The organism is Rahnella bonaserana (genome assembly GCF_019049675.1).
In the GTDB taxonomy this organism is placed as follows: Bacteria; Pseudomonadota; Gammaproteobacteria; order Enterobacterales; family Enterobacteriaceae; genus Rahnella; species Rahnella bonaserana.
The window spans coordinates 113,085-169,668 of sequence record NZ_JAFMOW010000057.1 but is presented as its reverse complement, the minus strand read 5'-3'; the positions used below and the strand labels follow the sequence as shown (position 1 = coordinate 169,668).

The window sequence follows — 56,584 nt, the reverse complement described above, 5'->3', positions numbered from 1 at the left end:
TGGTCAAAAATAACTGCACGTTTATCAGGCAGGATTGAACATAAATGGTGCAAAATTGTTAAATTTATAATCCTTAGTGGTTACGCGTTGATGCTGTGAGTGTTACTTCCATCATCCGGATGTATAGCGATAGTCGCCTGTGGCGCCTTTTGCTATGATTTCAGCCTTGCTGTTTGTCTCAGGGAGACGTTGTGAAGCCATTGGTCGAACCTCCGCAGCCTGCCGCCGGAGAGAAAAAGTCCCGTCAGACGGAGGCGAAAAAACCGACGCGTCGTTCGCGGGCGGTCGCTGCCAAGCGCGGCAATATCATGGCGGCGGCGCTGGACTTCTTTTCGTTGTACGGCATGCATGGCACCAGTCTGGATCAGGTTGCCGAGCGCGCCGACGTGTCCAAAACCAATCTGCTGTATTATTTCCCGTCCAAAGAAGATTTGTATATTGCGGTGCTGAAAGGGCTGCTGGATATCTGGCTGGCACCGCTGAAAGCATTGCAGTCTGATCAGCATCCTCTGGAAGCGATACGTGAATATATCCGTCTGAAACTGTGCGTATCCCGTGACCATCCGCAGGCGTCGCGACTGTTTTGTCTGGAGATGGTGCAGGGCGCGCCCCTGCTGAAACAGGAACTGGGCGGCAGCCTGAAAACGCTGGTGGAAGATAAATCGGATGTCATTCGCGGCTGGATCAAAGATGAGCTGATCGCACCTGTAGATCCGATGCAGCTGATTTTTATGCTGTGGGCAACCACCCAGCATTACGCGGACTTTAGCGTGCAGGTCGAGGCAATCACCGGTAAAACGCTCAGCGATCCTGAGTTTTTTGAACAGACGGTGAATAACGTGCAGCACATTATTACCGAAGGCATTCAGCTTCGGGCTTAAAGAGGTCAGGATGGATTCGGTTTCTCAGTTTGTATTGGGCGCGGCGGTCGGCATCGCGGTAATGGGCAAACGCGCACCGGTGTGGAAATCCGCGCTGGCCGGTGCAGTCTGCGGTACGTTGCCCGATCTGGATGTGTTTTATGATCACGGTGACGCCATCAGTAATATGACGATGCACCGCACCGAAAGCCATGCACTGTTTTATCTGACGTTGATTTCACCGCTGCTGGCCTGGCTGATGGCAAAACTGCTCAGCGGCGGGCAGCATTTCAGGCAGTGGTGGGGAGCGGTCTGGCTGGCACTGATCACTCATCCGCTGTTGGATCTGATGACGGTGTATGGCACGCAACTCGGATTGCCCTTTACCGATCGTCCGTTTGCGGTTGGCAGCATTTTCATCGTCGATCCGCTTTATACCTTACCGCTGATTATCGGCGTCGGGCTGGCGCTGTACCGCGAGCAGCAGCGCGGGATCATGTGGAATAACGTGCTGCTGGGCGTGAGTTGTTTATATCTGGCCTGTACCGCCTTCGAGCAACATCAGGTGACGCGGCACGTGGGCGAGGAATTGCAACGCCAGAACATCGAAAGCACCCAGGTACTGGTCACCCCGACGCCGCTTAATACGCTGGTGTGGCGCGTGGTCGTGATGAACAAGGACAGCTACGGCGAAGGCTTCACCTCGCTGCTGCATCCGGATTCACCTATCCGTTTCCGCTTTTATCCGCGTGGCGAAGCGTTATACGAGGCGCATAAAGATAATGCGTTTCTGGCGCGCGTCGCCTGGTTCAGCCACGGTTTCTTCAGCGTAAAAGAGCAGGGCGGCCACATTCTGGTCAGCGATTTACGTATGGGACAGGAACCGGATTACACCTTTGTGTTTGATCTCGGCGAGATGAAAGCCGGCTCGCCACCTGAACTGCCGGTGAAAGTGGCATCGGCCCGCCCGTCGGCCAGAAAAATGCTGGATCAGTTCTGGCAGGCGCTGGAAGTGGAGTAATGCGCAATAAAGTGAAAGGAGCCGGGTGGCGGATGCCAGTCACTTAAGGAAATGAGGCCCGTGAATTCGGGCCTTCAATGAAGCAAACAGCACTACAAGTCTGATTTCTTCGTTCCTATGGAGTACAGAAATGAATTTTTATTCATAAATGGCTTAAACGGTTGGCATCAGGCATGAACCCCATTCTTCATGAACGGTCATTCCATTCATCGGTGTACTTTACATTCCCATCTACGTAATGCCATGTAATTTTGCTATACATCATCGACACTGATTCCATGTGATTAATCTGTGAATTTCCGGCAATTTTAGCGTTTGGCATGCCTGGATTCACGCCGGTGATTTTGACGCCCTCAATTGTCATAATAAAATAAACCTCCTCTTGGCCTGCATCATTGATTCGATACCAGCGTATCTCAGCAGACTTCAAGGTCTGTCCCTTAGCTACAGCCTTATACAGATATGGACTCGATGAATCGAACTCCTTTTCGAACATCATCGGTGAATGAGACCGGGTCCCTGTAATACTTCCGCTACGGGTATCAACAGGAATATTCAATCCGTGGTTGAATCCGAGGATCTCAATGCTACCCTCTCGGCCATTCACGTCTACAGAACCTTTAATCGCGGCACCACCATCATCATAAAGCCACATATAAGCTGGAATAGGCATTTTCATAAATCCATTTTAATGAATGAGGCGCTACCTTATACCTGTATATTTTTGCCGGCAATTAATCGGGTTGTGAAAGCAGAATTTTAAGAAGTTTATTATTGAAAGCAGGGCGTTATTAGCGGCTATCAATAGGGGACAAGTTAAATATTTAATGAGTAGTTACACATTCTTTACCAGAGATGCGCTGTATACGCCGCAGAGTGTATTCAGTGAACAGTTAAATTAATTAAGTAAGTTGCTCAATCGGCAGAATACGTCTTGCGAAATGTCTAGCCACGAAACTCCTACTATTTATCATTTTAGGGATGTAATATTGCCAGCTAAGTGAAATTTTTGGATGAAAATAATGGCTTTGCAAGGGAAGTTTGTGATCAATAATGCGGATTATTCTCCTTTGACTTTTCCAGGCGTGGGTACATTCCTGGCGTTTTCTGGCGAGGGCGCCTATCGAAATCGTGGGGGTTGCGGAAGAGTTGCTGGCAGCGGCCCTCTTCCCGCAGGAAATTATTACATTGTTGAAAGGCCAAAGGGTAGTATCAAAAATAGAATAAGAGCCTGGGGCGTGGATACTTATAAAAGCACATTCTATTATCACGTTGACCACAGTGAATGGTTTGCTTTATATCGAGACGATATGTTAACAGATGATGGGACTATGATTGAAGGCGTGGGACGAGGCGGTTTCAGGTTGCACCCTGGGCAAATATCTGAAGGATGTATCACACTGGCTCATCAGTGTGATTTCGCAATGCTGAGAGACGCTTTATTGCGGACAACCATGGTAGAAGTCCCCTGTATGAAGCACTTAATGGCATATGGAACAATTGAGGTGATCGCCAATGGCAGCATATGTCCTTAAAGGACTACGGGTTTTGGGGTTCCTGACTCTATTCGCTATCAGTTCGAAACTATACTTTTTTATCTATGGTGATACAGCCATATTAAATGGAAATACAGCATTTCAGGTCGCTGGCTTATTCAATAATAATCCTACGCCAGAAGATGCTTATGCAATCTCTGACTATGCAGTTCTGGTTGTCAATATTATCGTGGCAATTGTTGCGTATTCTGTTGGAATAAATTTAATTCCAATCAAAAATTTATTAGGTAAGGGTTTTTCTCAGCACATTGCGAACATAGCGAAAGGGATAGCACTCAGGATTTTGAAGGTGGTTTCAGTGATTGGCCTTTTCGCGCTGTTCGTTTGTTGCATCGATTATGACCGATTTGTCTCGCCTGACGCGGAATATGGTCCTGCATTGGTATTTGCAATTACAACCTTTCTTACACTGATGGGTTATGGTTTGTTCGTTTATATGTTGCGTAGGTTAATGAGAAAAAAGAGGCCTGAGTCTCAAGCCGGTCACTTAAGGAAATAAGGCCCGTAAATTCGGGCCTTCGATGAAGCAAACAGCACTACAAGCCTGATTCTTTCATTCCTTAGAAGCACGTAAATGAATTTTTATTCATAAAAGTGCTAAGTGGCGGGCATTAGCCAGTTGGCACTTTTTTCAATCCCTTCTTGCATCAATCAATCATTCAGCGATTACGCCCGGCGTTTTCTCATTCGTAACCAGTACCCAATCCCCAGAACGACAAACCACAACGGCGTGACGATCAGCGCCTGACGGGTGTCATCCTGTAAGGTCAGCAGCACCAGAACGAAGGCAAAGAATGCCATAGAGACCCAGCACATCAGTTTACCGAGCGGCATTTTGTAGATGGATGCTTCGTGCAGTTGCGGACGTTTACGGCGATAGACCAGATAAGAGCAAAGAATGATGGTCCAGACGAACATAAACAGAATCGCCGAAACGGTGGTGACCAGTGTGAAGACCGTCAGGACGTTCGGGATCAGGTAAATCAGCACCACACCACCGAGCAGGCAGATGCAGGAGAAGGTCAGGCCGTTTGAAGGCACTGCGCGGGAAGAGAGTTTACCGAACGCTTTCGGTGCATTGCCTTCCTGTGCCAGACCAAACAGCATGCGGCTGGTGGAGAACACGCCGCTGTTGGCGGAAGACGCCGCCGAAGTCAGCACCACAAAGTTAATAATGCTCGCCGCAGCCGGAAGACCGGCCAGCACGAACAGTTCAACGAACGGGCTTTTATCAGCCACCACATGGCTCCACGGCGTGACGGACATAATCATGATCAGCGAGAAAACGTAGAACATGATGATGCGCAGCGGAATGGCATTAATCGCGCGCGGCAGGGACTTCTGCGGATCTTTGGTTTCGGCTGCGGTGGTGCCAACCAGCTCAATACCGACAAACGCGAACACCGCAATCTGGAAACCGGCAAAGAAGCCGCTGACGCCTTTCGGGAAGAATCCTCCGTCATTCCACAGATTGCTGAAGGACGCTACCGTGCCGGCAGGTGTCTGGAAGTGGGTCAGGACCATCACCAGTCCGGCGATAATCAGCCCGACGATGGCGACGATTTTGATCATCGCGAACCAGAACTCCATTTCACCGAACATTTTCACAGTGGCGAGATTCAGGCTGAGCAGCACCAGAACGCAGAGCAGCGAGGCCACCCATTGTGAAAGTCCGGGGAACCAGAACTGAGCGTAGGCGGTAATCGCCACGACGTCTGCGATGCCGGTCACTACCCAGCAGAACCAGTAGGTCCAGCCGGTGAAGTAGCCGGCCCACGGGCCCAGAAGGTCGGCGGCAAAATCGCTGAAAGATTTATATTCGAGGTTGGACAACAAAAGTTCGCCCATCGCACGCATGACGAAAAACAGCATAAACCCGATGATCATGTAGACGAAGATGATGGACGGACCGGCGAGGCTGATGGTTTTGCCCGAGCCCATAAACAGGCCGGTACCGATGGCGCCACCGATGGCGATAAGCTGGATATGGCGGTTGGAGAGATTACGCCGCAGACCTTCAGCGCTCTCTTCCTCCGGCCGGGCGAGGATTTTTGACTCTTCTTGCATGTTGTATAGATTCCTGTTTTTTTGCTTTCTGCGTATGAACTCCGCCATATCGCATTCATTTACGTCAATTATTTGACCTCTAAGGCTCTTATATCAGCTCTGCTGGAACGACAGCTGGAGTGAGTGGCTGTTATAATAATGTTAATTTCGAATATGTTATAACCGAAATAAGAAATGCCAGAGCCGGTAAATGTATCGTAATTTTTACATAGTGGATAACTGAGTGTTAATTAATCAGGTGTGAGCCGAAGGGAAAAAATAATACCTTTTTTTGTTGTGATGAGCTCCACAAATATTCACAGAAAAGACAGTAAAAAAAGTGAGGGTAAGCGTTTGACATCATCAGGATAGAGGAGAATAATTCGTCCCGTTGGGTCGTTAGCTCAGTCGGTAGAGCAGTTGACTCTTAATCAATTGGTCGGCGGTTCGAACCCGCCACGACCCACCAACACTCTGTAATTCAATGCGTTACCCGCTGCTGTGTTAATTCCCCTTTCATTATTACCTAATAAATTCTCCGGCAGACAATACACGCCAGCCATAAAATAACGCGCTTTGAGCTCAGAAAGCTTATTGTTCTCAGAAGAAAACGGTGAAGTTTTGTTTTTAAATTAACCGACTAGTGGGTTATTTGCTGAAGCCTTAACGGCGGTATAGACGTAATGATTTATAGAGGAGTCAGGCCTCTGAATGAGGCCAGGATATGTTAGTGCGAGATGATGCATTAATACATAATTGTCGTATTGGGCGTCTTACCATTCTTCAGCTGTTTTTGCACCCGCATGCACAAACTGAAAATCAGCAAATGAACATGGGTGATAAAAGTACGTTCTTCAGCAAACTGACTGCTGCGTAAAACGACCGTTTCGGAACGGTTCTGTTTGGCAACCAGCAGCTCAATCCCTTTTTCACGAAATTCGTCTTCGTATGCCTTAACTATCCCTGCGGGAGCGATGAGTGTGTAACTGTACATAATCATTCCTGACACTGAGTTGAACATCTGATCGGATAAATCTGATTAAGAATATCAAATACGACCTGATGACTATTAGCAATTCGGGTGATGGTTTTTTATACGGATGTCACAAATCAGGGCGACTTTTCAGAGGTGCGAACACTTCACCCGTTGCTGGCACCGGTTTTTAGTTGCCCGTGGCGCGCACGCTGCTATCATTCGTTCATAAACTCAGGGAGATAACGATGAAAAAAACACTGGTGGCCTTGGCTGCTTTACTTTTAGCCGGGTGTGCGAGTAATCCTTATGAACCGACGCTTCAGGTTAAATCAACCTACGCTAATGCCAGCGCGGTTGCGCCAGAAGGGCAGACACATATCCGTTTGCACCGGTTAGAACAATCTTCAATCGTGCCGTTTGAGAAGACCTGCCCGCTGCTGGTTATTCTGGACGGAAAGACAATCGCGACCCTGCATTTCAATCAATATGTGGATTTGAATGTGCCAAATGGTATGCGCAAGATTGAAGTGCGCATTGCCTGTGCGCTGACGAAAACCACCGGCTCGATCACGGTCGATGCAAACGGTAAAAATATCAGTCTGGAAACTGACCGTAGTTTCTTTGGAACCTACAATATCCGGCCTGAAGGCAGCAGCAATAAGTAATGAAATGAAAAAACCCGCGAAAGCGGGTTTTTTATTGTCAGCCTCACATCAGCATTTTCAGATGTAAGGCTTGGACCACTCAAGAATTTGATCGTGTTGCAGCGGGCGTGAGAAATAGAAACCCTGTACCGAATCGCACTGAAGCTCTTCCAGACACAACAAGGTGTCGTTGTCTTCGACTCCTTCCGCTACCACCTGATAACTGAGCGCATGCGCCATTTCAATCATCGATTTCACAATGACTTTGCTTTTGCTGTCATTGCTGATGCCCTGAATCAATGACTGATCCAGTTTCAGCGTATCAGCAGGGATCTTTTGCAGGTAATTCAGATTACTGTAACCGGAACCGAAATCATCCAGCGCGATGCTGATCCCCAGACTGCGTAGGGCATCCAGCGATGCTACTGCGTGAGGATTGTTCGCCAGCGTCTGAGTTTCCAGACATTCGATTTCCAGCATGGAGGGCGATACCTGGTGCAGAATGAGTGCGGTGTGAATGCGCTGCACCAGATCCTGTTCTACCAGATTATTGGCGGTCAGGTTAATCGATACCTGAATTTGTGCGCCGCGTTTTTGCCATTCGGCAATTTGCATCACGGCCTGGGTGATCACCCAGTTGGTCAGCGGCGTAATCAGCGGTGTTTTTTCAGCCAGAGGAATAAATTCGGCAGGCGAAATCACGCCGAGAGTCGGATGCTGCCAGCGGATCAGCGCTTCAACCCCCTGGAATTTTTTATCGGCCAGACGAATTTTCGGCTGATACAACAAATGGAAGTCTTTGCAGGAGGCAACGGTCGCCATCAAATCATTCAGCAGGCTAAATGCGCGCCGCTGGATAACATCCGATTCCTGATGATAGGGCATCACCAGCTGGTTGTTGCTGATAGCTTCATGCAATGAGGACATCCCCTGACGCATGATATTTTCAGCGCAGTCAGAGGTTGGCGAAAACACGGTATACCCGGCGTGCAGGCGGACATTTATCGGAATGTCGCTGGTAATACTTTTCTGAATTCTTGTCGCCGCATTTTCCAGCTGAGTGAAAATTTCTTCCTGCTCATCCAGGCGCTTGATGAGTGCAAAACGACCCAGCATCAGGCTGTAAACTTTGTCGTTTTCGTTGAGTTCACTGCGCAGGAATGAGCCGATGTCTTTGAGGATATTTTCGACTTTGGGGATGCCAATGGCGCGGCCAATGTCATAGGCGTAGAGCGTATCCAGGGTGTCGATCAGAATCAGCAGATAAGCGGTATCGTCCGGCGCTTTGATCAGCTGCGCGATGTCTTCCATCAGACGCTGGCGGTTAGGCAAACGCGTAACGATATCGACAAAACTCATGCTGCTGCGGGATTCGATAATATCGATGACAATCGCCGCCAGATCCGCGAGCATTTCTGTTTCCTGAACGGAAAAGTCGCGCGGATTTTTATCTGCCAGACATAAGCTGCCAATGGCAAAACCCTCACGGGTAATCAGCGGGGCACCCGCGTAAAAGCGCATCCCTTCTTCTGCTGTGACCAGCGGATTGTCGTTAAAACGGGGATCAAGGGTCGCATCATTGACGACCATCACTGAAGAAGAACGGATGGTGTAATCGCAAAAGGCGATATCCCGCGCGGTATGACACAGTGCAGTATTGGTTTTAGATTTAAACCACTGACGATGCTGGTCAACCAGAGTAATGATGCAAATTGGAATATCAAAAATCTGCTGAGTAAGACGGGTAATCAGATCAAGGACTTCATCCGGATTGCTGTCCGCAATCTTCAGTTTATGCAGCGCCGCAAGCCGTTTCTTTTCGTTTGGATTCAGAACCCTTTTCATTCTGTACGACCTCTGATCGCCGAGCTGGACGCGTTTAGTTATGCACTATAGCGTGACTTTGATTCATTTATCATTTTCTTTTGTCCGTTTTGCGAGGGTGGCTGTCAGTTAGTCAGGCGCAGGAAGTTATCGTTTGCGTACTATGAATCTACCGGCGCATCGCAGCTGCCTCTAAACCCCAAGGAGAATCGTATGTTAAACGACCCGTCGCAGAAATATCGCCCCTTCCCGCAGGTCAATTTGCCTGACCGCCAGTGGCCGGGAAATGTGCTCAGTGCCGCGCCGCAATGGTGCTCAAGTGATTTGCGCGACGGTAATCAGGCGCTGGCGGAGCCGATGGATAATGCGCGTAAACGTCAGTTTTTCGATTTGCTGATTAAGTGTGGTTTTAAGCAAATTGAGGTCGCATTCCCGTCAGCTTCGCAAACCGATTTTGATTTTGTTCGCGGGCTGATTGAAGACAAGCTGATCCCTGATGACGTGGTGATCCAGGTTCTGACGCCATCGCGTCCTGATCTGATTGCGCGCACTTTCGAAGCCCTGAAAGACGTACCGCGCGCTATCGTGCATTTATATAACGCCACCGCGCCGGTTTTCCGCGAAGTTGTTTTCAATCAGGATCAGGCCGCAACCCGTGAACTGGCCGTGCGCGGTGCGCAGCAGATCCGCCAGCTTTGCGAGCAATATTCGCAAACCGACTGGACGTTCGAATATTCACCGGAAACGTTTTGTTTTACGGAACTGGAGTTTGCGCTTGAAGTGTGTGAAGCCGTGGCGGATGTCTGGGAGCCGGGCGCGCAAAGACCGATGATCATTAATTTACCAGCCACCGTGGAAGTCAGCACACCGAATATTTATGCCGATCAGATTGAATGGTTCTGTCGTCATTTCAGCCGCCGCCAGCAGGTTTCAATCAGCGTGCATCCGCACAATGACCGCGGGACGGGCGTGGCCTGTGCCGAACTGGCCATGCTGGCGGGTGCAGATCGCGTGGAAGGGTGTCTGTTCGGAAACGGCGAGCGCACGGGTAACGTGGATCTCGTGACGCTGGCACTGAATCTTTATACACAGGGTGTCGCGCCTGAACTGGATTTCAGTAATTTGCAGGCCATTGTTGAAGCAGTGGAAGAGTGCAATCAGTTGCCGGTGCATCCGCGCCATCCTTATGCGGGGGAACTGGTGTTTACGGCGTTTTCCGGTTCGCATCAGGACGCTATCAAGAAAGGTTTTGCGGCGCAGAAAGCTTCCGTAAGCCCGTACTGGCGCGTGCCGTACTTGCCGCTGGATCCGGCCGATGTCGGTTGCAGCTATGAAGCGGTCATCCGCGTCAACAGTCAGTCAGGGAAAAGCGGGGCGGCGTGGCTGCTCGAGCAAAACCACGGTCTGAAATTGCCACGTGGCTTGCAGATTGATTTCAGCAAGGCCGTGCAGCGCGAGACGGATACGCATGGCAAAGAAATGAGCACCAGTGATATCTGGCGCCTGTTCCGCCAGCGTTATGGTTTAACTGAGCAGCCGGTAATCAAACTGCTGGGTTATGACATCCGCAGTGATGAACAAAACGTCTGTCATTTCAGTGCGCGGATCCGTTACCGCAATGAAGATCAGCATATTACCGGCAGCGGTAATGGTCTGCTTTCCGGCGCGGCAGATGCGCTGCGTCGCAGTTTCGACGTGCAACTGGAAATCGGCGATTATCACGAGCATACGCTGGGACATCAGAGTCACAGCCGTGCAGTGGCCTATCTGAGCTGTCAGGGGCGTCCGGGGGAAACCTGTTATGGCGTGGGGATCGACAGCGATGTTTCCAGCGCGTCTTTGCAGGCGTTATTTAATGCAGCCAGCGCCATTATGGCTGAATAATTTGTCTGATTAAGCGGTGTGATTAAAGTATTCGCTGGGTGAAACGCCCAGTATACGGCGGAACATCGCACTAAACGCACTCGGGCTGTCATAGCCGAGTGCCAGCGCCACATCAATCACTGACACGCCTGCCGCCAGCTGGTTCAGTGCTTCCAGTAATTTCGCCTGACGTACCCAGTCACTAAAACGCAAACCCGTTTCGCGCTGAAAACGGCGTGAGAGGGTGCGGCTGCTGATCTCCAGGCGTTGCGCGACGTCTTCCAGCTCCCACGATGAACCCAGGTCTGCCCTGATCTGTTGAGTCAGTACCAGAAGCTCCGGCTCTTTAGGTTCCGGAAGATGAAGAGGTAAGCTCGGTAAAAGACGTAATTCGTCGAGCAACAGCTCCATAATACGTTCATCGCGACCGCCGGGCAGGTAATCGACCGGAACGGTCAGCGAGGTGAGGATCAGTTCGCGCAGCAAGGGCGAAATTTGCACGACCTGACATTGTGCGGGCAAATCGGCACGGGCCAGTGGCTCAACAAACAGTGTGCGGGCTTTGACACCACCGATAAAACGCAGGCTGTGCTCGACATAAGCGGGTAGCCAGACGCCGCGTCCGGGTGGCACCATCCAGGTACCGAGCGTGGTATGAACTTCCACCAAGCCTGATAAAGCATGAATCAGTTGTGAACAGCTGTGGCTGTGCGCGGGCTCACTGTCGCCGTGCTGGTAATCGATAGCCAGAGGCGCTATCGCCTGATGAGGGGCAAGGAAATTGTGCTGCATTAATCAATGATGTTTTTGATTCTTGGCATCTTCAACGGCTTGTTTCGCTTCTTCTGCCGCTTTCTGAATTTCTTCTTCAGTCAGTTGTTCGGAAACTTCCAGCAGTTCTCCCAACCCGTCGCTGACATGGACTTCATCGGCTTTGCTTTTGTTTTCTTTATTCTTTTCATCGCTCATGCTCTGGTCCTCGTTAATTGAATTCAGAGTCTGATTATAGCAGAAAGACGCAGCAGAAAGGGGAAGCAGTAAATCGGAGCAGAGGGCAGGGGATAAACGGGGGAAAGGCAGAGCCTGTCGGATGACAGACTCCTGAATGCATTACTGGCGGTATGCGAACTTAATCTGCTGCAGGGAGTTTTTGAAGACTTCAGCTTGTTGCTCGTCTTCCATCTGCGCAACAAAGCGCTCCATGTTCAGCATTACTTTACCCGCATCAGCCTGACCGATGGCTTTAAGGATCAGGGTCAGTGTGGCTTTCAGGCAGGCTACTTCGGTCGCCAGTGTTTCAACGTTGGCTTCAGTTGTAAAATCGCAGTTACTCATTATTTATATCTCCTCAGGCTGGCTGCCAGGCAGCACGCCGAATTCTAAAGGGCAGAAAAATGGGGCTAAAAATGAACTCACCCGTACGCGCAGGGTGGAAAGTGGCGGCATTTTAGCATAGTTGGCCGGTTTTAGTGCATCGCCGGTGCCGGCTCCCGCAATGTGTTAATTCGATATAAACATATAGCGCTTTTGTACACGGAGTAAAGAATACTAAACATTATTGCCGGTTGAGAACATTTCATCTTACTGTGCAGATTTATTCATATAATCCATCAGCATTTTGTGCGGTAGCAAATAATCATCGGCCATATCATATATATATATGAATGAGGTTCGCTGGTGGTTAAATAACCAGCCTGGTTAACAATGGATTTTAAGCCGCAAAAAATGGCTGGCATTATTTTTTTGCGGGAAAAAAGACTGGGCAATGCCAGCCGTTTGAGCCTTGATTAAAAAGCCTTTTTCATAAATTATTTATACAGGTGATGGCATTTCTCATTTACATTCAGCAAAATAGTTTTTTGCAGACACTCCTTGGTCAGGAAGACATGTTAGAGTAAAATACGCGGGCTATAATAAATAACTGTGTCTTCCTGATTAAAAAACACTGCCGCTGACTGGCAGTGTGACGAGTTAGTTGATGCTGGCCTCTAATTGCCACCTTCTCTTCATTTATAAGCTGTCTGAGAACAATATTAATGTTCGCCGCGTTTGAATACGTAGGACTGGCCTGAAGACCCTGACGGTGTGTTGCCCTTATTTTTTGGAGAATTCTCTTTGATTAGCGTTCTTCTTGTTGATGACCACGAACTGGTGCGCGCAGGGATCCGACGCATTCTTGAAGATATCAAAGGCATCAAAGTCGTTGGTGAGGCGCAATGCGGTGAAGATGCCGTCAAATGGTGTCGTACCAATGATGTTGATATTGTCCTGATGGATATGAACATGCCAGGTATTGGCGGGCTGGAAGCGACGAAAAAAATCGTTCGTTTCTCTCCGGATATCAAGATCATCATGTTAACGATTTATACTGAAAACCCGTTGCCGGCCAAAGTGATGCAGGCGGGGGCGTCAGGTTATCTGAGCAAAGGTGCTGCACCACAGGAAGTGGTTAATGCGATTCGTCTGGTCGATTCTGGTCAGCGTTATATTGCATCTGATATTGCACAGCAAATGGCACTGAGCCAGATAGAACCTCAGTCTGAAACACCGTTTGATTCCTTATCTGAGCGTGAATTACAAATCATGCTGATGATTACCAAGGGACAAAAAGTGAATGAAATTTCAGAACAACTAAACTTGAGTCCGAAGACTGTTAACAGTTATCGTTATAGGATGTTTAGTAAATTAAATATCAGCGGCGATGTTGAGTTAACCCATTTGGCTATTCGACACGGTTTGTTCAACACGGAGACTTTATCAGGCAGTGAGTGATGAGCGTTTCGACCCCAAGGCCTTTCTGAAAACGGTCACCAGCCAGCCCGGCGTCTACAGGATGTATGACGCCAGCGGCACCGTAATCTACGTAGGTAAAGCCAAAGACCTTAAAAAACGTCTTTCGAGTTATTTTCGCGTCCAGGTTTCCAGCCGCAAGACCGAAACTCTGGTCAAAAATATTGCGCAAATCGATGTCACCGTAACGCATACGGAAACGGAAGCGCTGCTCCTCGAACATAACTACATTAAGCTGTATCAGCCACGTTATAACGTATTATTACGTGATGATAAGTCTTATCCGCTGATCTTCCTGAGCGCGGATAATCACCCAAGAATTACGGTCCACCGCGGTGCAAAACACGCCAAAGGCGAGTATTTCGGGCCTTTCCCGAACTCTTATGCCGTGCGTGAAACACTGGCTTTGCTGCAAAAACTTTTCCCGATCCGCCAGTGCGAAAACAGTGTTTACAGCAACCGCTCGCGTCCTTGTCTGCAATATCAGATTGGCCGTTGCCTGGGGCCGTGCGTCAAAGGGCTGGTGAGTGAAGAAGATTATAAAGATCAGGTGGATTACGTTCGCCTGTTCCTGTCCGGTAAAGATCAGCAGGTGGTCACTCAGCTTGTTAACCGTATGGAAGAAGCCAGCAAGTCACTGCGATTTGAAGATGCCGGGCGGATAAGAGATCAGATCCAGGCCGTACGCCGCGTAACCGAACGCCAGTTCGTGTCAGGTAACAGCGAAGATCTGGATGTCATCGGCGTGGCCTTTGAATCCGGTATGGCCTGTCTGCACGTCTTGTTTATCCGGCAGGGCAAAGTGCTGGGCAGCCGCAGTTATTATCCGAAAGTACCCGGTGGCACTGACCTGGGTGAAGTGGTACAAACATTTGTCGGGCAATTTTATCTGCAGGGCAGTCAGCAGCGGACACTTCCGGGTGAAATCTTGCTGGACTTCAGTCTGGCGGAAAAAGATCTGCTGGCCGAATCGCTGAGCGAACTGGCAGGGCGCAAAGTGCAAATACAGAGTAAACCGCGCGGCGACCGTGCGCGTTATCTGAAACTGGCCCGCACCAATGCTTCAACAGCCCTGACGACAAAGCTGGCGCAGCAGTCGACGATTCATCAGCGGCTGGCAGAGCTGGCAAAAACCCTGCATCTTGCTGAAATTAACCGCATGGAATGCTTCGACATCAGCCATACTATGGGCGAGCAGACGGTCGCATCTTGTGTGGTTTTCGACGGCAACGGTCCGGTGCGTTCTGAATACCGGCGCTATAACATCACCGGCATTACGCCCGGCGATGACTACGCCGCGATGGCGCAGGTATTGCAGCGCCGCTATGGCAAAGCGCTGGATGATAATAAAATCCCGGATGTAATCTTTATCGATGGCGGTAAAGGGCAGCTTGGCATGGCGCTGGACGTGTTTCATTCGCTGAATGTGGAGTGGGATAAATCTAAACCGTTGCTGATTGGTATCGCCAAGGGGGCGGATCGTAAAGCCGGACTGGAAACCTTGTTCTTTGTGCCAGAAGGCGAGGGGATTGCGTTACCGGCAGATTCTCCGGCTCTGCACGTTATTCAGCATATTCGTGATGATTCACACAATCATGCCATTACGGGCCACCGGCAGAGACGCGCTAAAGTCCGCACCACCAGCGCACTGGAAGAAATCGAAGGCGTCGGGCCGAAACGGCGTCAGGTTTTACTGAAATACATGGGAGGCATTCAGCCATTACTGAATGCCAGCGTAGAGGAAATTGCACAGGTGCCGGGTATTTCTATCGCATTGGCAGAAAAGATTCATAATGCGTTGAAACACTAAGGGCGTTGTAGCAACATACTCATAATATCCACACCGGACAAACAGTTACCTTCGCTATGCAATTTAATATACCTACGTGCCTTACCCTGTTTCGCGTTGTACTGATACCGTTCTTCGTGCTGGCCTTCTACCTGCCTTATCCCTGGGCACCGCTGGCTTGTGCGTTGATCTTCGTTTTTGCTGCCGCGACTGACTGGTTTGATGGTTATCTGGCTCGTCGTCTGAAGCAAACGACCCGCTTCGGTGCGTTTCTGGATCCCGTCGCCGATAAAGTGATGGTAGCCATTGCGCTGGTGCTGGTGGCGGAGTATTTCCACTCCTGGTGGATTACGTTACCTGCTGCGACCATGATTGCCCGTGAAATTATCATTTCAGCATTGCGTGAATGGATGGCTGAAATTGGTAAGCGAAGCAGCGTGGCGGTATCGTGGATTGGTAAAGTGAAGACCACCGCGCAAATGCTGTCGCTGGTTGCATTATTATGGCGTCCAGATCCGATTGTTGTGGGCGTGGGTGTCGTGGCGTTGTACATTGCTGCGGTGCTGACTTTCTGGTCAATGTTCCAATATCTGAACGCTGCGCGCCACGATTTGCTGGAACCCTGATCAAACTGACGTAAAAAACGTCAAACGATCGCCTGAAGTAATAATTTTATTGACTCAATCCGTCAGGTCAGTAGAATGCAACGCATCGGAAGGCAGCCAGTCTTATGCCAGAAGATTAGTTAAAAAAATCAGTACGTTCTGATTAAAGCGGGAATAGCTCAGTTGGTAGAGCACGACCTTGCCAAGGTCGGGGTCGCGAGTTCGAGTCTCGTTTCCCGCTCCAAATTTTATTAAACTGGTTCGTGAATTGGTTTAAGTGCAAGACAAGTAGTAAGATTTAAGGCGCGTTAACAAAGCGGTTATGTAGCGGATTGCAAATCCGCCTAGTCCGGTTCGACTCCGGAACGCGCCTCCAATTTTCCCGGAGCCCGGGTGGTGGAATCGGTAGACACAAGGGATTTAAAATCCCTCGGCTTATGGCTGTACGAGTTCAAGTCTCGTCCCGGGTACCATGGGAAAATGCAAAGAATAATCAAAAGCAATATAGTAGTAATGTCGTTATAGCCACCTTCGGGTGGTTTTTTTATGTCTGAAATTCATGCACTTTCCGCTGCTACCACTCTGACGCTACTACCCGGATGCAACACCAGCCGTTGCCACAAAACAGACGCAATAAAAAAGGCCACCTGCAACAGGAGGCCTTAAGTGTTTCTTCGATGACATCCTTCGCGCAAACAGCCGCAGTCAGAGTTTTATTTCTGAACAGAATGTTGGTTAAGGATAAAAGGAATGAAGAAAATCAGAAATTAAAACAGCCCCGAGGGGCGTTTTTAGGGTCAGAATTCACCCGGTGATTCAGTATTGCTCAGTGCCCTGATAGATAAAGGCAGGTGGTAGTTAGGCTGGCTGGTGAAAAACGCCTGCAGGGCAACACGTTTCTTACGGTCAATTGAGATCTCTTCCATGGTTTTACGGAAGATACTGTACCGGCCACAAGATGTGCAGGTCACAGTAACAATTTTTGCCGACATATTGACCGACGTCTTATTCGTGCTTTGGCACAACGGACACTCGTCGTGAGCGCTTACAACTGTGGAACTCATAAAACCTCCGGTTTTACTTAGAGCGGGCAGTAGTCTAGCACAAAAAGGCGTCAGTTACTTAACGATAATTTAATTATCAGTGGATTTCAGCGTCAACTCAGTGTAGAGAGCGCACAAGCCGCTGATGCCTCGGGAAAATGACCTTTCGGTTTTCTTTATGCTTTCCACTTCCGTTCTCTGCTTTCCACTTCACCTCGATGCGTTACACTCAAAAGATTCACTTCTTTAAGGGGGCCTTCCTGCGTATGACTTCCGCAATTTACCAGCGTATAGATGGTTCGGTTTACAGACACATTTATATTGTCGGAGATTTACATGGCTGCCTGAGCCTGCTTGAAGAGAAACTGGCGAAAGTGGCCTTCGACCCGCATCGGGATTTGTTGCTGTCAGTCGGAGATCTCGCCGACCGCGGGCCTGACAGTGTGGGATGTCTGAAGTTGATGAATGAACCCTGTTTTTCCTGTGTGAGGGGCAATCATGAACAGATGGCCATTGATGCAGTAAATGAAGAAAATATTCCCCGCTGGCTGCGCAATGGTGGGGACTGGTTTTATGCGCTGCAAGGCGAAAAGCAGGAAGAAGCAAAGTCACTGATTTTACAGGCCGATAAACTGCCGCATGTGCTGGAACTGACGACCCGTGAAGCTAAGCTTATTGTTATCGCCCACGCTGATTATATTTCCGATGACTATGTTTTCGGTAAGCTTCTGGATGGTTACGAAATTATCTGGAACCGGGATCGCGTTAACTTTGCTCTGGCAGGGCGTTACAAACCTATTTCCGGAGCTGACGAATTCTATTTCGGCCATACGCCGGTGGAACCCGCGATGCAGTTCGCTAATCAGTTTTATATTGATACTGGTGCAGTATTTGGCGGTTATCTGACGCTGCGTCAGTTGCAATAAATTCAGGCGTTGCAGGGGTTTGCGGTGAGTGACCGGCAACGGTATAGTGAGCGGCTGCGAAACGGTAAGGGCGTGAGATAACATCATGGAAAGTAAGCGTGAAGACAGGATCCAGCGTCTGTTACTGGCTTTAAAAAAGACCGACAAAATTCATCTTAAAGAAGCGTCTTTGCTGCTTGATGTTTCCGAAATGACGATCCGTCGTGATCTGAATTCCGCCCCCGCTCCGGTTATCCTGCTGGGCGGTTACATCGTTATGGATCCCAAAAATAGCCCGGCAACGCATTATTTTGTCAGCGAACAGAAAATGCGTCAGATTGAGGAAAAGCGGCGACTTGCATCGCGTGCTGCCAGCCTCATCCAGAATAACGATACTGTATTTTTCGATTGCGGCACGACTATGCCTTATGTGATTGAAAAAATTGCTGAAGACTGTGTATTTACCGCTATTTGCTATTCCCTGAATACGTTTCTGGCGTTGCAGGAAAAACCGCATTGCGAGGTTATTTTGTGCGGCGGGGCGTTCAAATCCAGCAACAGTATTTTCACGCCGATTGGGCGCAGCAGTGAACTCGATTTTATCCGGCCCTCGAAAGCGTTCATTTCCGCTGCCGGTGTGAGCATTGAGCATGGCGTGACGTGTTTCAACTTTGATGAGTTACTGATGAAACATCAGGCCATTGAACGCTCTGCGCAAAGCATTCTGGTGGCTGACAGCAGCAAGTTCGATCAGGTGCGACCGGCGGCGATCGCACCTCTTGCCCGTTTTAATGTGGTGGTCAGCGACGCTGAGCCACCACAGGCTTATCTCGATTTTTGCGACCAGTCTGACATCCCGTTGCTGGTTTGAATAGCTAGCGGATCGGCGGAATTTTCTCGACCGACTGATACAGCACCACTTCCCAGATGCCATTTTTCGAGCCATCACTGAGATAGTGCTCAAAACAGGCCTTACCGTCCGGACGGTAATGACTGCTGGCGAGCAACTGGCCGTAAAAATCTCGCCAGGCTTTTTCGAAGTTCTCATCTGTTATCGTGGTGTGATACGCCGCATACGTGCCACCGGGCAACGTTTGCAGCGTCAGCCCTTCGGCATCATCCAGAATAAAGTTATCCGCAACGCATACCGAAGGATCAGCACGCAAAGCTTCAGCAGGCGTAGTATCCGGGTTATCGTGAAACCACGTCAGCCATTCATTTTGCGGCTGGTGGTGCCGCGCAACCCATTTTGTCAGGTGCTGAAACCCATTATGGATGGACTCCTTATAAGGGCCAACAACCCGGTAGCTCACCAGCTTTTTCGCCGGCCTTTCTACGATTAATAATGCCACGATGATCTCCTTTTATCTGACATGCAGTGAGTGGGTTCCTTTTAGGGTGATGCAAATGCCAAACTATAACAGTTTGCCGTTTAACTCCCGGTAACTGCTCTACGCGCTATAACAGTTGTCATGATAAAATTTACCTATCAGATTGCATTATAGTCGTGACGCAATGAGGAAATGAGATGGACGTAATCAAAAGTGTATTAAACAGTGAAATTGATCGTATCAACCATCAGGAAGGGCGCGACGGGAAACCACGGATTAACGCAGAATTCTTTGTGAATCACCCGTGGTTGTGTCTGGCCATGCTGGTGGGGTATATCGCTGTGGGTATCGTGATGTACGTTTCGCCTTACATGGGCCTCGGCTGGTTCATGGGGTTCACCGCGTTTCTGATCTTCATGTCGGCAATGTTACTGCTCGAAATCAAACCGGTTTATCGCTATGAAGATATCGGCGTGCTGGATTTACGCGTCTGCTACAACGGTGAATGGTATTTCAGCCGTGAATTATCTGCGGATGCCGTGCAACAAATCCTCAGTTCCGGCAGCGTAAGCGCACGGATTAAACATCGTATTGAGTCGATCGTCAGCCATAAAGGTTTTGTCGATTTTTACGATGTGTACGATCTGGCTCGTCTCGAACAACAACAGCTGCCGGATCCCACCGGAACAGCACAGTTAGCTCATTAATTCCGCGTTTAAACATGGCCACAGGCCATGACGTTACCCTGCATGCTCTGATAAAATAGCGGCTGGACATCATTTTCGTGAATGAATCTGACAAGCGAAAAAGATGTTGAGCCGTGACAGGAGCGACTGTGGAACGTATCAAACTGACTATTCATCATCTGCACAAAATCATTTCGGGAGAGAAACAAGATGCCCAGGCAACCGCACGCATTTATGCTGGCGATGAACTCCTGCTGACTGAAACGATGACCGGACAGGCGACGTATTTTGATCGCTTCATAAAAGCTGAAGGCGATAATGGCCAGCCTTTGCGGGTGGAATGGGACACCGACGGCAGCGCTGAAATGTCAGTCTCCCGCGCTGAAGTCTGCCCTTGCTGTGGCGGTGACGCCTTACACGGTTGAATTGAACCGGCACTGACCGTATGTGGAGTAAAAGCCGAACAGAGGTGAATGATGAAATTTATCAATAATGAATTTGAATACCGTAAATGGATAATGGATGAAATATTCCAGGCGAGTGCGGTAGGCGAAACCTCTGAGTTTGCCGATCAGGAAGTAGATGACTTTATCTTTGATGCCCGCCCGGTGGCTTATCCCTGTGTAGCAGTCATGATCCAGACGCCGGGAGAGCCGGGCGTCTGTGAGCCGCGCTTTTTCTACAAAGAACAGATCTTTGAGTGGGCGCATAAAATGGGATTCGGGTTCGACAGCTGAAGCCGGTGGGAGACTGATATGAAAACCCTGAGCGGAACTCAGGGCTTCTTGTCACCGGCTTGCTCTTAACGAGTTAGCTGAGTGTAATCAGACGTTTTTCCGGTCAATTTTCTCTTCGCCCCAGAACAGATAGTCGTCCTTGGTTTTAGCGAAGGCGATAGGCAGAACCTCATCGTTTCCTTCTTCCCAAATTTTCTGCGCCAGCTTCTCGTCGTTTTTAGCCAGTTCGAAAATAGCCTCAGCGATTTCGTGAGACGTTTCACGGGTATTTGCCCAGGCTTTGATGTTTGACGTCGTCATCCGGTTCTCCTCGTATTTTCAGCAAAAGTGTCTCCGTGACACCGTTATATTCACTATAACTATGGTTTCCGAAAGGTGTTTATGCAAATCCTGCGGGTTTTTGCGGCGTGTGTGGCCTTTACGCCCTCTTCAGGGCACAAAAAAACCGGCATCTCCTGAGGCGGATCGTTATACTTAGGCCGATTTCGAACAATTAAGGTGATGAGAATGAGCGACGATATTTTTGATTTTGACATTGATGCTGCACTGGAAACCGCTGAAGTCAAAGCGGCTGAAAAAGCAGCTGAAGTGCCTGAAGCCGTTCAGGACGAAAGTGACTGCGAAGGTTGCAAAATCTGATTTTGTACAACTATGCAGCAAAAAGAAAACCGCTTCGGCGGTTTTTTTGTATCTGTCATTTATTTCTCTTTGGCGATTTTTAGCTGAATATCCTTTGCTGACATAGCGTTGCAACCGGTTATCGGCAACGGCATTTTGACGCAACTGTAAGGGTAGTGTTAAGGCGTTTTTTTTGGGATAAATTCCTATAGAACAGGAAGATAGCTGGCGGTACTTTGTCACCACCTGATAAGCAGGTCGTGAGGTTCACAATGAAAAAATTGATTTTAGTTCTCGCCGTTTTGCTAACTTTGCCAGCTATCGCACATGCAGACGTCGAGCTCGGAGTTAATATGCCTGGCCTGTCACTGCATATCGGCGATCGTGACAACCGCGGGTACTACTGGGACGGTGGCGACTGGCGTCCGCCAGGCTGGTGGGATCATCATTATCGTGATGAAGGGCGTGGTCACTGGGTATATTACGAGCCAGCTCCGCCACCACCGCCGCGTTACTGGCACCATGAGCACTGGCACGAAGGTCCGCCGCCAGGTTACTGGCATGATGGTCCTCCGGGGCACTGGCGCGAAGGACCTCCGCCAGGACGCTGGTAATGCGTAACAGGTATCAGATATTCTCAGGTGAAACGCAGTAAAACAGATTCAGGGAACAGGGTTGGCAGTGGCGATGCGAAGGCATCCCCAATGTCAGTTCTGTTCCTCTCACCTCTTATGCCGAATCCCCTCTATTTTTTGAAATTCCTTTAGCTGAGTTAATCACAACATTAATAATATAATTTAATCTATTTTTTTAAATTATATTTAATTCAAACATCCTGCCCGCTAATAACTAAATGTTCATAGAATGAATTTTTCAGAGTAATTGCTGCTTGCTAAAGGCCATTGATATGTTAATTTCTTGTTATATGAAATCAGCAATGGATGGCTCGAACGCGACGCGTGCCTGATGTCATAGCTGCACCTTAGGGAAAATTTTTCAGGTACGTAATATGTCTTTTACCGAGATTATCCCTATGCAATTGATTAAAAATGATTATGAGTACCGGGTGTGGATGCTGAATGCCTATTTTTATCAGGATGATATGGAGGGAGATAAACTGCTGACCGATGAGGAAATGGATGATTTTCTCTTTGAATATCGGCCACAGGAATATCCTTGTTTAGGCACAGTAACGCCGTCGAAAGAAAGCTCGCTGGAACTGGATATCACTTTCTTTTACCGGGATCACATCAGTGAGTGGGCAAAATCGATGGGGCTGATAAATACCAAGTAATACTTTTGCTAAACACTTATTTTCTTTGTGAATAATGAAAAGCGCCGTCCGGCGCTTTTTGCTTTTATAACGATGAGTTTATCACTACGGGTTTATAACTAAGAGTTTAATTACCCCGAACTTCAACCAGCACCGGGCAGGGCGAACCTTCGATCACTTCGGCGCTGACCGAACCTTTCATCATGCGACCAAAAGTGGAAAGCTGGCGGTGGCCGATAACGATCACGCAAGCATTGATTCTTGCGGCTTCAGCCACCAGCGCTTCACCCGCAGGCCCGACAATCAGATTACCTTTGGCACGGATACCTGCCTGTTTCAGCGTGTCTATTGCCTGACCGACGACTGCCCGCGCGGTATTTTGCTCTGCTTCAGCCGGCGGATAATCAACAATTTCCCCCGGTTCATCTCCGTTGTCTTCCAGAGCATAAGATTCATCAACACAACAGGTGACATAGACGGTAGAAGACTGGCCTTTAGCCAACTGACAGGCAAGAGCTGTAACAAAAGGGGACTGCTTTGAACCGTCCACAGCCAATAAAATGACATCAAACACGGAAACTCCTTTATTCATTTTTCGCACTGTTATTTGTTCTCACCCATCTTGCCGATTTCACCAATCAGGGCCATTTTACACTCCAGCAAGGCTTCGCGGATTTGTGCTTCTTTGGCTGCGCGGCGGGCCGTCGGGAAAAGTACGGAGACGGAGTATCGCCCCAGGATCGTATCTATTGCCACGGCAAGTGTGGTGACGCCGCTGACGGTTTCGCCTTCTTCCATCGCCATTCCGCTTTCACGCACAACGGCAACTTTTTCCAGCAGGGAATCAATTGTGCGGACGGTATTCTCGGTTGCCGGTTCCAGAACCTCACCCACCAGAATGCGGATTTCTTCATCCGTTTTCAGCGAGAGCAGGGCGCGGCCGCCTGATGTGCTGTAGATCGGCAGATTCAAACCGACGCGGGGAACGACGCGTAATTCCCGCTCGGCCACGATGCTGTGAATATTGGCAATCTGGCGGCCACTCGCACGCCCCAGTGAAACAGTTTCCTGCGTGATGTCGCAAAGCTGGCGCAGGAAAGGGGAGGCGATGGCAATCACATCAGTATGCACGGTGGAAACCAGTTTCAGCAGTGTCGGGCCTAAACGCACGCCACCGCTGCCTTCCGAACGCACTAAACCTTCCTCGGCCAGCGCCGCGACGATGCGCTGCACGGTTGAGCGGGGCAGATCTACCTCATTGGCAATTGCGCCAAGACTCATACCCTGCGGGTGTTTTCCCAGTGCATTTAGAATGGTCGCGGCACGCGAGATAACCTGGATCCCACTGCTGCGTTCTTCGTCTGCCGGAATGTCCTGAGCCATCATTTCTCCTTTTCACCCAAGGGTGATCCCAATCTGGATCCTGAGCGGTCAATGTAATGGCTCGGCGAGTGAAAAACAATTTTAATCACATTGCAATACAGTGCACCGTATTATAGTATTTCTGCGTGTATCACGATGTGGTGCATTGCATCGAAATATATGTGATCTACCCGATGTTTGTAGCTCATGCGGTACAAAACCTGCCTTTTCCTCTCACCGTACCCATAAAGCGGTGAAGTTAATGAGTTGATGAATCTATGAATCAGTCAGTCACCGCGGCACCTGCCGCCACGATGCCTGTTCCGCAGCCTTTCACCCTGAGGCTGGTGATCGGGCTAATCGGCGTATTAATCGCCTCGCTCTGTTCAGGTCTTAACAACCGTGTCACTGATATCGCGCTCGCGGATGTGCGCGGCGCGCTGAGTATCAGTTCAGATCAGGGCTCATGGCTGACTGGTGCTTATCAGGCCGCGGAAGTTTCAGCGATGATGCTGGCACCGTGGTTTGCTATGACGTTTTCGCTACGTCGTTTCACTCTGTTTGCCACGACGGGCTTTCTGGTTCTGGCAGCGGTTCTGCCTTATTCCCCCAATTTGCCAGTGTTTATCGCATTACGTGCTGTACAGGGGATTTTTGGCGGTGCGTTACCACCGTTGCTGATGACGGCGGCACTGCGATTCATGCCGCCGCATCTTAAGTTGTACGGGCTGAGTGCCTATGCGCTGACGGCGACGTTCGGGCCAAATATGGCCACTTCACTGGCGGCAATCTGGACGGATTACGTTGGCTGGGAATGGGTATTCTGGCAGGTGATCCCGCCCTGTCTTCTGGCGTTCATTATGATCGGTTACGGTCTGCCACAGGATCCGTTACGCCTTGAGCGTTTTAAACAGATGGATACCGTGGGAATGCTGACCGGGCCCGCAGGGATCACTCTGTTAGTGCTGGCGTTGCAGCAGGGCGAGCGGCTGGACTGGTTCAACTCTTCGCTTATTACACTGATGTTTTTCGGTGCACTCGGCCTGCTGACACTTTTCCTGGTAAATGAATGGCACCATCCGCTGCCTCTTTTCAAATTACAGATGCTGCGTCGGCATAATCTGGCGCATGGCCTGATCACGCTCTTCGCGCTGATGTTTCTTTTCTTATCCGGCTCGGCATTGCCTGCCAGTTATATGGAGCAAGCTGGCGGATTCCGCGCAGTGCAGGTCGGGCCGCTGGCGCTGACAATAGGTTTGCCGCAGTTATTGCTCGCGCCGCTGGTGGCCTTCGTGCTGACCATGCGCTGGATAGACAGCCGCTGGGTGCTGGCCTGCGGGTTAGGGCTGGTGGGTTTGTCCTGTTTTCTGGGAATGCAGATCACCGGTGTCTGGTCGCGCGAAAACTTTTATCTGATCCAGATAATGCAGGCTTTCGGGCAACCGATGGCGGTGCTGCCGATTCTGATGAGCGCCACCAGCGTGGTTCAGCCTCAGGAAGGGCCTTTTGCTTCGGCGATGTTCAACACTACCCGCGGGCTGGGCAGTGTCATGGGCGGCTCGCTTGTGGCGGTTTTTGTCAGCCATCGTGAACAGTTTCATTCCAGTGTTTTACTTAATCATGCCGGCAGTGTGAGTTATCTGCTGTCCCAGCCTTATGCCGGCGACAGCACTTTTCTTGCGCCGCTGAACAGCAATGGTGCCGCGATTTCGACAGAAGTTCTGACTCAGTTTTCCAAAGGTGTGAAACAGCAGGCGCTCGTGCTGGGGATATCAGACACCTATATGGTCATCATCGGGCTGGCACTGTTTCTGGTTTTGCTGGCCGCCGTTTTGCCGAAACGGACTTATCCGCCTCAGTCGCTGGTTAAGCGCCCCTGAAAGCAGCATCACCTGACTATTTGAATTTACTATAAAAAAAACGAGAGAAAAGAATCATGACTAAAACCTCATCCGTCCGCCTGAGCTGGCTGGTTGCCGCTGTGGTGGTGATATCTCTGGCGGTCATCGCTTTCTGGATCCTCAGCGGAAACTCGCGGCCTGTCACCGATGATGCCTTTGTTTCTGCGGATTCCACGCTGGTTGCTCCGCGGATTTCCGGCACTGTCGCTGAGGTTTATGTGCAGGACAACCAGAGCGTGAAAGCGGGCGATGTGCTGGCAAAAATAGACGACCGGGATTACCGCAACGCGGTGCTGACTGCTGAAGCTAATCTGGAAACAGCCAATGCGCAGATGCTCAGCCTTACCGCACAACTGGCTAAGCAACAGCAAACTATTTTGCAGGCGCAGGCACTGGTGAATTCAGATGCCGCAAGCATTGCTTATGCGCGCCAGAGCGCGGATCGCTACAAACGACTGCTGCAAAATGGGTCTGGTACCGCGGATGCACGTGATGAATCTGATGCCAATTTACGTGCAAAACTGGCTTCGCAGCAAAGTGATATAGCCGCGGCACTGGGCGCTGAAAAGCAGGTGGATGTCCTGAAAGCAGAGCAGGCGCAGGCTAAAGCTGGAATCGATTCAGCGGCTACGGCGCTTGCGCAGGCCAAACTGAATCTTTCTTATACTGAAATTACCGCACCGGTGGACGGCGTGGTCGGCCAGCGTTCGTTGCGTGTTGGCGGATATGTTAGCGAGGGTACTCGCGTTCTGGCGATTGTGCCGCTGAAGGACGCGTATATTGTGGCGAACTATCTGGAAACTCAATTGGGTGATGTGCATACCGGGCTGCCGGTAGAAATTAAAGTCGATGCGCTGCCGGGCGTGGTGCTGAAAGGCAAAGTGGACAGTATCTCGCCGGCAACCGGCGTGACGTTTTCACCGATTTCACCTGATAACGCGACAGGAAATTACACTAAAGTTGTCCAGCGTCTGGCAGTGAAAATTGTGCTGGATGCGCATCAGCCTGATGCCTGTCGTCTGAAAGTGGGGATGTCTGTGATCCCGTCGATTCAGACAGGGCGCTGATAAAGCGCCGGCTCAGGAATTAAAAAGGCGGCGCTGCATCAGCAGGGCCGCCTTTTCTTTGTGTCCGCAAATCTGTCCGCAGAGTGATCAGGATGCCTGATTTTGGGGAGGCGTCGGCTCAGAAGCGTTTTTCTTTACCGGATGCTGCGGTTTACCTGAGAACAGGAAACGCAGGATCGGGATGCGTTTGTGAACCTCATACAGGAAGAACGCGATACCGAACACAAACACCAGTCCCAACAGGAAGCCCAGCCAGTCGCTTTGAATCTTCGGCGTAATAAAAGCACCGTAAATCAGCGTTAAAGGATGGTGGATCAGGTAGATAAACAGCGATGAATTCACCAGATAGGTTATCCACGGTGCCTGGAAATTTAGCAGGTAATGGCTGAACGAGAACACCACGTTAACCATCAGGATGCCCAGCAGGGTAGTGATGATGGCATCAATCTCCATCGAATAAAGCTGCGGGGTATTCACATGCTGATTGAACATGTAAGCCACGAACAGGAAGATGCTGACTACACCCGCCGTTGCCGAAGGTTTCAGGAACAACTCTTTCAGCCAGGAGAATTTATAAGCAAACGCGCCGATGACGAAAAATGGCAGATAAAACAACGTCTGCATAACGATGAAATTAAACGCACCGTTTGAAAGTAGCTCAGGCGCAAAAAGATACAGGCTTCTGTTAAATGCCGCGTAAATTAAACCGATAAACAAAAATATAATTGAGAGTTTTCCTAAGCTGTTTGTCCGGCTTTTAATAATTTGAATACGACTACTCTTAATTTCTTTAATATATTTGAAGAGGTAAAAACAAATACTGGTAAGAATAACCAGCGTTAAAAGGAACCATAAATGGGAGACCAGTTCCCAGACGGTGGCATTAATTTTCTGATAAAAACCCATGTTGTTCCAGCCGGAGAACTTATCAGTAAATTTCATCAGGAAATAGAGCTGAGGAAGGGTGATGAGCGGGAAGGCCGCCGCCAGCGGGATGGCAACGCGCTCCAGGCGCACCTTCAGCCATTGCTGGGGATTGTAGCGCTCATACAGCATATAAGAAAAATACCCGGAGATGACAAAGAACACCTGCATCCGGAATGCGTGTATGACATCATTGAATATTGTCAGGCCGTCAGAGGGTATTGCACTGTTTACCGCCCAGATATGACTGGAGTAAATCAATGATATATGGAAAGGAATACCCAGCAGCATCAAATATGCGCGGATGGAGTCTAAGAAGAACTCACGTTGTGGTTTCTGTTCTTTCATTACGTATCCGTGGTAGAGAGCTCATCCTAATTTTAGAGCGTGATTTGTCTTTAGGCCTAATTTTACCAGTAAGCAAAAATGACCTTCGTTGACATTAGTTTAGTTTCTAACCTTAAAACATGCTTTGTTATAGGACAAGTTTCCATAGCCGGAGTTTCAACGAATTGATATCCTTGTATCCTGTTGCGCTTAAACGGTTCATCAATGGCTGAACCATCGACTGCTCAAGTTGTCGGAAACCTGACACTTCCCTTAAAATAGTTACAGTTAACGAGTTAAGCGCGCGTAAAAGGAGACAAGGTGTCGGATAAAAATTTTTCCATAGGGTCACGTATGATCAAAGTCCGTTTGCTAAGTGCCGCAGTGTTGATGACCATGTTCACCTCATCTGCCTGGGCTTTTTCTATAGATGATGTTGCCAAACAAGCGAAGGCATTAGCCGATAAAGGTTACGAAGCGCCGAAAAGCAATCTTCCGTCTCAGTTCCGCGATCTCAAATTCGCAGATTACCAACAAATTCAATTCAATCATGATAAAGCGTACTGGAAAAACCTGAATACGCCTTTCAAGCTTGAGTTTTATCATCAGGGTATGTACTTCGACACGCCGGTTAAAATCAACGAAGTGACGGCGAACTCAGTTAAAGAAATCAAATACAGCCCGGACTACTTCAACTTTGGCAACGTCAAACATGACGCTGACTCAGTGAAAAACCTCGGCTTTGCCGGCTTCAAAGTGCTTTACCCGATCAATAAAGCCGACAAAGATGATGAAATTATGAGTGTGCTGGGTGCCAGCTACTTCCGCGTCATCGGTAAAGGTCAGGTTTATGGCTTGTCTGCACGTGGTCTGGCAATCGACACGGCACTGGCTTCCGGCGAAGAATTCCCGCGTTTCCGCGAGTTCTGGATCGAGCGTCCAAACCCGGATGAAAAACATTTAGTCATTTATGCGTTGCTGGATTCTCCACGTGCAACCGGTGCTTACCGTCTGGACGTTTACCCTGGCAAAGAAGCGACGGTGGATGTGCAGTCTCAGGTTTATCTGCGCGACAAAGTGGGCAAGCTGGGTGTGGCACCATTAACCAGCATGTTCCTGTTTGGCGCAAATCAGCCTTCACCGGTACTGAACTATCGTCCGGCGCTGCATGATTCCAACGGTCTGTCGATTCATGCCGGTAACGGTGAATGGATCTGGCGTCCGCTGAACAATCCGAAACACCTTGCGGTCAGCCAGTTCTCAATGGAAAACCCGAAAGGTTTTGGCCTGCTGCAACGGGGTCGCAGCTTCTCCAACTTCGAAGATTTGGACGATCGTTACGACTTGCGTCCGAGCGGTTGGGTTGAGACCAAAGGCGACTGGGGCAAAGGTAAAGTTGAGCTGGTCGAAATTCCGACGGCTGATGAAACCAATGACAACATCGTTGCGTTCTGGACACCGGATCAATTGCCGGATGCAGGCAAACCGCTGAGTCTGAACTATCGTTTACACTTCACCCGTGAAGAGGAGAAGTTACATTCTCCTGATCTGGCGTGGGTTGAACGGACAATGCGTTCTACCGGTGATGTGAAACAGTCGAACCTGATCCGTGAGCCAGATGGCAGTGTTGCTTTCCTGATTGATTTCGTCGGTCCAAATCTGAAAGCACTGAAGAGCGACACTCCGGTGGCGTCTCAGGTCAGCGTTGGTGACAACGGTGATCTGGTTGAAAACTCCGTCCGCTATAATCCTGTCACTAAAGGCTGGCGTCTGACCCTGCGTCTGAAAGTGAAGGATCCGAAGAAAGCGATTGAAATGCGCGCTTCTCTGGCCAATGGCGACAAAACTCTGAGTGAAACCTGGAGCTATCAGCTGCCTGCAAATGAATAAGTCAACGCACTCTACTCAAGATTATGTAGAAGCTTTGCCGCTTACTGATGAACAGAAAGCGGCGCTCACTCAGCAGCTTCCCGTTGCTGAAGAGCAGGCTTTTGCAACCGTCCATCACCGCTTAGGCGGTGATGTGTCGGCCATCGTTGATGCTGCGGATCCTGATGCCCCTTTGGTGTCAGTCAAAGCACGCGTCAGCGCAAGCTGGCCAGACGCCCGGGAGAAGGGTTCTCTGGACGAAGTCGATAACGAAGGCCGTACCATCGCCAGCGCAATGCCACCGGTTAAACGCTCCAGCATGTTCCCTGATGTCTGGCGCACCAACCCGGTCGGTCGTTTCTGGGATAACCTGATGGGGCGCAGTGCGGCTTCCCGCCATCGTGCCTCAGAAATGCCTGAGTCGGAAAAGCGCTGGCGCCATGCGGGTTCTGTTCGTCGTTACATCCTGCTTATCCTGATGCTGGTGCAAACGGCGATCGCCACCTGGTATATGAAAACCATCCTGCCTTATCAGGGCTGGGCGCTCATCGACCCAAGCGATATGTTGAATCAGGACTGGCAACAGTCGGTTCTGCAATTGCTGCCTTATGTCTTACAGACCGGTATTCTGGTGCTGTTCGCGATATTGTTCTGCTGGGTTTCGGCCGGTTTTTGGACCGCACTGATGGGCTTTTTACAATTGCTCATTGGTCGCGACAAATACAGCATTACGGCATCGACTAAGGGCAATGAGCCGCTGAATCCGAACAACCGTACTGCGCTGATCATGCCAATTTGTAACGAAGACGTGGAGCGCGTTTTCGCGGGTCTTCGTGCAACGTATGAATCCGTTAAAGCAACCGGTGACCTGGACCAGTTTGATATCTACGTACTGAGCGACAGTTACGATCCGGATATTTGCGTCGCGGAACAAAAAGCCTGGATGGAAGTGTGCCGCGATGTTGAAGGTCACGGACGTATCTTCTATCGCCGTCGCCGTCGCCGTGTGAAACGTAAAAGCGGAAACATTGATGACTGGTGCCGTCGCTGGGGCGGGGAATATGCCTACATGGTTATTCTCGATGCCGACAGCGTGATGAGCGGTGAATGTCTGACCGGTCTGGCGCGTCTGATGGATGCTAACCCGAACGCCGGTATTATTCAGTCTGCGCCAAAAGCGTCAGGCATGGATACGCTGTATGCACGTTGCCAGCAGTTTGCAACCCGTGTTTACGGCCCGCTGTTCACTGCCGGTTTGCACTTCTGGCAGTTGGGGGAATCTCACTACTGGGGCCATAACGCGATTATCCGCGTGAAGCCGTTCATCGAACACTGTGCGCTGGCGCCATTGCCGGGCGAAGGTTCATTTGCCGGTTCCATCATGTCTCATGACTTTGTGGAAGCCGCGCTGATGCGCCGTGCAGGCTGGGGCGTGTGGATTGCCTATGATCTGCCGGGCAGTTACGAAGAGTTACCGCCAAACCTGCTGGATGAGCTGAAACGCGACCGCCGCTGGTGTCACGGGAACCTGATGAACTTCCGTCTGTTCCTGGTTAAAGGGATGCACCCGGTTCACCGTGCGGTGTTCCTGACGGGCGTAATGTCTTATCTTTCTGCTCCGTTGTGGTTTACGTTCCTTGCATTGTCTACGGCATTGCAGGTCGTTCATACGCTGATGGAACCGCAATACTTCCTGCAACCACGCCAGTTATTCCCGGTGTGGCCGCAGTGGCGTCCTGAGCTGGCAATAGCCTTGTTCTCGACCACCATGGTCTTGCTGTTCCTGCCGAAGCTGCTGAGTATCGTGCTGATTTGGGCGAAGGGCGCGAAAGAGTTTGGCGGTGCATTCCGCCTGCTGGTTTCGATGTTCCTTGAGATGTTGTTCTCGGTACTGCTTGCGCCGGTACGTATGCTGTTCCACACCGTTTTCGTGGTCAGCGCGTTCCTGGGATGGGAAGTAGTCTGGAACTCACCGCAGCGTGATGATGATGACACGCCATGGGGCGAAGCCTTTAAACGTCACGGATCTCAGTTGTTGCTGGGTGCTGTCTGGGCGGCCGGTATGGCGTGGCTGGACTTGCGTTTCCTGTGGTGGCTGGCGCCAATCGTCTTCTCTCTGATCCTCTCGCCAATTGTTTCGGTGCTGTCGAGCCGGGCAACGCTTGGGATTAAGAGTAAAAGAGCCAAGCTGTTCCTGATCCCGGAAGAGTACAATCCTCCGCGTGAACTGGTGGCGACTGAAGAATACCTGACGCTTAACCGTGAACGTAAGCTGCAAAATGGCTTCATGCACGCGGTATTTGATCCGGGCTTCAATGCACTGGCAACGGCGATGGCCACTTCCCGCCATCTGCTGCGTGATGCAGTAGAAAACGGACGTCGTGCTCATCTGGATCATGCGCTGAAAACCGGTCCTAAGGATCTGGGTAAAGCGGATCGTCTGATTCTGCTGAGCGATCCGGTGCTGATGGCACGTTTACACTCAGCGGTGTGGACGCAACCGGATCACCAGGCATGGGGCGCTTACTACAATCAGCTGCCGCGTAATGTCCAGGCATTCCCTGTTACGCAGACGCTGGAAGTAAAACCCGCCTGACTGACAGTGCAGGGCTAAAAACGGGCAGTATGTGTGAACATACTGCCCGTTTTCTTTAGGTGCGAAGACAGGTAATCTTTAGCGGTTTCCGCTGTAAATTTTACCTCCCCTTAACATTGCAGGAAGCACACGCGTGCTAAGCTGACAGCGCAATTTTGCGCTGAAGAGCGTGCTTCTTTTAATTTGATTCGACAGGTTGTGTGAGTGATTACTCGGGTTGTTTTTCGTGGATTTGTGCTGGCGTTACTGACCATTCTGCTTGCCGGTTGCGGCAGTATCATCAGCCGTACTGTTCCGGGGCAGGGACACGGCAACCAGTATTATCCCGGTGTGCAGTGGGATTTACGTGACAGCCCGTGGCGCTACGTCACCGTCATTGACGTCCCTTTATCAATGATTGTCGACACCTTTATGTTGCCGATTGATGCACGCCACGGGCCTTATGAATGAGTCTTAATCCGTGCCCTTAATCGATATCGCGGCCAGGATACTCGTCTTCGTCATCCCATTCTTCCGCTGCGGCTTCACCTTCTTCCGTATCAAGTTGCGGCTCGTGCTGGAATTCGCCTTCATCCCATTCATATAACGTGGCTTCGTCATCCCACTCTTCTTCAAGTTCTATCTGGTCATAGTCCTCGTCAAAGATAGCCTGCGCTGCCGCACCGCTGCGGAATGTCAGTGCGTCGACAGCTTCGCCTTCACCGGTGAGAAATTCTGCCTGCCACATGATATCGCCATCCTGCATGATGTACTTTTGCAGGTTGAACTGATCCGGAACGGGCTCTTCATCGCCCTGGATCCTGTCTTGCGCAGCTTCGAGAAATTCTTCGCGGGCGGCATCAATAGCTTCTTCAAGCGTTGCGTACATGCTCATTGTTGTCTCCTGAGTTGAAAGGAAAATAGGGGGTGTAGCAAATAGCGTTATTAATGAACAAGTAACGACCATCTGACAGTGAAAAACCTGATTAAATGATTGTTGTCGATAACTGACAGGATGCAAGTTTTCAGACCAAATCAGTCGGATTTTTTTCTGCTATTCTCAATTTCTTGCCGGTGACTTTCATCAGATACAAGTAAAGAGGGTGCAAATGGTTTCACGACAGGCAGTTCTGCGGGTGGCGCGTCCGACGGATAATCTTGAGCCGTTAGTGCGGATGTATTGTGAGGGGCTGGGTTTCGGGGTGATCGGGAATTTTAGCGATCATCAGGGATTTGACGGCGTGCTGGTGGGGCATCCGCATCACCATTACCACCTTGAATTCACGCATCACCACGGTACATCGGCAGGACGGGCGCCGACACCGGACAACCTCCTGGTGTTCTATATCCCGGATAACGGGGAGTGGCAGAGGCAGTGCGAGCTGATGTCAAAAGCGGGCTTTATCGCCGTGCCTTCGTTTAATCCCTACTGGGATGAATGTGGTAAAACCTTTGAGGATATTGATGGTTATCGCGTGGTTCTGGCTCTGCGTGACTGGACCGTCTAGAGGCAAGCATCAGAATAACTCCTGCGACGCCTGTCAGGCACTAGTCTGCCATCGCCTGTTTAGGCCGGCGTTGCAGACACCAGTACGAATATCCCGCATTAAACAGCACGACCATCGCCGTGACGAAAAATACCGTACGAAAGCCGTAACTGGCGGAGACCGCGGCTCCCAATAACGGACCGGTGACATTCCCCACATCGCGGAAAGACTGGTTGTAGCTGAATACGCGTCCGGCAACCTGATTGGTGCAGTTATAAATCAGTAACGTCTGCACGGCGGGAAGCAGTGCGCCATCACAGGCCCCCAGCAGAAAGCGCAAAATACCCAGTTGTAACGGCGTCTGGACAAAAGCCATGGGGATCAGGAGGAACACTGACAGCGCCAGCATCGCCACCAGAATGCGCTCCGGTCCAATCCGGTCGCCAAGTTTGCCCAAACGGGGCGCACTCATCAACGCAGCAACACCTGGCACTGAGGCAATCATCCCGCTGATAAACGCCAGGTTCTGCGTATTACCCGCCAGTTCACGGACATACAACGTCAGTATCGGCGCAATTGAACCGGTCGCAATCTGAATGATCAACGTAGTGACGAACAGACATAACACCAGCTTGGGATTTTTCAGCGAAGCGAAAACTTGCTTACGGTTGAGCATGTCTTTTTTGTTCACTGGCACGAACTGCTCGCGGATGAAATACAGCGTCATCAGAAAACACAGGAATAACACGCAGGCGGTAATGAAGAATACAGGACGTAAACCGTAACTGTCGGCGAGCAATCCCCCGACCAGCGGGCCGATCAGTGCGCCGCTGACAGCACCGGTTGACAACGTGCCCAGCGCCCAGCCGCTTTTATTGCGCGGAATTTGGGTGGCGATCAGCGCATTGGCATTAGGGACGAATCCGCCAAGAAGCCCGAGGAGCGCGCGCAGGATCAGAAATTGCCAGATATTTTGTGCGAAGCCCATCAGCGCCATGACAATGGCCATGCCCAGCGCGGAACGCAGCAGCATGATCTTTCGACCTTTACGGTCAGCGAGTCCGCCCCAGAAAGGTGAAGCGATAGCGGAGAACAGGAAGGTAATACTAAAAACTAGCCCCGACCACATATTCAGGGACTCATGGCCGGTCACACCGAGGGTTTCTATATACAGGGGCAGGAACGGCATGATCAGGCTGAATGCGGCACCGGTCAGGAAGCAGCCAATCCAGGCGACATACAGATTACGTTTCCAGTTTATAGGATCTGGTGCGATTTCAGGTTCAGGTGCCGGAGTCATAAAATACCGAAAAAAGAGGTCAGGTTCGCTCTGGAATGACAGACGAAACAAGGCAGAGCACAAGTAACAATCAATTGGCTTGATAATTATGCGCCTAATTATCATTCACTTCAATGATGTTAATGAACTGTAACAAGAAGAACGAATATACAGGTTTAAGAAAATCGGTGGAGTAAAGAAGATCAAACCAAGGGGGAAAAATCCAAAAAAAACGGCCAGCAACGAAGCTGGCCGCGACAGACACAGATTTAATAACTGACCAGGATGACGCAAAAAAAGGAACGATTAACGCAGGGCTTCGTTCTTCATAATGGAGTAACGACCACTGCCCAGGAACATGATCACCAGACCACCGAAGAAGTACATGGCTTCACCTTCCAGACCCCATGCACCGACTTCCGTGATGGTAAAGAACTTGCCGGCCACTACCAGGAACACAGCGACTAAAATATTGAAGGCCATCACCAGCGCAGCAGGGCGGGTGAAAATACCTAGGATAATCAGCACCGGAGCTATTACTTCGCCAATGTAAGCGCCATAGGCGATGAAACCAGGCAGGCCTTCAGCTTGTAACATCTGGGCAATCCAGCCAACGCCGTTTTCCATTTTAGCCACGCCGTGAAATAAAATGAGAATACCAAAAGTCAAACGTAACAGCAGCTTACCGAAATCCTGATGATCAATGGCGCGGGTAAAAGAAGCGTTCAGTTTAGCCAACATAATGTGTTCCTTTTGAAGGTAACATGCCCGGAAGCGGGCAGGGGGCACGCGGCTCCAAAATCAGCGGAGTAATCACGTGAAGAAATTATGCAGAGAGTATTGGCCTAAACGGGATGGGATAAAATCTGATAAGTTTGAAGATGTCTGTCAAAAAAACTGTCGAAGCAAATCAAAAAACCGGCAGAAGCTGAGCCCGCCGGTTTTGTACGTTAATCTCTGAGCGCTTTATAGAGCGACGGTTCCCCTTGCGGGCGCGTTTTGAAGCGGCGGTGAAGCCACATGTATTGCTCCGGCGCCTGGCGGATTTCATCCTCCACCACTTTATTCATATAGGTCGCGGCGACAACTTCATCATCCAGCGGGAAGTCAGCCACCTGAGGATGAATGATCATCTCATAGCCTTTTCCCCCCGGCAGACGGCGCGGGGTGAACGGGATAATGGCCGGTTTGCCCATTCGCGCCAGCAGGTAGGTGCCGGTGGTGGTGGCGGCTTTATCCACTGCAAAGAAAGGGACGAATACGCTGGCACGCGGGCCGTAGTCGTGATCCGGTGCATACCAGATGATATCGCCCTGCTTGAGACTACGGATCATGCCTTTGAGATCTTTGCGATCGAGCATACCTTTATTCGAACGCATACGCCCTTTGGTCTGGATCCAGTCCATCAGTTTATTGTCGTGCGGACGATAAACGCCCACGCCCGGATTGTGAATGCCGAAAATGCGGGCTCCCAGCTCCAGTGTGAGGAAATGCACGCCAATCAGCAGCACGCCCTGTTTGTTGTCACGTGCGTGTTGGATATGCTCCAGACCGCTGACTTTGAACCAGCGCTCGATACGCCAGTCCGGCCAGAACCAGGCCATGCCGGTTTCAAATAAGCCCATTCCCACGGATTCAAAGTTTTTAACCACCATATCTTCAAGCTGTTCCGGATGCATATCCGGGAAGCACAACTCGATATTGCGCTGCGCGATTTTATAGCGACGCTTGAGAAAACGCATAGAGAAGCGGCCCAGTCCGGTGCCAAGTCGATAAATGACCGGATAAGGTAATAAGACCAGCGCATACAGCAACCCCAGACCAAGCCAGGTGATCCAGTAGCGTGGGTGCAGCAACGAAAGGTTAAAAGTCGGTACCTGAGTCATAGATTCTCTGCGTCAATCGATCGAAGTAGAAAGTTTATAAGCTCTGTCTAGTGCAGCAGCCTGCCACGGAAATACATCCATATTTCTATGGGAATAAAGGTTGTTCGTAATTATTTGCAGCAAAGTGCAACATTGTGGCATTTTTTTTGTATGAGGTGAAAATTCACGGCACTAATACCTCATTTTACTTATGGATTGGGTGAATGGAAAACAATGTGGTTTTTTTATGTACTCATCCGTTTTGCCACGGTATCCATGGCATCAAATATCAGTAGAGAAACGTTTTTTGTCAATTCAACAGGCAGCCCTGAAGGCTGCCTGTTGTGCTTTTGTGACTGAGGGATTATTCCGAATGGAACAGACCTTTCAGCCCGTGAGGCTCACTGCGCCAGTACTGTTTCGGAGCCGAGACTTTGGCACCCAGCTTCGCTGCGGCATGCCACGGCCAGCGCGGGTTGTATAAAATGCCACGTGCGAGGGCAATCATATCTGCCTGACCGGTGCCGATAATGGCTTCAGCCTGCTCCGGTTCGGTGATAAGTCCTACGGCGATCACCGGCATTTTCACATAGCGCTTGATGCCGTCAGCGAAAGGCACCTGATAGTTCGGGCCAACGGCGATTTTCTGATGCGGGCTGAGGCCACCGCTGGAGACGTGAATATAGCTGCAACCCAGTTTATCCAGCGCTTTAGCCAGTTCAATGGATTGCTCCAGATCCCAGCCCCCGTCCACCCAGTCAGTGGCAGAAATACGCACACCAATCGGTTTTTCAGCCGGGAATTCGGCACGGATTTCCTGGAAGATTTCCAGCAGCAGTCTCATACGGTTTTCCAGTGAGCCACCGTACTGATCCGTGCGCTGATTAGAAAGCGGTGACAGGAACTGATGCAGCAGATAACCATGAGCACCGTGCAGTTCGAGCAAGTCAAAGCCCAGACGATCAGCGCGACGGACAGTCTCCACGTACGCTTTTTTCAGCTCATCAATACGTGCCAGAGACATCGCCTCAGGTGCTTCAGTGCCCTCTGTAAAGGCAACAGCGGAAGGTGCGACAGTTTGCCAGCCGCCGGCAGATTTTGGGATTTGCGCGCCACCGTTCCACGGTGCAGCGCAGGAAGCTTTGCGACCGGCGTGTCCCAGTTGCAGACCCAGCGGCATTTTGCTGTTGGCGCGCAGTCCGGTAATCAGATCTTTCATCGCCGCTTCAGTGGCATCGTCCCATAACCCCAAATCCTCGGCAGAAATACGTCCTGCGGCTTCCACGGCAGTGGCTTCAAGGATAAGCAGACCTGCACCGGAGAAGGACAACTGACCCAGATGGGCATGGTGCCAGGCTGTGGCTTTTCCCTCATCGGAGGAATACTGACACATTGGTGCGATCACAATGCGGTTTTCCAGCGTCAGCTTGCCTAAGGAAATCGGTTCAAAAAGCTTACTCATATTTCATGCCCCTTAAAATTCAGCGTAGTGAAGAGTTCACCGGGATGGGTAACATCTAAGAATAGGTTATCGCATTTAAAACATGGGCAATGAACAGCAGGTGTTTTTCTTCGGATGAATTTGCAACGGAAGATGTCCTCGTTGTTGCTTTAATGTATAATCTTGCCGCTTCAAAAGTAGCTATTCGGTATCCAATAGTTAAATTCCCCTGAAAGACAGGAACGTACACCATGCCAGTGTTACATAACCGTATTTCTAATGAGGAACTCAGGGCGCGCATGTTGGCTGAAACCGAGCCACGCACCACAGTTTCTTTTTATAAGTATTTCCAGCTCGAAGATCCGAAAACCTTCCGTGATGCTTTGTATGTCAGCCTGACGCGTCTTAACGTGTTTGGTCGTATTTACGTGGCAAAAGAAGGAATTAACGCACAAATCAGTGTTCCGCAGAGTCAGTTTGAGGCGTTTAAAACCGAGCTGTTTTCCAGCCATCCGGCGCTGGACCAAATTCGTCTGAACGTGGCGCTGGAAGATGACGGTAAATCCTTCTGGGTGCTGCGTCTCAAAGTGCGTGACCGTATCGTGGCGGACGGGATTGATGATGATTCTTTCGATCCTTCAAACGTGGGTGAGTACCTGAAAGCCGAACAGGTCAACGTCATGATTGACGATCCGGACACGTTGTTTGTTGATATGCGCAACCACTACGAATACGAAGTGGGACATTTTGACAAAGCGATAGAAGTGCCATCGGATACCTTCCGCGATCAGCTGCCAATGGCCGTTGATATGCTTAAAGAAGACAAAGACAAAAAAATCGTGATGTATTGCACGGGGGGGATCCGCTGTGAAAAAGCCAGCGCCTACATGCTGCATAACGGTTTCAAGAATGTGTATCACGTTGAAGGCGGCATTATCGAATATGCACGCCGTGCGAAAGAGCAGGGTTTACCGGTCAAATTTAAAGGCAAAAACTTTGTCTTTGATGAACGCATGGGTGAGCGCATCTCTGATGACGTGATCGCGCATTGCCACCAGTGTGGCGAAGCGTGCGACAACCATACCAACTGCAAAAACGACGGCTGCCATCTGTTGTTTATTCAGTGCCCGACGTGTGCGGCGAAGTTTGACGGTTGTTGCAGCGAAATCTGTATGACCGAACTGAAGCTGCCGGTGGAAGAACAGCGTGCGCTGCGCGCTGGCCGTGAAAATGGCATTAAGATTTTCAATAAGTCTAAAGGCTTGTTGCAAACCACCATGCATATACCGGCTCCGGAAAACGACTGACTGACGTCGGACTGACAAAAAGCCCTGAATGGCATTTGCTGTTCAGGGCTTTTTTTGGCGCAGTGAATTTGAATTACTTCTCCTGCACACCTTCCACGGAAATAATCAGCTCCACATTCTGAGACGCAGGACCCAGATCGGTGGTGATCCCGTAATCCTTCAGCGCGATAGTGCCTGCTGCTTCAAAACCGGCGCGATAGCCGCCCCACGGATCCTTGCCCTGACCGAGCAATTTGGCCTGCAGGGTCAGCGGTTTGGTGACGCCGTTGAGCGTGAAGTCACCGGTGACTTCGAGAGCCTCACCTTCTTTTCTCACTGACGTTGATGTAAACGTTGCCTGCGGATGTTTGCCGACATTCAGGAATTCAGCGCTGCGAAGATGTTTGTCACGTTCGGCATGATTGGTAAACACGCTGGTGGTGTTGATGGTCACATTCACTTTATCCGCCGCCGGATTTTTCTCGTCAAAAGTAAATCCACCGTCGAAATCGTTAAAGCTGCCGTAGAGCCAGCTGTAACCTAAATGTTTAATACGGAATTCGATAAAGGCGTGCTGGCCTTCTTTATCAATTTTGTAATTTGCGGCGGTGGCAGAACCGGCGGCCAGTAACAGGGATGCCAGCGTCAGGCCGAGTGTGGTTTTTTTTAACATGGTTATTCTCCGTTTATCCATAATGTGAACAACTTAAGTAAAGAGCAGAACGTTAACCGCATCAGCGCCCCAGCATGCGTGTCAGGGTACTGTCGCGGTCAATAAAATGATGTTTAAGTGCGGCAAGGGCGTGGAACCCCGAGACAATCACAATGCCCCACGCCAGCCACAGATGCAGGGTGCCTGCAATGTCCGCCTGCTGATTCAATCCGAACAGCGTCGCAGGAAGTTCAAACCAGCCGAAGACGCTGACGGCCTGGCCTTCCGCCGTCGAAATGAGATAACCGCTGATAAGAATGCCGAACAACCCGATAAATAACAGGACATGGGCAAGCCACGCGCCGATCCGGGTTTTCGCGCTATAGCTTTCAAGAGGCGCAGGCGGCGGCGAAATAAATCGCCAGGCCAGACGAAATATCATGGCAATAAACACCAGCACGCCAATACTTTTATGTATTTCCGGCGCACGGTGATACCAGGTGTCGTAATATCCCAGTCCGACCATCCATAATCCCAGTGCAAATAATCCGTATACGGCCAGTGCAATAATCCAGTGCAGCATTACAGAAATATGACCAAACCGGACGGGCGTATTTTTCCACAACATAAACGGGCAATCTCAATAGCGGCTTTTTCTGGAAATTAAACATTTAGAAACATTCTGGCAAACTATTATTTCCAAAAGAGACGATTAATTTTACTCTTTCATTATTTTTGATGTTTTTAACATGATCTTATTCAATGCTTTCGTTTTATCCGCGCGGGATTACGGGGTTTTTAGTGCAAGGCAGACCTGGCAAGGGTTTGTCAGTTTTTGTCATCGACGGTAAAGTTTACTTTTCTTCTAAAAATTTGAGTAAAAATATTAGTTTCAACAGTGATTAATAATATCGAATGTTTTTTGTTTCAGGTTTCTGGAATGGCTAATAGTCTGCAATTACGCAGTGTTTATGTCGGAAAGACTCAACGTTTCTTAAATAAATCGTAAAGACTTTTAGGGTTTTGTTCAGACCTGATCGAGATCAGCTTATGTGATCGGATGATATTTATAATCCTTTTTAATTCCAATTAGGAATATTTTTATTGTCTTATATTTGATGTTTCCTGATGAGGTTTCTTTCCCTGAATTCAAAGAGAGCGGCATCCGGCATCACATGGAGAGTGACACTATGTTTACTGCAACAAAACGGTTTACTGCAACAAAACGTTTTGCCGCCATTCCGGTACTGCTGACATTATTCATCGCCCCGCAGGTCGTTCAGGCTGAGCAGCCTTTGGCCGTGGTGACCACTGCCACCCTCGAAACCCAGGCTGACGGTGCCGGCCGTACTTATCTCGGACGTCTTGAGGCGGTTCAGGCGGTGAATATCACCAGCCGGACGGAAGGATTTATTGCACGCCGCGCCTTTGAAGAAGGGCAGTTCGTGAATGCCGGGGATCTGCTGTATGAAATCGAACCGGCCCTGCATCAGGCTGCCGTAGCTCAGGCAAAGGCGCAACTGGACAGTGCCAATGCCACTGCGCGCCACGCCCAGACACATCTGAACCGTATTCAACGGCTGGGGGATGCGCGCACGGTGAGTCAGTCCGATGTCGATACCGCGCTCGCCGCACGTAATACCGCCCGCGCAGCCGTGGCGCAAGCGCAGGCTGCACTGAAAACGCAGGAACTCCAGCTCAGTTACACCCGTATCACCGCACCTATTTCCGGACGCATTGGCGTGAGTCATTTTCATACCGGCAGTCTGGTCAGCCCGGCCAGCGGAGTGATGACGGAAATTGTGCAACTTGATCCCGTTCGTGTGGTGATTTCGGTCAACGAACGGGATGTTCTGAGCGCCACGCACACCAGTGGTGACCTCGGGCAGGCATTTTCTGACACCCATATGGCGCTCTCTCTGCGCTTATCGGATGGCTCACCTTATATGAAAACCCCGGTATTCGAGTCATTGGGGAACCGCATCGAGGCCCAAACGGGGACTTTGCCGGTCAGGCTGACGGTCGCCAATCCTGAGCATCGTTTATTGCCAGGCGGAACAGTTAATGTCACCGCGCAGCCGCGTGCAGGAGAGCAGTTGCCGGTATTGCCGGCACAGGCCCTGCAGCAAAACGCGACAGGATATTTTGTTCTGCTGGTGAATGCTGAGCAGCGCATCGAGGCGCGTCCTGTCCGGCTTGGCGCACAAACTTCTCATGGCTATTTCGTGGCTGAAGGATTGCAGGGCGGCGAAAGTGTCGTAACGGAAGGCCTGCAACGGGTTCAGCCAGGTATGAAGGTCAGTGTACGGGACGCTTCTGACGTCTCAGCCGTCGCTGCTAAGAAAGGTTAAGGAACAACGATGCTTCAGCAATTTATCAAAAGACCCCGTTTTGCGGTGGTGATTGCACTGGTGACGGCGCTGATTGGTGCCGTTGCACTGAAGGTTATCCCGGTTGAGCAGTATCCTGATATTACGCCTCCGGTGGTTTCGGTCAGCGCCACCTATCCCGGTGCAAGCGCGCGCGATGTGGCGGAATCCGTCGCCGCACCGATTGAAGCGCAGGTCAATGGCGTCAGTAATATGCTGTATATGTCGTCGAACAGCGGCAATAACGGCAGCTACACGCTGACCATAACCTTTGCCAGTGGCACCGACCCGGATACGGCGGCCGTGGAAGTCCAGAACCGTATTTCTCAGGTCAGCTCGCGCCTTCCGCCGGAAGTGCTGAGTACTGGCGTATCGGTACGCAAACAGGCGTCTAATATCCTGATGGGGATAAGCCTTCTGTCCCCAAAGAATACGCACGACAAATTATTTATCAGTAACTTTGCCAGCATTCAGCTGCGTGATGCGCTGGCGCGTGTTGATGGCGTGGGTGATGTCAGGGTTTTCGGTTCGCGTGATTACAGTATGCGTATCTGGCTGGATCCGAACAAAATGGAAGCGCTGGATGTCAGCAGTATTGAAATCAGCGCGGCTATCCGCGAGCAAAACGTACAGGCCGCTGCCGGACAGATTGGCGCGTCACCCAGTCCTTCAATGCAACAGCAAACCCTGACCATCAGCGGTGCCGGACGTCTGAGTTCACCGGAAGAATTCGGCAATATCATTGTGCGCAAGAACGCCAATGGCGGAACGGTTCGTCTGCGGGATGTCGCCCGCATCGAACTGGGCGCGCAGGATTATCAGGTCAATGCCACACTGAATCAGACGCCCTCTGCGTTCCTGTCTGTATATCCCGCGCCAGGGGCGAATGCCCTGAATGTGGCCAATGCGGTGCGTGAAGAGATGACGCGTCAGGCACGCAATTTCCCTGACGACCTTATCTATGAAATTAAATTCGACTCGACCCGCTTTGTCAGCGCTACGCTGGATGAAATCGCTGTCTCACTGGTGCTGACTTTTATCGTTGTTCTGACAATTGTTTATTTATTCCTGCAAAGCTTGCGGGCGACATTCATCGTCGCTCTGACCATTCCGGTTTCTTTGCTCGGTACATTTGCTGTGTTGTATGCCTTTGGCTACTCCGCCAATACGCTGAGTTTGTTCGCCATTATTTTGGCACTGACGGTGGTGGTCGATGATGCCATCGTGGTGGTAGAAAACGTCGAGCGTCTGATGATGGAAGACCCGTCACTCGGGCGTGTTGCCGCCACCCGCAAAGCCCTGAAACAAATTGCAGGGCCGGTAATTGCGACGACCGTGGTTCTGCTGGCGGTATTTGTCCCGATTGCGGTTTTACCGGGCATTACCGGTGCCCTGTATCGTCAGTTTGCCGTTACGTTATCGGCGGCGGTGGTGCTTTCCAGTATCAATGCGCTGACGCTGACACCTGCACTGTGTGCGACGCTGCTCAAACCTCGCCCTGAGAAACCCGCCCGCATTTTCCACCTCTTTAATCAGGGGCTGGACAGCGTGCGTGATAGTTATGTCAAAGCCGCCGGGGGTCTGAGTAAACATGTGCTGACCAGCGTGGTGACAGTGCTGGTCATTACCGGCGCTTGTGTGTGGGGCTACAACAGCCTGCCCAAATCTTTTCTGCCGGATGAAGATCAGGGTTACTTTTTCGTGAATGTGCAGCTGCCAGATGGCGCGTCCCTGAACCGGACTGATGCCGTGCTTGGCCAGATGCAGACCCTTCTGGAGAACGACCCTGCGGTGGAAGATGTGATCGCCATCAGCGGTTTTAGCCTGATGAGCGGCGGCAGTGCGCCGAATACTGCATTCGGTATTGTTTTGCTCAAACCCTGGGGCGAGCGCAGCGCAGTGGATCAGGTGATCGGTCGTCTGCAACCTGCAATGGCGGGCATTCCTTCCGCGATGATCATGGCGATAAATCCGCCGGCCATCTCCGGCCTGGGAACCGCTTCCGGAATGGATTTACGCCTTCAGGCATTGCAGGGACAATCTCCGCAGGAACTGGCAGAAATTGGACGATCGATAATCCAGACAGCTAATCAAAATCCGCAACTGAGCCGTGTGTTCACCACCTTCAGCGCCTCGGTACCGGAAATTGCCTTAAGTGTGGATCGCGACCGTGCCGCAATGATGCAGGTGCCCGTTGGCCGGATTTTCTCGACATTACAGACCTCTTTGGGCGGCGTAAATGTCAGCGATTTCATCAAGAATAACCGTTTGTTCAACGTGCAGATGCAAAATGAAATGGAAGATCGTCAGCGTGCTGATCAGATTTCAACACTTACGGTACGCAGTGATAACGGTTCACTGGTCAGCCTTGGGAAACTGGTGGAGCTGACGCCATCACTGGGTGCGCCCTTTATTACGCAATACAACCAGTTTCCGTCACTGGCGGTGAGCGGGGCGGCAGCGCCGGGCGTCAGTTCCGGTGAAGCGATGGCGCAGATGGAAAATATCCTCAGTGAAAAGTTACCGGCAGGATATGGCTATGAATGGAGCGGGATGTCATTGCAGGAAATTCAGGCCGGAGGGCAGGCAATCCTTATCTATGCCGCGGCACTTCTGTTTGCCTATCTGTTCCTGGTGGCACAATACGAGAGCTGGAGCATTCCGCTGGTAGTAATGATTTCGGTAATTTTTGCAGTATTCGGCGCTATAGGCGGTCTGCATTTAGCGGGATTAAGTAACGATGTCTATGCTCAAATTGGCATGGTGTTGCTCATCGGACTGGCTGCGAAAAATGCCATTCTGATCGTCGAGTTCTCCAAAGCGCGCAGGGAAGAAGGGGCATCCGTCCGTGAGGCCGCGCAGGAAGGGGCGAAACAGCGTTTCCGTGCCGTTATGATGACGGCCATTTCCTTCATTCTGGGCGTGTTACCTCTGGTGATGGCGTCAGGAGCAGGGGCGATGAGCCGTCATATTATCGGTGTCACAGTGTTTAGCGGAATGTTGCTGTCCACGACGGTGGGGATCCTGTTTATCCCCGCGTTGTATGTTCATATTCAGCGTTTACGCGAGTGGACGAAATCCCGCTAAAGGCATGAGGGAAAGAAATTTGCGTAAGACAATGGTGACAACTCAGGGCCTGAGGATCGTCGTGATGATGGCGATGCTGGTGGTGATATTTGCGGGCATTAAATCGGCAGCAGATATCATTGTGCCCTTCATTCTGGCGCTGTTTCTGGCTTTCGTGCTTAATCCGCTGATTGTCTTACTGGGAAAATGGCGGGTGCCCCGGGCACTCGCTGTATTACTGGTTGCGACCCTGACGGTATGTCTGATGGTTTTCCTGACCACCAAACTGCTGATGACCCTGAATGAGTTTGCCCGTACATTGCCGCAGTACCGCGGGCTGATTGCAGCAAAGCTGATCGAAATTGATGCCTGGTTCCACTGGTCAGAACTTTCATTAACTCCCGAACAACTGGCCGGATATATCGATCCGGCCGTCATGCTCAATCTGGTCAGCAAGCTTATCAGCTATCTTTCCAATGCCATGGCAGGTTTATTTTTACTGCTGATGACTGTCGCCTTTATGCTGCTTGAAGTTCCGCAACTGCCCTATAAGGTGCAGCAAATGTCCGAAGATCCGGGCAAAGGCATGGCGAATGTTCAGCGTGCACTCGACAGCGTAACCCGTTATCTGGTGATCAAAACCTTGATTAGCGTGGTGACCGGTCTGGCTGTGTGGGCGCTGCTGGCCGTGATGGGGATCAGGTTTGCCTTTCTCTGGGGAATGCTGGCTTTTGCGCTCAACTATATCCCCAACATTGGTTCCTTTATCGCGGCAATTCCGCCCATCATTCAGGCATTTTTGTTCAATGGCTTCAGTGAAGGTCTGATTCTGACCGGCGGGTATATCCTGATCAATCTGCTTTTTGGCAGCATTATTGATCCGAAAATTCTTGGCCGCGGGCTCGGACTTTCGACGCTGGTGGTGTTCGTATCCTTGATTTTTTGGGGATGGCTGATGGGACCGGTGGGAATGCTGTTGTCTGTACCGCTGACCATTGTGCTTAAAATCGCACTGGAGCCGACCGCAGCGGGTCACAAAATTGCCGTCCTGCTGGGCGACGGACCGCTGAAACGCTAAATTCAGTTTTGCTCTTCTATTTGTTGAGCGAGGGTTTCGATGCTTTGCAGCGATATCAGTAATTGCTGACGGGCGGCTAAATCAAGCCCGTCAAACAATCTGTCGATGGCTTTCTGCTTAGGTTTTTTTACTTGTGCCAGCGCCTGTTTGCCGGCCTCTGTCAGCTCAAGCAATTGTGAACGGCGGTCAGTAGGATGGCGACGACGCACCAGTAACCCATCTCTGTCCATCGCATCTATCGCATCTGTAATCGTACGTGGAGATTGCTGGAGAACATTGGCCAGCTCAGCCGGACGGCAGGTTCCTTCCTGGGCTATCGCTGTCAGCAGTTTTTCGCGTGCCAGAGAAAGCCCCTGAGCGGACATGGCGGCATCGACCTGTTTACGCATCAGCCGTATCACCGAAAGCAATGTTTCAGTGATCTCCGCCGGAGTTGCGTCGTCAGATGTATGTTCAGTCATATTGTGAGGCCACTCAAAATTAGTCTGCTAACGGTGAGTTTATTGTATCCCTCCGCGGGCAGAGTGCAACCAGCCTGTCATGGACATTAAAAGGGAAGCTTAAAACGGGGAATTTAAAGCGGAGAATAGCATTGATAAGCCCACCTAATACCCTGACTGGACAGGGTATTAGCCGTTAGGTTGGCTTAACTATAAATTTTGTAAATCTGCTGAAGATCATCTTTAATCTGACGACTGACGGGCGTTGCGGAAATATCATCAATCGGCCAGAACATATACTTGATGAGGTTATAAACGAAACAGAACTCCAGACGGTTACGGACTTTTATTTTTTGCGCCAGATGACGCTTATGGACATAGACCGTACGGCTGCTGATATTCAATTTTCTGGCGATGCGGTAGTTAGGCATCTCCGACATCCAGTAACTCATCACCAGAATTTCCTGATCGCTGAACAAGGCTCTGGGGATCTTGAAATTATTATCCGGCATAAACGATTGCGGATCTAAAGCTATGTCTCGTAATAATGACGTCAGTGATTGTTTGTTAAGAATAAATACTTCGCGGGTAATCGGAATCGGTGTATCACAATCGGGATAATTCGCATCAATATAACAGTATATACGTGCACCGTGCCGGAAATCGAAGAAGGTTTTTAATTCTTCAGACAATTCGGAGTTGTGACAATACTTCGTCATGTTTACTAAGATGATGTCGGGCTGAAAATCAGGGATCGAGTCTAATGCCTGCGATACATTCACCGTATCAATAATATCGAGATTATTATTTTCAACCAGATAAGAGAAAATTCCTAATCGGGTAAAGCCACAGGGTTCAATAATTGAGATTTTCATGTCACGTCCTTGTCATGCGTGTCATTACGCGATGGAAACCACTCCTGTGATTTCTGCGGCTAGCATAGTTTTTTTTCTATAATGCTGTCAATTCGGAAATACCAGACTATTGATCTCGTTCAAAGCGAAATTAGAAATAATTCTTACAGAAATATAAAGACAACCATCGTTAAAAATTAACGATGGTTGAAACATTTTTACATTAACTGAATCTTGAGAGAGAAAAAGGTTGGAGATCAAAAGGAATAGGATGATTGTTAGCAAAGTGAGTAACGATTTCACCCAATACGCTGGCAAATTTGAACCCGTGACCGCTTAACCCTGAAATAACCAGCGTATTTTTCCGATCAGGTAGTGTATCTATAATGAAATCTTCATCCTCAGTCATATCGTAAGTGCATGATGCACCGCGCAGACTGACGCCAACACCCGGCAGGAAATGTCGGAAGAAATTGAAGGATTCTGTGCCATCCTGACTGATTTTTCCAAAAGGTGACCGTTCCTCCGGTTTTGTGATCCACTGGCCACCGTTGTGTTTTCCAAGTTTCAGGGCATCCTTGACTGACGGAAAACCGTAATACTGATCGCCTTGCTGCGTCTCAAGCGTAAATGCAGGGAAGTGATTTTCCTCACTATAACGGCCATCTGCATGGAACCAGGCGAAAACTTTACGAAGAGGTTTAACCGGCAATTCAGGCAGAATCCTGGTGACCCAGGTACCCGCCGACAACAGCAGTTTTGCAGCACTGTAGACACCGTCCGCCGTCGTGACCTCAACGCTGTCTTCATGCCACTGAATACTTTCAACGGGGCAATTAAACAACTGACCGCATCCCGCTTCCCGTGCCAGGCGAATGTAAGCGGTGACCGCCATTTCACTTTGCAGATACCCGGAATCAGGCTCATATACACCCGCGTATCCGTCAGGCAACGTGAATAAAGGCCATTTATCGCGGATCTCAGCGGCGCTCAAATTTTGCGTGTTCAGATGATATGTTTGTGCACTGTGTTTCACATTGCCAATAAATTCAGAATCCTCAGGGCCAATGTTAAGCACGCCGCTGCGATGAAAAATTTTGTCGCCGCTCAGTTCTGCCAGTTCATTCCACAACGTCTGTGCCCTGAGCAGCATAGGAACATAGCGTGCGCCTTCACCATAAGCATGGCGGATCAGGCGGGTTTCACCGTGATGGCTGCCTGCCTGATGGGGCGGCATCGAACTGTCTATCATCAGCACCTTCAATCCGGCACGGGTGGCGTAGTAGCCAGCCGCGGAACCGACTGAGCCGCTGCCGACGATGATGAGATCGTAATCCATATTTAAAAATTCCTGAGGTGAGTTTTTAACAAATAGGCTACAGGCATGATAGAGAGTTTACGGCGGTGAAGGCAAGCAGAGCAGGGGCAAAGAAAAAGGCACCAGGATGAAATCGCTGGTGCCTCAGACTGGCAGATTAAAATCAATGTTTTCGGTGATCACTGTATTCGTACTCATTAGATTCTATCTTTTCAATGCCGGCTTCGAGAATGTTGATCAGTTGCCGGGCAACGTCGGTAGTTAACCACAAGGTTCTGTCTACCTGAGCATCCTCGGGTGTCTGGTCTTTTGAAGACAGGTAATGAAGACGTATCATCATGGCGTCATAAGAGTCGACGGTACTGATATCCCAACCAACAAGCGGGTGTGTCTGAATAACTTCATCATTTCTGTCCATATAGACCCCTTATATTGTAGTGACTGACGTGAGTGACTATCTGAGGATCAATGCGGCTCATTATCAGGTGAGCTGTTTCAGTATAAACAGTTAAATCGTTTTATGGTGAGATTTAAGAGTATTTAATTGTAAATAAATTGTGTCGATTAATTATTCAGCAGAATAATCCGAAGAATAACCTAAATTATTTTTTCGCAGACGTGTGATTTATGCATTCGAATGGAATAAAAAACCGGACTGCGACGCCCGGTGAAATACAGAAATAGCCTTGCGGCGCGGTTTTAATAAACCTGATTATTATAAATAGGGCAGAGAGAATGAATAGGTTTGCTGAAATTTCATAGTGTTACTCATCATTCTGATTTGAAAACCAGTCGTCGGCACTTTCCCAGGTTTCCTGCAAAATTTCTTCGATGAGATCGCGATCAGTTTTGGCTCCGCCCAATACGGACAGGCTATTTGCTCCGGCATAACGGACCTGAACATTATTTTCGCGGTCGGAAAACTGTTTGTTAATTCTCTTACTCAATTCACCTGACAACGCGTCCAGCGCGCCAACAGGCAGAGGCTTGGTTTTATCGATTGTGACTTCAACACGCATATGACCTCCCGAATAGATTTGACTGTATATTTATACAGTCAAATCATGATCAGCGCAAGCCACTGTGCGGAGAAATCGTATTTAGTACGATGTCACTTTCCAGTTCAGGGTATGTCCCGCGAGGAATGGCACAACGGATTCGTTACCCAGGGCAATCTCTTCAGGCTGAGTCACGGACGTGCGCGTCAGTTCAATGAAATCTTCATTGAGCGGCAAACCGTAGAAACGCGGACCATTAAGGGAGCAGAACGCTTCGAAATTCTGCAGTGCATTCATCTCTTCAAAAACGGTGGCATAAGCGGACAGCGCGAGTGGTGCGTTGAAGCAACCGGCACAGCCACAGCTTGATTCTTTACGGCCTTTGGTGTGTGGCGCTGAATCCGTGCCCAGGAAGAAACGGTCAGCACCACTGGCGATGACTTCACGTAATGCTTCCTGATGTACGTTGCGTTTAAGAATCGGCAGGCAGAAGAGATGAGGGCGAACTCCGCCTACCAGCATGTGGTTGCGGTTAAACATCAGGTGCTGTGGCGTAATGGTTGCACCCAGATACTGATTACCGAAAAGAACATACTGAGCCGCTTCTTTAGTGGTGATGTGCTCGAAGACGATTTTCAGCTCAGGGAACTGACGGCGAACCGGATCCATTACTTCATCGATGAAACGGGCTTCACGATCAAAAATATCAACATGACTGTGAGTGACTTCACCGTGGATAAGTAAAGGCATGCCGATTTTTTGCATGCGCTCGAGCACAGGATAAATCGCTTTGACATCCGAAACCCCATGCTGGGAGTTGGTGGTCGCGTTGGCCGGATAGAGTTTTGCAGCAGTGAAAACGCCTTGCTCAAACCCGCTGGCAATTTCTTTGGGATCCAGAGAATCGGTCAGATAGCAGGTCATCAGCGGGGTGAATTTATGCCCGGCAGGCAGCGCGGCCATAATACGTTCACGATACGCGATTGCCGCAGCGACAGTCGTCACGGGAGGCGTCAGGTTTGGCATGACAATCGCACGACCAAAGACTTCACTGGTGAAAGGTAACACCGTACTGAGCATTTCGTCATCACGGAGGTGAATATGCCAGTCATCTGGGCGGCGGATTTTCAAAACTTGCGGTGTGGCGGTCATCAGGCAAAACTCCGGCATTGAGAGACAAGATGTTGGGATCAGGTGCGGTAATGGGAGCATTAACGGCGGGGAACAAGAATAAGCGTAAAACCGTTGTGTTGCATCTGTTAAATAAAGTTCGTATTGAAATCAATGTATCGAAAGGTTCATAGTGGTGGCAGATTTTAGTCATCGTGCTTCATGGTGTGTGCCTGAAGCAGGACAAAATAACGGGAGAACCATTATGGAAATCAGAGTTGTTGCCACAATTGTCGCAAAAAAAGAATTCAGGGCAAAAGTGACAGAAGCATTGCTTGACGTAATTGAGCCAAGCCGGCAGGAAGTGGGGTGCCTGCAATATGAGTTGCACCAGGATCTGGATACGGATGGCACTTTTGTTTTCTATGAACGCTGGGCATCCGAAGATGCGTTGAACCAACACAATAAGACCGAGCATTTCCAGCATTTCGCTAAAAGCCTGGAAGGTAAGCTTGAGGAACTGACAATTCGTCGCCTGAAAAGTCTGGCCTGATTTTTTCTTCAGTAAGATTTATCACCAATAAAAAACCCGCCGAGGCGGGTTTTTAGTTTTGAGACGCTACCGGCTTAGCGGAATTACTCTGCTGGCATCTCAGGCTTAGTGGCAGGCGCAGTAGCAGTGGTTACTGCTGCGTGGCCACCGGCAGAACCTTTGCCATCAAAGTCGAACTCCGGGCGAACCCAGTCACTTTGACGCGCTGGCTCAGGCACATAGCTTGGTGCTGGTGCTTTCGTCATAGGTGCTGTCGCGTGATGCTTGAAGCGAGGGGCAACAACCGCAGCTTCAGTCACTGCCGGAGCTTGCGCAACGGGTGCTGTCTCAACGGCAGGTTTCACTTCTGCAACCGGCTCTGCTTTCTCTTCTACCTGAACTTCAGGATCTGCGACTGGCGCAACGGCCTGAAGTTCAGGTTCAGCAAGCACTGCAGTCGGTTCAACGACGGTTGGCTCATGTGCTTCCGGCGCGACTTCTACAACAGGCGTCTCTTCTACAGGTTCAGCCGTTGCAGGTTCAACCAATACAGGTTCGTCGGCAACAGGCTGTGCGGCTTCTGCGGTGGTAATATCTGCTGGTGCTTCTTGCTTTGCAGCTTCAGCGACTGTTTCTGCCTGAGCAACAGCTTCTGCAGTTTCTGAAATCACCGGCGTATTAGCCTGCGCAATTTCAACCTGCTGATTCAGAACTTCAGGTGCTTCTGCTTCAGTATTCTGGTTTTCAGAAGACTGATATTCAGAAGACTGGGCCACCGGATAGGTGATCCAAACTTTGCCTGACGCCATTTCCGGAGAAACGAACGCACCTGCCATTGGCATTGGTGACTGAGTCGGGTAACGCTCATCACGATAACGACGACGACGCTGGCCGCTGACACGCAGGTGACGCGGAGAACGACGTGAACGACGTGGCATACCGTTTTCACGGGCGTTGTCATTCTGATTGTCTTCGCTGTCCGCTGCGTTCGCTGGCTCGACATCAGAAGATTCTTGCGCAACCACAGCCGGCGCTGGTGCTGCCGGACGGGTACCGGTGATCAGCAACTGAGCCGCAGCTTCTTCTTCATGATCAACTTCTTCAGATTCGAAGCGGATTTTCTGATTCAGCTGGCGACGCTGACGGCGCTGTGCTGGCTGACGGTCTTCCTGCTCAGTTTCATCAGTAACAACCGGTGCAACAACTTGCTCAACGGCAACTGCATCCTGAATTTTCTCTTCAGTTTGTGGTTTACGTTTGTCTTCAGAACGGCGACGCGAACGTTCACGACGAGGTTGTTGCTGCTGTTCTTCGCGAGCGGCAGTTTCAACTTCTTCGTTACGGGTTTCGGTAACGACCGGTTCCTGATTACGACGGCCACGACGCTGATCGTCACGTTGTTCACGATTATTTTCGCGGTTATCGCGGCCTTCGCCACGATTATCACGATTGTTGTCACGGCCTTCGCCACGTTCGCCACGATTACCGCGGTCATTGCGCTCACCGCGTTCACCGTTACGGTCACGGCGTCCACCCTGACGACGCTGGTTGCGGCGTTCATTGTTACGACGGTTTTCGGTTTCAGTCGCTTCAGGCGTCTCTTTTGGTACTTCAACAGGTTTAACTTCCTGTTGCGGCTCCGGTGCGAACAAGCTCTTCAGCCCGCTCAGCAGACGGCTGACAAAACCTGATTTTTCAGCAACAGGAGCTGCCGGAGCATTTACTGTGGCTGTTCTGGTTTTGACAGGTTCTTCAGTCACAACAGGCTGCTCGAAGCTGGACGGAGGTGCTTCGCTTTGCAGCGCAAATGCAGCCAGCGCAGGTTGCTCAGGACGACGACGTTCAGCCGGCAACTCTTCAGAAGGTTGCAGCATTTCGGCTTCGTGGATCTGAGGCAGCAGGTAACTCAGTGCAGAGATTTCTTCGCCTTTACGAACACGCAGAACATGGTAATGCGGAGTTTGCATCTGATCGTTAGGTACGATCACCGCACGCACACCACCTTGACGTTTTTCGATGGCATTTACCGATTCACGTTTTTCGTTCAGCAGGTAAGAAGCGATTGGCACCGGAACGATGGCATGTACTTCTTTGGTGTTTTCTTTCAGCGCTTCTTCTTCAATCAGACGCAGAATCGACAGTGACAGAGATTCGTTGTCACGGACGGTACCGGTACCTGCGCAACGTGGGCAGATATGGTGCGTAGATTCACCCAGTGACGGGCTCAGGCGCTGACGGGACATTTCCAGTAAACCGAAACGGGAAATGCGACCAATCTGGATACGGGCGCGGTCCTGACGAACAGCGTCACGCAGACGGTTTTCCACTTCGCGCTGGTGGCGAACTGGCGTCATATCGATGAAGTCGATAACGATCAGGCCACCCAGGTCACGCAGGCGTAACTGGCGGGCAATTTCGTCTGCGGCTTCAAGGTTGGTGTTGAATGCAGTTTCTTCGATATCGCCGCCGCGGGTTGCACGCGCGGAGTTAATGTCGATAGCGGTCAGCGCTTCAGTGCTGTCGATAACAATCGAGCCGCCGGAAGGCAGACGGACTTCACGCTGGAAAGCGGATTCGATTTGCGATTCGATCTGGTAGTGACTGAACAGCGGAATTTCACCGACGTACGGTTTAATTTTGCTGCTGAAATCAGGACGGCCGAGAGCGGCGATATGCTCTTTTGCCAGGTCGAGGATTTTCGGGTTATCAATCAGGATTTCGCCGATATCCGGACGCAGGTAGTCACGGAATGCGCGAACGATAACGTTACTTTCCTGATGGATCAGGAATGGGGCAGGGCGGCCTTCAGCAGCTTTCTTGATAGCATCCCAATGTTTGAGACGGAAAGTCAGATCCCATTGCAGGGCTTCTGCGGATTTGCCGACACCGGCAGTACGCACAATCAGACCCATGCCATCAGGCAGTTGCAGAGAAGACAGCGCTTCTTTCAGTTCAGTGCGGTCATCACCTTCAATCCGGCGGGAAATTCCCCCAGCTCGTGGATTGTTAGGCATCAGAACCAGATAGCTACCGGCCAGACTGATAAACGTCGTCAGTGCTGCGCCTTTATTTCCACGTTCTTCTTTATCAACCTGAACGATAACTTCCTGACCTTCGCGCAAAACATCTTTGATGTTTGGACGGCCGTGGGAAGAATAGTTGCTAGGGAAATATTCACGGGAAATTTCTTTCAGAGGGAGGAAACCATGTCGTTCTGCGCCGTAGTCTACGAATGCCGCTTCCAGACTAGGTTCAATGCGGGTGATTTTACCTTTATAAATGTTCGCTTTTTTCTGCTCATGGCCCGGACTTTCAATATCCAAATCATACAGCCGCTGTCCATCTACAAGGGCAACGCGCAACTCTTCTTGCTGAGTCGCGTTAATCAACATTCTTTTCATCGTAACTTACTCATTATTATTCCATTATTGACAGAGCTGCGGGCAAAATGACTTCATGACCGGATAAACCGTTGGCCCCGAGTCTTCTCGCAAATCGTCAACCTCACGGCTGTCGCTTGCATAGGGGCGCATTATTTCGGTAAGTCTGCTTTTGCTGTATTAAAGGCACCAGCGTTATGAAAGCAGCACTTTTATTAGGGGAATAGCTTCTGAATTTAGGTTAACAGATCTCATTCCGTATGCCGGCCAAGCTGCAACCCGCAGCCCGCTAATTGCTTGATTTCACATTACGTCTTACGCCATTGCTGCGTTTTTGTGCGATCAGGCAAATCTATAATTCCTGCGTTTTCCCTAACTTAAGAGAAACAACGCCGAAAGTAGTTTCATTATTCCATTGCAGGCACTGTGATAGCAAGGTGACTTTTCCCATGCGGGTAAGATATTTACCTCAATGAGAGATGTGCCGCATTGTCTGAACTTTCGCTTTCTGTAAAAACAGGGGGTATAGAAAGGTTTTCCTCGGCTGTTACTGGTAAAGTAAGAGTTAAGCACATAAAAATCAGTGGCGCGAACCGTGCCGGATATTTAGAATCGCGAGCCATGAAAACTGAGAATCCAACTGTACAATTAATCCCCATCTCCGAAGACGAAGCCGGTCAGCGCATCGACAACTTCTTACTCAAAATACTTAAGGGTGTGCCGAAGAGCATGATCTATCGTATCGTGCGTAAAGGAGAGGTGCGGGTTAATAAGAAAAGAATTAAGCCTGAATACAAATTACTTGCCGGTGATGAAGTGCGTGTGCCGCCGGTCCGC

Annotated in this window: 56 protein-coding genes and 4 tRNA genes (1 of these 60 running past the window's edge); 33 read left to right on the top strand and 27 right to left on the bottom strand. The window is 50.2% G+C overall.

Annotated features, from left to right (window positions below):
- Positions 1 to 200: 200 nt before the first annotated feature.
- Entirely contained in the window at positions 201 to 881 is a 681-nt protein-coding gene (gene rutR, locus J1778_RS07755) for an HTH-type transcriptional regulator RutR (protein WP_238484622.1), read from the top strand.
- Between the two features lie 10 nt (positions 882 to 891).
- On the top strand, positions 892 to 1,881 hold the full coding sequence (locus J1778_RS07750; protein WP_217172668.1) for a metal-dependent hydrolase: 990 nt from the start codon (positions 892 to 894) through the stop codon (positions 1,879 to 1,881).
- A 187-nt stretch (positions 1,882 to 2,068) separates the two neighbouring features.
- On the opposite strand, the gene J1778_RS07745 is transcribed toward J1778_RS07750, so the two are convergent.
- Positions 2,069 to 2,554, bottom strand: coding sequence for an Hcp family type VI secretion system effector (locus J1778_RS07745; protein ID WP_217172667.1), 486 nt, complete (start codon positions 2,552 to 2,554; stop codon positions 2,069 to 2,071).
- Between the two features lie 349 nt (positions 2,555 to 2,903).
- Here J1778_RS07745 and J1778_RS07740 point away from each other — a divergent pair, with 349 nt between their 5' ends.
- Entirely contained in the window at positions 2,904 to 3,416 is a 513-nt protein-coding gene (locus tag J1778_RS07740) for a DUF2778 domain-containing protein (RefSeq protein WP_113878328.1), read from the top strand.
- Positions 3,397 to 3,936, top strand: a complete 540-nt coding sequence (locus J1778_RS07735; protein WP_217172666.1) for a hypothetical protein — start codon at positions 3,397 to 3,399, stop codon at positions 3,934 to 3,936. Before J1778_RS07740 ends, J1778_RS07735 begins: the two co-directional genes overlap by 20 nt.
- A 167-nt stretch (positions 3,937 to 4,103) precedes the next feature.
- Here the strand turns inward: J1778_RS07735 and cycA are convergent, their stop codons facing one another.
- Entirely contained in the window at positions 4,104 to 5,504 is a 1,401-nt protein-coding gene (gene cycA, locus J1778_RS07730; protein WP_217172665.1) for a D-serine/D-alanine/glycine transporter, read from the bottom strand.
- Positions 5,505 to 5,876: 372 nt separating this feature from the next.
- Here cycA and J1778_RS07725 point away from each other — a divergent pair.
- Positions 5,877 to 5,952: transfer RNA gene (locus J1778_RS07725), tRNA-Lys, on the top strand.
- Positions 5,953 to 6,228: 276 nt separating this feature from the next.
- Here the strand turns inward: J1778_RS07725 and J1778_RS07720 are convergent.
- Complete coding sequence (locus tag J1778_RS07720) at positions 6,229 to 6,477, bottom strand: hypothetical protein (protein ID WP_120506137.1); 249 nt, start codon at positions 6,475 to 6,477, stop codon at positions 6,229 to 6,231.
- Positions 6,478 to 6,704: 227 nt separating this feature from the next.
- On the opposite strand from J1778_RS07720, the gene J1778_RS07715 reads away from it, so the two are divergent.
- Positions 6,705 to 7,124: a hypothetical protein gene (locus J1778_RS07715; RefSeq protein ID WP_217172664.1), complete on the top strand. Its 420-nt coding sequence runs from the start codon at positions 6,705 to 6,707 to the stop codon at positions 7,122 to 7,124.
- Positions 7,125 to 7,181: 57 nt separating this feature from the next.
- Here J1778_RS07715 and J1778_RS07710 read toward each other — a convergent pair whose 3' ends face one another.
- The gene (locus J1778_RS07710; RefSeq protein WP_217172663.1) at positions 7,182 to 8,948 is read right to left on the bottom strand and encodes a sensor domain-containing phosphodiesterase; all 1,767 of its coding nucleotides are present in this window, start codon (positions 8,946 to 8,948) and stop codon (positions 7,182 to 7,184) included.
- A gap of 192 nt (positions 8,949 to 9,140) precedes the next feature.
- On the opposite strand from J1778_RS07710, the gene leuA reads away from it, so the two are divergent.
- Positions 9,141 to 10,811: a 2-isopropylmalate synthase gene (gene leuA / locus J1778_RS07705; protein ID WP_217172662.1), complete on the top strand. Its 1,671-nt coding sequence runs from the start codon at positions 9,141 to 9,143 to the stop codon at positions 10,809 to 10,811.
- 9 nt (positions 10,812 to 10,820) lie between these two features.
- Here leuA and J1778_RS07700 read toward each other — a convergent pair whose 3' ends face one another.
- The 3 genes from J1778_RS07700 to J1778_RS07690 form a co-directional block, all read right to left on the bottom strand.
- A complete protein-coding gene (locus tag J1778_RS07700; RefSeq protein WP_217172661.1) occupies positions 10,821 to 11,582 on the bottom strand; it encodes an AraC family transcriptional regulator in 762 nt (253 codons plus the stop codon).
- Positions 11,583 to 11,585: 3 nt separating this feature from the next.
- Positions 11,586 to 11,759 (bottom strand): hypothetical protein, encoded by a 174-nt coding sequence (locus J1778_RS07695; RefSeq protein WP_217172660.1) that lies wholly within the window; start codon positions 11,757 to 11,759, stop codon positions 11,586 to 11,588.
- A 141-nt stretch (positions 11,760 to 11,900) separates the two neighbouring features.
- Positions 11,901 to 12,125 carry a DUF2594 family protein gene (locus J1778_RS07690; RefSeq protein WP_015697982.1) on the bottom strand — a complete coding sequence of 75 codons (225 nt, stop codon included), beginning with the start codon at positions 12,123 to 12,125 and terminating at the stop codon, positions 11,901 to 11,903.
- Positions 12,126 to 12,905: 780 nt separating this feature from the next.
- Between J1778_RS07690 and uvrY the strand changes: the two genes are divergently transcribed.
- The 6 genes from uvrY (at position 12,906) to J1778_RS07660 (ending at position 16,447) form a co-directional block, all read left to right on the top strand.
- Positions 12,906 to 13,562, top strand: a complete 657-nt coding sequence (uvrY, locus tag J1778_RS07685; RefSeq protein ID WP_013576296.1) for a UvrY/SirA/GacA family response regulator transcription factor — start codon at positions 12,906 to 12,908, stop codon at positions 13,560 to 13,562.
- Entirely contained in the window at positions 13,555 to 15,390 is a 1,836-nt protein-coding gene (uvrC, locus tag J1778_RS07680; protein WP_217172659.1) for an excinuclease ABC subunit UvrC, read from the top strand. Before uvrY ends, uvrC begins: the two co-directional genes overlap by 8 nt.
- 56 nt (positions 15,391 to 15,446) lie before the next feature.
- On the top strand, positions 15,447 to 15,995 hold the full coding sequence (gene pgsA, locus J1778_RS07675) for a CDP-diacylglycerol--glycerol-3-phosphate 3-phosphatidyltransferase (RefSeq protein ID WP_217172658.1): 549 nt from the start codon (positions 15,447 to 15,449) through the stop codon (positions 15,993 to 15,995).
- A gap of 147 nt (positions 15,996 to 16,142) precedes the next feature.
- Positions 16,143 to 16,218: transfer RNA gene (locus J1778_RS07670), tRNA-Gly, on the top strand.
- 58 nt (positions 16,219 to 16,276) lie between these two features.
- Positions 16,277 to 16,350 (top strand) — tRNA-Cys (locus J1778_RS07665).
- Between the two features lie 11 nt (positions 16,351 to 16,361).
- Positions 16,362 to 16,447: transfer RNA gene (locus J1778_RS07660), tRNA-Leu, on the top strand.
- 324 nt (positions 16,448 to 16,771) lie between these two features.
- Here J1778_RS07660 and J1778_RS07655 read toward each other — a convergent pair.
- Positions 16,772 to 17,038: a hypothetical protein gene (locus J1778_RS07655; RefSeq protein WP_217172657.1), complete on the bottom strand. Its 267-nt coding sequence runs from the start codon at positions 17,036 to 17,038 to the stop codon at positions 16,772 to 16,774.
- A gap of 245 nt (positions 17,039 to 17,283) precedes the next feature.
- Here J1778_RS07655 and J1778_RS07650 point away from each other — a divergent pair, with 245 nt between their 5' ends.
- Together J1778_RS07650 and deoR are read left to right on the top strand one after the other, a co-directional pair.
- Positions 17,284 to 17,943, top strand: a complete 660-nt coding sequence (locus J1778_RS07650) for a metallophosphoesterase (RefSeq protein ID WP_217172656.1) — start codon at positions 17,284 to 17,286, stop codon at positions 17,941 to 17,943.
- 85 nt (positions 17,944 to 18,028) lie between these two features.
- Positions 18,029 to 18,793, top strand: coding sequence for a DNA-binding transcriptional repressor DeoR (deoR, locus tag J1778_RS07645; protein WP_217172655.1), 765 nt, complete (start codon positions 18,029 to 18,031; stop codon positions 18,791 to 18,793).
- A 4-nt stretch (positions 18,794 to 18,797) separates the two neighbouring features.
- On the opposite strand, the gene J1778_RS07640 is transcribed toward deoR, so the two are convergent.
- Positions 18,798 to 19,274 carry a GyrI-like domain-containing protein gene (locus J1778_RS07640; protein ID WP_120506128.1) on the bottom strand — a complete coding sequence of 159 codons (477 nt, stop codon included), beginning with the start codon at positions 19,272 to 19,274 and terminating at the stop codon, positions 18,798 to 18,800.
- Between the two features lie 176 nt (positions 19,275 to 19,450).
- On the opposite strand from J1778_RS07640, the gene J1778_RS07635 reads away from it, so the two are divergent.
- The 3 genes from J1778_RS07635 (at position 19,451) to J1778_RS07625 (ending at position 20,676) form a co-directional block, all read left to right on the top strand.
- Positions 19,451 to 19,960, top strand: a complete 510-nt coding sequence (locus J1778_RS07635) for a YlaC family protein (RefSeq protein ID WP_217172654.1) — start codon at positions 19,451 to 19,453, stop codon at positions 19,958 to 19,960.
- A 128-nt stretch (positions 19,961 to 20,088) separates the two neighbouring features.
- The gene (locus tag J1778_RS07630; protein WP_217172653.1) at positions 20,089 to 20,364 is read left to right on the top strand and encodes a hypothetical protein; all 276 of its coding nucleotides are present in this window, start codon (positions 20,089 to 20,091) and stop codon (positions 20,362 to 20,364) included.
- Between the two features lie 48 nt (positions 20,365 to 20,412).
- Positions 20,413 to 20,676, top strand: coding sequence for a hypothetical protein (locus J1778_RS07625; RefSeq protein WP_232829968.1), 264 nt, complete (start codon positions 20,413 to 20,415; stop codon positions 20,674 to 20,676).
- A gap of 87 nt (positions 20,677 to 20,763) precedes the next feature.
- Here the strand turns inward: J1778_RS07625 and J1778_RS07620 are convergent, their stop codons facing one another.
- Positions 20,764 to 20,976: a YccJ family protein gene (locus J1778_RS07620; RefSeq protein WP_095921306.1), complete on the bottom strand. Its 213-nt coding sequence runs from the start codon at positions 20,974 to 20,976 to the stop codon at positions 20,764 to 20,766.
- A 207-nt stretch (positions 20,977 to 21,183) separates the two neighbouring features.
- On the opposite strand from J1778_RS07620, the gene J1778_RS24710 reads away from it, so the two are divergent.
- From J1778_RS24710 to J1778_RS07610, 3 genes are all read left to right on the top strand, one after another.
- Positions 21,184 to 21,315, top strand: a complete 132-nt coding sequence (locus J1778_RS24710; protein WP_013576285.1) for a hypothetical protein — start codon at positions 21,184 to 21,186, stop codon at positions 21,313 to 21,315.
- Positions 21,316 to 21,566: 251 nt separating this feature from the next.
- Positions 21,567 to 21,908 (top strand): DUF2502 domain-containing protein, encoded by a 342-nt coding sequence (locus J1778_RS07615; RefSeq protein ID WP_217172652.1) that lies wholly within the window; start codon positions 21,567 to 21,569, stop codon positions 21,906 to 21,908.
- Between the two features lie 395 nt (positions 21,909 to 22,303).
- The gene (locus J1778_RS07610; protein ID WP_238484606.1) at positions 22,304 to 22,588 is read left to right on the top strand and encodes a hypothetical protein; all 285 of its coding nucleotides are present in this window, start codon (positions 22,304 to 22,306) and stop codon (positions 22,586 to 22,588) included.
- A 106-nt stretch (positions 22,589 to 22,694) separates the two neighbouring features.
- On the opposite strand, the gene J1778_RS07605 is transcribed toward J1778_RS07610, so the two are convergent.
- Both J1778_RS07605 and J1778_RS07600 read right to left on the bottom strand, forming a co-directional pair.
- Positions 22,695 to 23,141, bottom strand: a complete 447-nt coding sequence (locus tag J1778_RS07605) for a universal stress protein (RefSeq protein ID WP_217172651.1) — start codon at positions 23,139 to 23,141, stop codon at positions 22,695 to 22,697.
- 29 nt (positions 23,142 to 23,170) lie between these two features.
- The gene (locus J1778_RS07600; RefSeq protein ID WP_217172650.1) at positions 23,171 to 23,950 is read right to left on the bottom strand and encodes an IclR family transcriptional regulator; all 780 of its coding nucleotides are present in this window, start codon (positions 23,948 to 23,950) and stop codon (positions 23,171 to 23,173) included.
- Between the two features lie 257 nt (positions 23,951 to 24,207).
- On the opposite strand from J1778_RS07600, the gene J1778_RS07595 reads away from it, so the two are divergent.
- Complete coding sequence (locus tag J1778_RS07595; RefSeq protein WP_217172649.1) at positions 24,208 to 25,809, top strand: MFS transporter; 1,602 nt, start codon at positions 24,208 to 24,210, stop codon at positions 25,807 to 25,809.
- 56 nt (positions 25,810 to 25,865) lie between these two features.
- A complete protein-coding gene (locus J1778_RS07590; RefSeq protein WP_217172648.1) occupies positions 25,866 to 26,897 on the top strand; it encodes an HlyD family secretion protein in 1,032 nt (343 codons plus the stop codon).
- 87 nt (positions 26,898 to 26,984) lie between these two features.
- Here J1778_RS07590 and mdoC read toward each other — a convergent pair whose 3' ends face one another.
- Positions 26,985 to 28,169: a glucans biosynthesis protein MdoC gene (gene mdoC, locus J1778_RS07585; RefSeq protein WP_217172647.1), complete on the bottom strand. Its 1,185-nt coding sequence runs from the start codon at positions 28,167 to 28,169 to the stop codon at positions 26,985 to 26,987.
- Between the two features lie 333 nt (positions 28,170 to 28,502).
- Between mdoC and J1778_RS07580 the strand changes: the two genes are divergently transcribed.
- The 3 genes from J1778_RS07580 (at position 28,503) to J1778_RS07570 (ending at position 33,063) form a co-directional block, all read left to right on the top strand.
- Positions 28,503 to 30,038, top strand: coding sequence for a glucan biosynthesis protein G (locus J1778_RS07580; RefSeq protein ID WP_217172689.1), 1,536 nt, complete (start codon positions 28,503 to 28,505; stop codon positions 30,036 to 30,038).
- The gene (gene mdoH / locus J1778_RS07575; RefSeq protein ID WP_217172646.1) at positions 30,031 to 32,613 is read left to right on the top strand and encodes a glucans biosynthesis glucosyltransferase MdoH; all 2,583 of its coding nucleotides are present in this window, start codon (positions 30,031 to 30,033) and stop codon (positions 32,611 to 32,613) included. The genes J1778_RS07580 and mdoH overlap by 8 nt, the downstream gene beginning before the upstream one ends.
- A gap of 204 nt (positions 32,614 to 32,817) precedes the next feature.
- Positions 32,818 to 33,063 carry a YceK/YidQ family lipoprotein gene (locus tag J1778_RS07570; protein WP_217172645.1) on the top strand — a complete coding sequence of 82 codons (246 nt, stop codon included), beginning with the start codon at positions 32,818 to 32,820 and terminating at the stop codon, positions 33,061 to 33,063.
- Positions 33,064 to 33,079: 16 nt separating this feature from the next.
- On the opposite strand, the gene J1778_RS07565 is transcribed toward J1778_RS07570, so the two are convergent.
- Positions 33,080 to 33,487 (bottom strand): MysB family protein, encoded by a 408-nt coding sequence (locus J1778_RS07565; protein ID WP_217150988.1) that lies wholly within the window; start codon positions 33,485 to 33,487, stop codon positions 33,080 to 33,082.
- Between the two features lie 214 nt (positions 33,488 to 33,701).
- On the opposite strand from J1778_RS07565, the gene J1778_RS07560 reads away from it, so the two are divergent.
- Positions 33,702 to 34,100, top strand: a complete 399-nt coding sequence (locus J1778_RS07560; RefSeq protein WP_217172644.1) for a VOC family protein — start codon at positions 33,702 to 33,704, stop codon at positions 34,098 to 34,100.
- 40 nt (positions 34,101 to 34,140) lie between these two features.
- Here J1778_RS07560 and mdtG read toward each other — a convergent pair whose 3' ends face one another.
- The 4 genes from mdtG to J1778_RS07540 all read right to left on the bottom strand — a co-directional run bounded on the left by mdtG (position 34,141) and on the right by J1778_RS07540 (position 38,685).
- The gene (mdtG, locus tag J1778_RS07555; RefSeq protein WP_217172643.1) at positions 34,141 to 35,379 is read right to left on the bottom strand and encodes a multidrug efflux MFS transporter MdtG; all 1,239 of its coding nucleotides are present in this window, start codon (positions 35,377 to 35,379) and stop codon (positions 34,141 to 34,143) included.
- A gap of 285 nt (positions 35,380 to 35,664) precedes the next feature.
- Positions 35,665 to 36,099: a DoxX family protein gene (locus J1778_RS07550; RefSeq protein ID WP_217172642.1), complete on the bottom strand. Its 435-nt coding sequence runs from the start codon at positions 36,097 to 36,099 to the stop codon at positions 35,665 to 35,667.
- A gap of 209 nt (positions 36,100 to 36,308) precedes the next feature.
- The gene (locus J1778_RS07545) at positions 36,309 to 37,244 is read right to left on the bottom strand and encodes a Kdo(2)-lipid IV(A) acyltransferase (RefSeq protein ID WP_217172641.1); all 936 of its coding nucleotides are present in this window, start codon (positions 37,242 to 37,244) and stop codon (positions 36,309 to 36,311) included.
- Positions 37,245 to 37,587: 343 nt separating this feature from the next.
- Positions 37,588 to 38,685, bottom strand: a complete 1,098-nt coding sequence (locus J1778_RS07540; RefSeq protein ID WP_217172640.1) for an NADH:flavin oxidoreductase/NADH oxidase — start codon at positions 38,683 to 38,685, stop codon at positions 37,588 to 37,590.
- Positions 38,686 to 38,915: 230 nt separating this feature from the next.
- On the opposite strand from J1778_RS07540, the gene trhO reads away from it, so the two are divergent.
- Positions 38,916 to 39,971, top strand: a complete 1,056-nt coding sequence (trhO, locus tag J1778_RS07535) for an oxygen-dependent tRNA uridine(34) hydroxylase TrhO (RefSeq protein ID WP_217172639.1) — start codon at positions 38,916 to 38,918, stop codon at positions 39,969 to 39,971.
- 73 nt (positions 39,972 to 40,044) lie between these two features.
- Here the strand turns inward: trhO and J1778_RS07530 are convergent, their stop codons facing one another.
- Both J1778_RS07530 and J1778_RS07525 read right to left on the bottom strand, forming a co-directional pair.
- Positions 40,045 to 40,623, bottom strand: coding sequence for a YceI family protein (locus J1778_RS07530; RefSeq protein WP_217172638.1), 579 nt, complete (start codon positions 40,621 to 40,623; stop codon positions 40,045 to 40,047).
- A gap of 61 nt (positions 40,624 to 40,684) precedes the next feature.
- Complete coding sequence (locus J1778_RS07525) at positions 40,685 to 41,230, bottom strand: cytochrome b (RefSeq protein ID WP_217172637.1); 546 nt, start codon at positions 41,228 to 41,230, stop codon at positions 40,685 to 40,687.
- 562 nt (positions 41,231 to 41,792) lie between these two features.
- Here J1778_RS07525 and J1778_RS07520 point away from each other — a divergent pair.
- From J1778_RS07520 to J1778_RS07510, 3 genes are read left to right on the top strand one after another with little or no spacing between them, the layout of a single operon-like run.
- Positions 41,793 to 42,953 carry an efflux RND transporter periplasmic adaptor subunit gene (locus J1778_RS07520; protein WP_217172636.1) on the top strand — a complete coding sequence of 387 codons (1,161 nt, stop codon included), beginning with the start codon at positions 41,793 to 41,795 and terminating at the stop codon, positions 42,951 to 42,953.
- A gap of 9 nt (positions 42,954 to 42,962) precedes the next feature.
- On the top strand, positions 42,963 to 46,058 hold the full coding sequence (locus J1778_RS07515) for an efflux RND transporter permease subunit (protein WP_217172635.1): 3,096 nt from the start codon (positions 42,963 to 42,965) through the stop codon (positions 46,056 to 46,058).
- A 19-nt stretch (positions 46,059 to 46,077) separates the two neighbouring features.
- Positions 46,078 to 47,115: an AI-2E family transporter gene (locus J1778_RS07510; protein ID WP_217172634.1), complete on the top strand. Its 1,038-nt coding sequence runs from the start codon at positions 46,078 to 46,080 to the stop codon at positions 47,113 to 47,115.
- A 2-nt stretch (positions 47,116 to 47,117) separates the two neighbouring features.
- Here J1778_RS07510 and J1778_RS07505 read toward each other — a convergent pair whose 3' ends face one another.
- From J1778_RS07505 to pyrC, 6 genes are all read right to left on the bottom strand, one after another.
- On the bottom strand, positions 47,118 to 47,576 hold the full coding sequence (locus J1778_RS07505; RefSeq protein ID WP_217172633.1) for a MarR family winged helix-turn-helix transcriptional regulator: 459 nt from the start codon (positions 47,574 to 47,576) through the stop codon (positions 47,118 to 47,120).
- Between the two features lie 185 nt (positions 47,577 to 47,761).
- Entirely contained in the window at positions 47,762 to 48,430 is a 669-nt protein-coding gene (locus J1778_RS07500; protein WP_217172632.1) for a LuxR C-terminal-related transcriptional regulator, read from the bottom strand.
- A 202-nt stretch (positions 48,431 to 48,632) separates the two neighbouring features.
- Positions 48,633 to 49,748 carry an N-methyl-L-tryptophan oxidase gene (gene solA / locus J1778_RS07495; protein ID WP_217172631.1) on the bottom strand — a complete coding sequence of 372 codons (1,116 nt, stop codon included), beginning with the start codon at positions 49,746 to 49,748 and terminating at the stop codon, positions 48,633 to 48,635.
- Positions 49,749 to 49,890: 142 nt separating this feature from the next.
- Positions 49,891 to 50,145: a biofilm formation regulator BssS gene (gene bssS / locus J1778_RS07490; protein ID WP_013576258.1), complete on the bottom strand. Its 255-nt coding sequence runs from the start codon at positions 50,143 to 50,145 to the stop codon at positions 49,891 to 49,893.
- 346 nt (positions 50,146 to 50,491) lie between these two features.
- Positions 50,492 to 50,746 carry a DNA damage-inducible protein I gene (dinI, locus tag J1778_RS07485; RefSeq protein WP_217172630.1) on the bottom strand — a complete coding sequence of 85 codons (255 nt, stop codon included), beginning with the start codon at positions 50,744 to 50,746 and terminating at the stop codon, positions 50,492 to 50,494.
- Between the two features lie 81 nt (positions 50,747 to 50,827).
- Entirely contained in the window at positions 50,828 to 51,877 is a 1,050-nt protein-coding gene (gene pyrC / locus J1778_RS07480; RefSeq protein WP_217172629.1) for a dihydroorotase, read from the bottom strand.
- Positions 51,878 to 52,100: 223 nt separating this feature from the next.
- Here pyrC and J1778_RS07475 point away from each other — a divergent pair, with 223 nt between their 5' ends.
- Complete coding sequence (locus J1778_RS07475) at positions 52,101 to 52,388, top strand: putative quinol monooxygenase (RefSeq protein WP_217172628.1); 288 nt, start codon at positions 52,101 to 52,103, stop codon at positions 52,386 to 52,388.
- Positions 52,389 to 52,471: 83 nt separating this feature from the next.
- On the opposite strand, the gene rne is transcribed toward J1778_RS07475, so the two are convergent.
- Positions 52,472 to 55,768, bottom strand: coding sequence for a ribonuclease E (rne, locus tag J1778_RS07470; RefSeq protein WP_217172627.1), 3,297 nt, complete (start codon positions 55,766 to 55,768; stop codon positions 52,472 to 52,474).
- A 600-nt stretch (positions 55,769 to 56,368) separates the two neighbouring features.
- Here rne and rluC point away from each other — a divergent pair.
- A protein-coding gene (gene rluC / locus J1778_RS07465; protein WP_217172626.1) for a 23S rRNA pseudouridine(955/2504/2580) synthase RluC crosses the window boundary here: on the top strand, positions 56,369 to 56,584 show its start. 747 nt of this gene lie beyond the right edge of the window; only the first 216 of its 963 coding nucleotides appear in the window; its start codon is at positions 56,369 to 56,371; the stop codon falls past the right edge of the window.

Excerpts from the sequence above, each read along its gene's own strand:
- J1778_RS07635 (WP_217172654.1), top strand. The coding sequence starts at position 19,451 with ATGGACGTAATCAAAAGTGTATTAAACAGTGAAATTGATCGTATCAAC.
- J1778_RS07690 (WP_015697982.1), bottom strand. The coding sequence starts at position 12,125 with ATGAGTAACTGCGATTTTACAACTGAAGCCAACGTTGAAACACTGGCG.
- J1778_RS07590 (WP_217172648.1), top strand. The coding sequence starts at position 25,866 with ATGACTAAAACCTCATCCGTCCGCCTGAGCTGGCTGGTTGCCGCTGTG.
- dinI (WP_217172630.1), bottom strand. The coding sequence starts at position 50,746 with ATGCGTGTTGAAGTCACAATCGATAAAACCAAGCCTCTGCCTGTTGGC.
- J1778_RS07500 (WP_217172632.1), bottom strand. The coding sequence starts at position 48,430 with ATGAAAATCTCAATTATTGAACCCTGTGGCTTTACCCGATTAGGAATT.
- J1778_RS07550 (WP_217172642.1), bottom strand. The coding sequence starts at position 36,099 with ATGTTGGCTAAACTGAACGCTTCTTTTACCCGCGCCATTGATCATCAG.
- pyrC (WP_217172629.1), bottom strand. The coding sequence starts at position 51,877 with ATGACCGCCACACCGCAAGTTTTGAAAATCCGCCGCCCAGATGACTGG.
- J1778_RS07515 (WP_217172635.1), top strand. The coding sequence starts at position 42,963 with ATGCTTCAGCAATTTATCAAAAGACCCCGTTTTGCGGTGGTGATTGCA.
- J1778_RS07740 (WP_113878328.1), top strand. The coding sequence starts at position 2,904 with ATGGCTTTGCAAGGGAAGTTTGTGATCAATAATGCGGATTATTCTCCT.
- J1778_RS24710 (WP_013576285.1), top strand. The coding sequence starts at position 21,184 with ATGAGCGACGATATTTTTGATTTTGACATTGATGCTGCACTGGAAACC.
- J1778_RS07545 (WP_217172641.1), bottom strand. The coding sequence starts at position 37,244 with ATGACTCAGGTACCGACTTTTAACCTTTCGTTGCTGCACCCACGCTAC.
- J1778_RS07560 (WP_217172644.1), top strand. The coding sequence starts at position 33,702 with ATGGTTTCACGACAGGCAGTTCTGCGGGTGGCGCGTCCGACGGATAAT.
- J1778_RS07565 (WP_217150988.1), bottom strand. The coding sequence starts at position 33,487 with ATGAGCATGTACGCAACGCTTGAAGAAGCTATTGATGCCGCCCGCGAA.
- J1778_RS07525 (WP_217172637.1), bottom strand. The coding sequence starts at position 41,230 with ATGTTGTGGAAAAATACGCCCGTCCGGTTTGGTCATATTTCTGTAATG.
- mdoC (WP_217172647.1), bottom strand. The coding sequence starts at position 28,169 with ATGAAAGAACAGAAACCACAACGTGAGTTCTTCTTAGACTCCATCCGC.
- J1778_RS07650 (WP_217172656.1), top strand. The coding sequence starts at position 17,284 with ATGACTTCCGCAATTTACCAGCGTATAGATGGTTCGGTTTACAGACAC.
- J1778_RS07520 (WP_217172636.1), top strand. The coding sequence starts at position 41,793 with ATGTTTACTGCAACAAAACGGTTTACTGCAACAAAACGTTTTGCCGCC.
- J1778_RS07530 (WP_217172638.1), bottom strand. The coding sequence starts at position 40,623 with ATGTTAAAAAAAACCACACTCGGCCTGACGCTGGCATCCCTGTTACTG.
- J1778_RS07710 (WP_217172663.1), bottom strand. The coding sequence starts at position 8,948 with ATGAAAAGGGTTCTGAATCCAAACGAAAAGAAACGGCTTGCGGCGCTG.
- J1778_RS07595 (WP_217172649.1), top strand. The coding sequence starts at position 24,208 with ATGAATCAGTCAGTCACCGCGGCACCTGCCGCCACGATGCCTGTTCCG.
- J1778_RS07625 (WP_232829968.1), top strand. The coding sequence starts at position 20,413 with ATGATGAAATTTATCAATAATGAATTTGAATACCGTAAATGGATAATG.
- J1778_RS07745 (WP_217172667.1), bottom strand. The coding sequence starts at position 2,554 with ATGCCTATTCCAGCTTATATGTGGCTTTATGATGATGGTGGTGCCGCG.
- mdoH (WP_217172646.1), top strand. The coding sequence starts at position 30,031 with ATGAATAAGTCAACGCACTCTACTCAAGATTATGTAGAAGCTTTGCCG.
- bssS (WP_013576258.1), bottom strand. The coding sequence starts at position 50,145 with ATGGACAGAAATGATGAAGTTATTCAGACACACCCGCTTGTTGGTTGG.
- J1778_RS07475 (WP_217172628.1), top strand. The coding sequence starts at position 52,101 with ATGGAAATCAGAGTTGTTGCCACAATTGTCGCAAAAAAAGAATTCAGG.
- J1778_RS07715 (WP_217172664.1), top strand. The coding sequence starts at position 6,705 with ATGAAAAAAACACTGGTGGCCTTGGCTGCTTTACTTTTAGCCGGGTGT.
- J1778_RS07655 (WP_217172657.1), bottom strand. The coding sequence starts at position 17,038 with ATGAGTTCCACAGTTGTAAGCGCTCACGACGAGTGTCCGTTGTGCCAA.
- J1778_RS07610 (WP_238484606.1), top strand. The coding sequence starts at position 22,304 with ATGTCTTTTACCGAGATTATCCCTATGCAATTGATTAAAAATGATTAT.
- J1778_RS07750 (WP_217172668.1), top strand. The coding sequence starts at position 892 with ATGGATTCGGTTTCTCAGTTTGTATTGGGCGCGGCGGTCGGCATCGCG.
- J1778_RS07505 (WP_217172633.1), bottom strand. The coding sequence starts at position 47,576 with ATGACTGAACATACATCTGACGACGCAACTCCGGCGGAGATCACTGAA.
- J1778_RS07720 (WP_120506137.1), bottom strand. The coding sequence starts at position 6,477 with ATGTACAGTTACACACTCATCGCTCCCGCAGGGATAGTTAAGGCATAC.
- J1778_RS07600 (WP_217172650.1), bottom strand. The coding sequence starts at position 23,950 with ATGGCTCAGGACATTCCGGCAGACGAAGAACGCAGCAGTGGGATCCAG.
- pgsA (WP_217172658.1), top strand. The coding sequence starts at position 15,447 with ATGCAATTTAATATACCTACGTGCCTTACCCTGTTTCGCGTTGTACTG.
- cycA (WP_217172665.1), bottom strand. The coding sequence starts at position 5,504 with ATGCAAGAAGAGTCAAAAATCCTCGCCCGGCCGGAGGAAGAGAGCGCT.
- J1778_RS07540 (WP_217172640.1), bottom strand. The coding sequence starts at position 38,685 with ATGAGTAAGCTTTTTGAACCGATTTCCTTAGGCAAGCTGACGCTGGAA.
- J1778_RS07615 (WP_217172652.1), top strand. The coding sequence starts at position 21,567 with ATGAAAAAATTGATTTTAGTTCTCGCCGTTTTGCTAACTTTGCCAGCT.
- J1778_RS07620 (WP_095921306.1), bottom strand. The coding sequence starts at position 20,976 with ATGACGACGTCAAACATCAAAGCCTGGGCAAATACCCGTGAAACGTCT.
- J1778_RS07700 (WP_217172661.1), bottom strand. The coding sequence starts at position 11,582 with ATGCAGCACAATTTCCTTGCCCCTCATCAGGCGATAGCGCCTCTGGCT.
- solA (WP_217172631.1), bottom strand. The coding sequence starts at position 49,748 with ATGGATTACGATCTCATCATCGTCGGCAGCGGCTCAGTCGGTTCCGCG.
- deoR (WP_217172655.1), top strand. The coding sequence starts at position 18,029 with ATGGAAAGTAAGCGTGAAGACAGGATCCAGCGTCTGTTACTGGCTTTA.
- J1778_RS07735 (WP_217172666.1), top strand. The coding sequence starts at position 3,397 with ATGGCAGCATATGTCCTTAAAGGACTACGGGTTTTGGGGTTCCTGACT.
- J1778_RS07580 (WP_217172689.1), top strand. The coding sequence starts at position 28,503 with ATGATCAAAGTCCGTTTGCTAAGTGCCGCAGTGTTGATGACCATGTTC.
- rne (WP_217172627.1), bottom strand. The coding sequence starts at position 55,768 with ATGAAAAGAATGTTGATTAACGCGACTCAGCAAGAAGAGTTGCGCGTT.
- leuA (WP_217172662.1), top strand. The coding sequence starts at position 9,141 with ATGTTAAACGACCCGTCGCAGAAATATCGCCCCTTCCCGCAGGTCAAT.
- mdtG (WP_217172643.1), bottom strand. The coding sequence starts at position 35,379 with ATGACTCCGGCACCTGAACCTGAAATCGCACCAGATCCTATAAACTGG.
- trhO (WP_217172639.1), top strand. The coding sequence starts at position 38,916 with ATGCCAGTGTTACATAACCGTATTTCTAATGAGGAACTCAGGGCGCGC.
- J1778_RS07695 (WP_217172660.1), bottom strand. The coding sequence starts at position 11,759 with ATGAGCGATGAAAAGAATAAAGAAAACAAAAGCAAAGCCGATGAAGTC.